At 71.3% G+C, this 55,019-nt stretch carries 55 protein-coding genes, 1 tRNA gene and 1 pseudogene; 27 read left to right on the top strand and 30 right to left on the bottom strand.

Annotated elements, in window-relative coordinates; translation table 11 throughout:
• Positions 1-52: 52 nt before the first annotated feature.
• Positions 53-820 (bottom strand): HNH endonuclease signature motif containing protein, encoded by a 768-nt coding sequence (locus AB0F82_RS14285; protein WP_362626939.1) that lies wholly within the window; start codon positions 818-820, stop codon positions 53-55.
• Between the two features lie 160 nt (positions 821-980).
• On the opposite strand from AB0F82_RS14285, the gene AB0F82_RS14290 reads away from it, so the two are divergent.
• From AB0F82_RS14290 to AB0F82_RS14310, 5 genes are all read left to right on the top strand, one after another.
• Positions 981-1,247 (top strand): hypothetical protein, encoded by a 267-nt coding sequence (locus AB0F82_RS14290; RefSeq protein ID WP_362627140.1) that lies wholly within the window; start codon positions 981-983, stop codon positions 1,245-1,247.
• Complete coding sequence (locus AB0F82_RS14295) at positions 1,228-1,746, top strand: DUF6879 family protein (protein WP_362627143.1); 519 nt, start codon at positions 1,228-1,230, stop codon at positions 1,744-1,746. The genes AB0F82_RS14290 and AB0F82_RS14295 overlap by 20 nt, the downstream gene beginning before the upstream one ends.
• Positions 1,747-1,755: 9 nt before the next feature.
• Positions 1,756-2,604 carry a helix-turn-helix domain-containing protein gene (locus AB0F82_RS14300; RefSeq protein ID WP_362626941.1) on the top strand — a complete coding sequence of 283 codons (849 nt, stop codon included), beginning with the start codon at positions 1,756-1,758 and terminating at the stop codon, positions 2,602-2,604.
• A gap of 672 nt (positions 2,605-3,276) precedes the next feature.
• Positions 3,277-3,423, top strand: a complete 147-nt coding sequence (locus tag AB0F82_RS14305; protein ID WP_362626944.1) for a hypothetical protein — start codon at positions 3,277-3,279, stop codon at positions 3,421-3,423.
• A 6-nt stretch (positions 3,424-3,429) separates the two neighbouring features.
• Positions 3,430-4,599 (top strand): methyltransferase domain-containing protein, encoded by a 1,170-nt coding sequence (locus AB0F82_RS14310; RefSeq protein ID WP_362626946.1) that lies wholly within the window; start codon positions 3,430-3,432, stop codon positions 4,597-4,599.
• Positions 4,600-4,699: 100 nt separating this feature from the next.
• Here AB0F82_RS14310 and AB0F82_RS14315 read toward each other — a convergent pair.
• Both AB0F82_RS14315 and ssd read right to left on the bottom strand, forming a co-directional pair.
• Positions 4,700-5,554: pseudogene (locus tag AB0F82_RS14315) on the bottom strand (TadA family conjugal transfer-associated ATPase); the annotation flags it as partial.
• Positions 5,551-6,759 (bottom strand): septum site-determining protein Ssd, encoded by a 1,209-nt coding sequence (gene ssd / locus AB0F82_RS14320; protein WP_362626949.1) that lies wholly within the window; start codon positions 6,757-6,759, stop codon positions 5,551-5,553. The gene ssd and the pseudogene AB0F82_RS14315, both read right to left, overlap by 4 nt.
• Before the next feature lie 493 nt (positions 6,760-7,252).
• Here ssd and AB0F82_RS14325 point away from each other — a divergent pair, with 493 nt between their 5' ends.
• Complete coding sequence (locus AB0F82_RS14325; RefSeq protein WP_356810250.1) at positions 7,253-8,122, top strand: HAD family hydrolase; 870 nt, start codon at positions 7,253-7,255, stop codon at positions 8,120-8,122.
• A 393-nt stretch (positions 8,123-8,515) separates the two neighbouring features.
• Here AB0F82_RS14325 and AB0F82_RS14330 read toward each other — a convergent pair whose 3' ends face one another.
• Entirely contained in the window at positions 8,516-9,337 is an 822-nt protein-coding gene (locus AB0F82_RS14330) for an oxidoreductase (protein ID WP_362626952.1), read from the bottom strand.
• 109 nt (positions 9,338-9,446) lie between these two features.
• Here AB0F82_RS14330 and AB0F82_RS14335 point away from each other — a divergent pair, with 109 nt between their 5' ends.
• On the top strand, positions 9,447-10,505 hold the full coding sequence (locus tag AB0F82_RS14335) for an ATP-binding protein (RefSeq protein ID WP_362626954.1): 1,059 nt from the start codon (positions 9,447-9,449) through the stop codon (positions 10,503-10,505).
• Here the strand turns inward: AB0F82_RS14335 and AB0F82_RS14340 are convergent.
• On the bottom strand, positions 10,459-11,760 hold the full coding sequence (locus tag AB0F82_RS14340; protein ID WP_362626957.1) for a hypothetical protein: 1,302 nt from the start codon (positions 11,758-11,760) through the stop codon (positions 10,459-10,461). The genes AB0F82_RS14335 and AB0F82_RS14340 overlap by 47 nt on opposite strands.
• 237 nt (positions 11,761-11,997) lie before the next feature.
• Here AB0F82_RS14340 and AB0F82_RS14345 point away from each other — a divergent pair, with 237 nt between their 5' ends.
• From AB0F82_RS14345 to AB0F82_RS14370, 6 genes are all read left to right on the top strand, one after another.
• Complete coding sequence (locus tag AB0F82_RS14345) at positions 11,998-14,523, top strand: bifunctional SulP family inorganic anion transporter/carbonic anhydrase (protein WP_362626961.1); 2,526 nt, start codon at positions 11,998-12,000, stop codon at positions 14,521-14,523.
• Between the two features lie 161 nt (positions 14,524-14,684).
• Complete coding sequence (acs, locus tag AB0F82_RS14350) at positions 14,685-16,682, top strand: acetate--CoA ligase (RefSeq protein ID WP_362626964.1); 1,998 nt, start codon at positions 14,685-14,687, stop codon at positions 16,680-16,682.
• 235 nt (positions 16,683-16,917) lie between these two features.
• Positions 16,918-18,351: a Na+/H+ antiporter NhaA gene (gene nhaA, locus AB0F82_RS14355; protein ID WP_362626967.1), complete on the top strand. Its 1,434-nt coding sequence runs from the start codon at positions 16,918-16,920 to the stop codon at positions 18,349-18,351.
• Between the two features lie 100 nt (positions 18,352-18,451).
• Complete coding sequence (locus AB0F82_RS14360) at positions 18,452-18,910, top strand: phage holin family protein (RefSeq protein ID WP_356810257.1); 459 nt, start codon at positions 18,452-18,454, stop codon at positions 18,908-18,910.
• Positions 18,907-19,866, top strand: a complete 960-nt coding sequence (locus AB0F82_RS14365; protein ID WP_030648133.1) for an alpha/beta fold hydrolase — start codon at positions 18,907-18,909, stop codon at positions 19,864-19,866. Before AB0F82_RS14360 ends, AB0F82_RS14365 begins: the two co-directional genes overlap by 4 nt.
• Positions 19,867-19,992: 126 nt before the next feature.
• The gene (locus AB0F82_RS14370) at positions 19,993-20,166 is read left to right on the top strand and encodes a hypothetical protein (RefSeq protein WP_199832158.1); all 174 of its coding nucleotides are present in this window, start codon (positions 19,993-19,995) and stop codon (positions 20,164-20,166) included.
• A 32-nt stretch (positions 20,167-20,198) separates the two neighbouring features.
• Here AB0F82_RS14370 and AB0F82_RS14375 read toward each other — a convergent pair whose 3' ends face one another.
• The 3 genes from AB0F82_RS14375 to nth form a co-directional block, all read right to left on the bottom strand.
• Positions 20,199-21,401: a MarP family serine protease gene (locus tag AB0F82_RS14375; protein ID WP_356810258.1), complete on the bottom strand. Its 1,203-nt coding sequence runs from the start codon at positions 21,399-21,401 to the stop codon at positions 20,199-20,201.
• Positions 21,402-21,414: 13 nt separating this feature from the next.
• On the bottom strand, positions 21,415-22,137 hold the full coding sequence (locus AB0F82_RS14380; protein WP_356810259.1) for an NUDIX hydrolase: 723 nt from the start codon (positions 22,135-22,137) through the stop codon (positions 21,415-21,417).
• Between the two features lie 98 nt (positions 22,138-22,235).
• Entirely contained in the window at positions 22,236-23,132 is an 897-nt protein-coding gene (gene nth / locus AB0F82_RS14385) for an endonuclease III (RefSeq protein WP_436842088.1), read from the bottom strand.
• A gap of 249 nt (positions 23,133-23,381) precedes the next feature.
• Between nth and AB0F82_RS14390 the strand changes: the two genes are divergently transcribed.
• Positions 23,382-24,056 carry a Crp/Fnr family transcriptional regulator gene (locus AB0F82_RS14390; protein WP_003981529.1) on the top strand — a complete coding sequence of 225 codons (675 nt, stop codon included), beginning with the start codon at positions 23,382-23,384 and terminating at the stop codon, positions 24,054-24,056.
• Between the two features lie 143 nt (positions 24,057-24,199).
• Positions 24,200-25,027, top strand: coding sequence for a nucleotidyltransferase domain-containing protein (locus tag AB0F82_RS14395; RefSeq protein ID WP_362626973.1), 828 nt, complete (start codon positions 24,200-24,202; stop codon positions 25,025-25,027).
• Here AB0F82_RS14395 and AB0F82_RS14400 read toward each other — a convergent pair.
• From AB0F82_RS14400 to AB0F82_RS14420, 5 genes are all read right to left on the bottom strand, one after another.
• Positions 25,008-25,310, bottom strand: a complete 303-nt coding sequence (locus tag AB0F82_RS14400; RefSeq protein ID WP_356810262.1) for a hypothetical protein — start codon at positions 25,308-25,310, stop codon at positions 25,008-25,010. The two genes, AB0F82_RS14395 and AB0F82_RS14400, sit on opposite strands and share 20 nt — an antisense overlap.
• Positions 25,307-26,152 (bottom strand): MBL fold metallo-hydrolase, encoded by an 846-nt coding sequence (locus AB0F82_RS14405; RefSeq protein ID WP_356810263.1) that lies wholly within the window; start codon positions 26,150-26,152, stop codon positions 25,307-25,309. Before AB0F82_RS14405 ends, AB0F82_RS14400 begins: the two co-directional genes overlap by 4 nt.
• Positions 26,149-27,051, bottom strand: a complete 903-nt coding sequence (locus AB0F82_RS14410) for an NUDIX hydrolase (RefSeq protein WP_362626977.1) — start codon at positions 27,049-27,051, stop codon at positions 26,149-26,151. The genes AB0F82_RS14405 and AB0F82_RS14410 overlap by 4 nt, the downstream gene beginning before the upstream one ends.
• A gap of 270 nt (positions 27,052-27,321) precedes the next feature.
• Positions 27,322-27,795: a RidA family protein gene (locus AB0F82_RS14415; protein ID WP_362626979.1), complete on the bottom strand. Its 474-nt coding sequence runs from the start codon at positions 27,793-27,795 to the stop codon at positions 27,322-27,324.
• Positions 27,792-27,953, bottom strand: a complete 162-nt coding sequence (locus AB0F82_RS14420; protein WP_007264966.1) for a DUF4177 domain-containing protein — start codon at positions 27,951-27,953, stop codon at positions 27,792-27,794. Before AB0F82_RS14420 ends, AB0F82_RS14415 begins: the two co-directional genes overlap by 4 nt.
• Before the next feature lie 72 nt (positions 27,954-28,025).
• Here AB0F82_RS14420 and AB0F82_RS14425 point away from each other — a divergent pair, with 72 nt between their 5' ends.
• Positions 28,026-29,006 carry an ArsA family ATPase gene (locus AB0F82_RS14425; RefSeq protein WP_356810266.1) on the top strand — a complete coding sequence of 327 codons (981 nt, stop codon included), beginning with the start codon at positions 28,026-28,028 and terminating at the stop codon, positions 29,004-29,006.
• On the top strand, positions 29,003-30,265 hold the full coding sequence (locus tag AB0F82_RS14430) for an ArsA family ATPase (RefSeq protein ID WP_362626984.1): 1,263 nt from the start codon (positions 29,003-29,005) through the stop codon (positions 30,263-30,265). The genes AB0F82_RS14425 and AB0F82_RS14430 overlap by 4 nt, the downstream gene beginning before the upstream one ends.
• Before the next feature lie 30 nt (positions 30,266-30,295).
• Here AB0F82_RS14430 and AB0F82_RS14435 read toward each other — a convergent pair whose 3' ends face one another.
• A complete protein-coding gene (locus tag AB0F82_RS14435) occupies positions 30,296-30,646 on the bottom strand; it encodes a WhiB family transcriptional regulator (protein WP_030648100.1) in 351 nt (116 codons plus the stop codon).
• A gap of 385 nt (positions 30,647-31,031) precedes the next feature.
• Between AB0F82_RS14435 and AB0F82_RS14440 the strand changes: the two genes are divergently transcribed.
• Positions 31,032-33,311 carry a transglycosylase domain-containing protein gene (locus tag AB0F82_RS14440; RefSeq protein WP_362626988.1) on the top strand — a complete coding sequence of 760 codons (2,280 nt, stop codon included), beginning with the start codon at positions 31,032-31,034 and terminating at the stop codon, positions 33,309-33,311.
• 78 nt (positions 33,312-33,389) lie between these two features.
• On the opposite strand, the gene AB0F82_RS14445 is transcribed toward AB0F82_RS14440, so the two are convergent.
• Entirely contained in the window at positions 33,390-33,851 is a 462-nt protein-coding gene (locus tag AB0F82_RS14445) for a GatB/YqeY domain-containing protein (RefSeq protein WP_030648096.1), read from the bottom strand.
• A gap of 67 nt (positions 33,852-33,918) precedes the next feature.
• Between AB0F82_RS14445 and AB0F82_RS14450 the strand changes: the two genes are divergently transcribed.
• The gene (locus AB0F82_RS14450) at positions 33,919-34,857 is read left to right on the top strand and encodes a metallophosphoesterase (protein WP_356811645.1); all 939 of its coding nucleotides are present in this window, start codon (positions 33,919-33,921) and stop codon (positions 34,855-34,857) included.
• Between the two features lie 100 nt (positions 34,858-34,957).
• Positions 34,958-35,031 (top strand) — tRNA-Pro (locus AB0F82_RS14455).
• A 67-nt stretch (positions 35,032-35,098) separates the two neighbouring features.
• Here the strand turns inward: AB0F82_RS14455 and AB0F82_RS14460 are convergent.
• From AB0F82_RS14460 to AB0F82_RS14480, 5 genes are all read right to left on the bottom strand, one after another.
• Positions 35,099-35,377, bottom strand: a complete 279-nt coding sequence (locus tag AB0F82_RS14460; RefSeq protein WP_356811644.1) for a hypothetical protein — start codon at positions 35,375-35,377, stop codon at positions 35,099-35,101.
• Positions 35,378-35,436: 59 nt separating this feature from the next.
• Complete coding sequence (locus tag AB0F82_RS14465) at positions 35,437-35,934, bottom strand: DUF5956 family protein (protein WP_362626993.1); 498 nt, start codon at positions 35,932-35,934, stop codon at positions 35,437-35,439.
• Positions 35,935-36,005: 71 nt separating this feature from the next.
• Positions 36,006-36,590 (bottom strand): HD domain-containing protein, encoded by a 585-nt coding sequence (locus tag AB0F82_RS14470; RefSeq protein WP_362626996.1) that lies wholly within the window; start codon positions 36,588-36,590, stop codon positions 36,006-36,008.
• A gap of 6 nt (positions 36,591-36,596) precedes the next feature.
• Positions 36,597-37,898 (bottom strand): cytosine deaminase, encoded by a 1,302-nt coding sequence (codA, locus tag AB0F82_RS14475; protein ID WP_362626998.1) that lies wholly within the window; start codon positions 37,896-37,898, stop codon positions 36,597-36,599.
• A gap of 25 nt (positions 37,899-37,923) precedes the next feature.
• Complete coding sequence (locus AB0F82_RS14480; RefSeq protein WP_157854753.1) at positions 37,924-38,091, bottom strand: hypothetical protein; 168 nt, start codon at positions 38,089-38,091, stop codon at positions 37,924-37,926.
• A gap of 87 nt (positions 38,092-38,178) precedes the next feature.
• Between AB0F82_RS14480 and AB0F82_RS14485 the strand changes: the two genes are divergently transcribed.
• Positions 38,179-39,990, top strand: coding sequence for a S9 family peptidase (locus AB0F82_RS14485; protein WP_362627001.1), 1,812 nt, complete (start codon positions 38,179-38,181; stop codon positions 39,988-39,990).
• A 37-nt stretch (positions 39,991-40,027) separates the two neighbouring features.
• On the top strand, positions 40,028-40,879 hold the full coding sequence (locus AB0F82_RS14490; protein ID WP_356811639.1) for an SURF1 family protein: 852 nt from the start codon (positions 40,028-40,030) through the stop codon (positions 40,877-40,879).
• Here AB0F82_RS14490 and AB0F82_RS14495 read toward each other — a convergent pair.
• The 7 genes from AB0F82_RS14495 to AB0F82_RS14525 all read right to left on the bottom strand — a co-directional run bounded on the left by AB0F82_RS14495 (position 40,846) and on the right by AB0F82_RS14525 (position 47,048).
• Complete coding sequence (locus tag AB0F82_RS14495) at positions 40,846-41,937, bottom strand: hypothetical protein (RefSeq protein WP_362627004.1); 1,092 nt, start codon at positions 41,935-41,937, stop codon at positions 40,846-40,848. The genes AB0F82_RS14490 and AB0F82_RS14495 overlap by 34 nt on opposite strands.
• On the bottom strand, positions 41,934-42,740 hold the full coding sequence (locus tag AB0F82_RS14500; protein ID WP_436842089.1) for a SigE family RNA polymerase sigma factor: 807 nt from the start codon (positions 42,738-42,740) through the stop codon (positions 41,934-41,936). The genes AB0F82_RS14495 and AB0F82_RS14500 overlap by 4 nt, the downstream gene beginning before the upstream one ends.
• Before the next feature lie 169 nt (positions 42,741-42,909).
• Positions 42,910-43,986, bottom strand: a complete 1,077-nt coding sequence (locus AB0F82_RS14505; RefSeq protein ID WP_362627007.1) for an aspartate-semialdehyde dehydrogenase — start codon at positions 43,984-43,986, stop codon at positions 42,910-42,912.
• On the bottom strand, positions 43,983-45,257 hold the full coding sequence (locus AB0F82_RS14510; protein WP_319722162.1) for an aspartate kinase: 1,275 nt from the start codon (positions 45,255-45,257) through the stop codon (positions 43,983-43,985). Before AB0F82_RS14510 ends, AB0F82_RS14505 begins: the two co-directional genes overlap by 4 nt.
• A 143-nt stretch (positions 45,258-45,400) precedes the next feature.
• Positions 45,401-46,048 carry a DUF5063 domain-containing protein gene (locus AB0F82_RS14515; RefSeq protein ID WP_356811636.1) on the bottom strand — a complete coding sequence of 216 codons (648 nt, stop codon included), beginning with the start codon at positions 46,046-46,048 and terminating at the stop codon, positions 45,401-45,403.
• The gene (recR, locus tag AB0F82_RS14520; RefSeq protein WP_352335362.1) at positions 46,041-46,640 is read right to left on the bottom strand and encodes a recombination mediator RecR; all 600 of its coding nucleotides are present in this window, start codon (positions 46,638-46,640) and stop codon (positions 46,041-46,043) included. The genes AB0F82_RS14515 and recR overlap by 8 nt, the downstream gene beginning before the upstream one ends.
• Positions 46,641-46,703: 63 nt before the next feature.
• Positions 46,704-47,048: a YbaB/EbfC family nucleoid-associated protein gene (locus AB0F82_RS14525; RefSeq protein WP_078628190.1), complete on the bottom strand. Its 345-nt coding sequence runs from the start codon at positions 47,046-47,048 to the stop codon at positions 46,704-46,706.
• A gap of 290 nt (positions 47,049-47,338) precedes the next feature.
• Here AB0F82_RS14525 and AB0F82_RS14530 point away from each other — a divergent pair, with 290 nt between their 5' ends.
• The gene (locus AB0F82_RS14530) at positions 47,339-48,085 is read left to right on the top strand and encodes an SLATT domain-containing protein (protein WP_030817469.1); all 747 of its coding nucleotides are present in this window, start codon (positions 47,339-47,341) and stop codon (positions 48,083-48,085) included.
• 106 nt (positions 48,086-48,191) lie between these two features.
• Here AB0F82_RS14530 and AB0F82_RS14535 read toward each other — a convergent pair whose 3' ends face one another.
• The 3 genes from AB0F82_RS14535 to AB0F82_RS14545 form a co-directional block, all read right to left on the bottom strand.
• Positions 48,192-48,842 carry a hypothetical protein gene (locus AB0F82_RS14535; protein ID WP_362627013.1) on the bottom strand — a complete coding sequence of 217 codons (651 nt, stop codon included), beginning with the start codon at positions 48,840-48,842 and terminating at the stop codon, positions 48,192-48,194.
• A gap of 104 nt (positions 48,843-48,946) precedes the next feature.
• Positions 48,947-49,612, bottom strand: a complete 666-nt coding sequence (locus tag AB0F82_RS14540; protein ID WP_362627016.1) for a GntR family transcriptional regulator — start codon at positions 49,610-49,612, stop codon at positions 48,947-48,949.
• A gap of 155 nt (positions 49,613-49,767) precedes the next feature.
• Entirely contained in the window at positions 49,768-51,126 is a 1,359-nt protein-coding gene (locus AB0F82_RS14545; RefSeq protein ID WP_362627020.1) for an aspartate aminotransferase family protein, read from the bottom strand.
• A gap of 312 nt (positions 51,127-51,438) precedes the next feature.
• On the opposite strand from AB0F82_RS14545, the gene AB0F82_RS14550 reads away from it, so the two are divergent.
• The 4 genes from AB0F82_RS14550 to AB0F82_RS14565 all read left to right on the top strand — a co-directional run bounded on the left by AB0F82_RS14550 (position 51,439) and on the right by AB0F82_RS14565 (position 54,836).
• Positions 51,439-52,071 carry a DJ-1/PfpI family protein gene (locus AB0F82_RS14550; RefSeq protein WP_362627023.1) on the top strand — a complete coding sequence of 211 codons (633 nt, stop codon included), beginning with the start codon at positions 51,439-51,441 and terminating at the stop codon, positions 52,069-52,071.
• Entirely contained in the window at positions 52,064-52,582 is a 519-nt protein-coding gene (locus AB0F82_RS14555) for a MarR family winged helix-turn-helix transcriptional regulator (protein WP_362627026.1), read from the top strand. Before AB0F82_RS14550 ends, AB0F82_RS14555 begins: the two co-directional genes overlap by 8 nt.
• 218 nt (positions 52,583-52,800) lie before the next feature.
• A complete protein-coding gene (locus AB0F82_RS14560; protein ID WP_362627029.1) occupies positions 52,801-54,366 on the top strand; it encodes a serine/threonine-protein kinase in 1,566 nt (521 codons plus the stop codon).
• A 98-nt stretch (positions 54,367-54,464) separates the two neighbouring features.
• Entirely contained in the window at positions 54,465-54,836 is a 372-nt protein-coding gene (locus tag AB0F82_RS14565) for a nuclear transport factor 2 family protein (RefSeq protein ID WP_362627032.1), read from the top strand.
• Positions 54,837-55,019 lie beyond the last annotated feature (183 nt).

Raw genomic sequence — 55,019 nt, forward strand, 5'->3', positions numbered from 1 at the left:
AAAAAGCTGGCGCCGCAACTTAAGCAATTTGCGCGGGTCTGGATATTTACTCTCACGACTCCCGAGGGAAATACGGGGTGCCATCTTTGTTGGCAATTTCGACCAATGCTGTGGACTGCACTTCGACTCTGAGGATTGGCCATGGAGTTGGGGCCTGAGCACTTCCGCCCGTCAGTAGCATGCGCCGAATAAAGGCACCCACCAGGAACTCACGCTCAGCGAGGCGACTAATGTAGCGCTGAAGCGTCTTCTCTGCCTCGCGATTTTCTCGAACACTTACAAGATCACCAGATATGTCGAGGAAGTCAGTCAGCAGATCCATGAACTCGATGATCAAATCTTCATCGTCGTCACACAAACCGTCAGGCAAAGCGTACTCGAATGCGATGCTCTCTTTGAGCATGTCCCAAAGGGGGTTTCCACGCGTGATCAGCTTTAGTACTTTGGGCTGAGGGAACTCCGGATCAGGCACCAACCTCAAGCGGTCCTTATCGGCGTCCTCCATAGAGCGCACCCACGCTTCATGCTCTGACTTGATTCGCCGGAGCCTCTCCACCGTGAAGTGATTCGGCTGATCATCCACGCGTTTGTGATCCTTGCTGCACAAAAGGATCAGATTCGAGTGGTGATTGATCAAATCTTCCGCTAGCCCGCCTGCTCGCGGACCACCCTCCGATCGGGCGACAATGTGCGCTTCTTCACCAAATACAGAGGGGTCGTCCGATTCAGTCCCGGGTGTAATCACCTGCTTTCTACAGATGGCGCAGAAGCCGCCTGCCTGAATCCACAAAATCTTCCGAGTCTTCTCAGAGACGCCCACGTTTTCGCCCTCGCACGTACGGGTTGGGGTCGCCGCGCGCACCTCATGCCACGTCGGCTACCGGTCAGCCCTGCCATCCATACCCGCCCTCTTGTGCTGATCATGCGCAGGCGTGAGGCTCGTGCACGTCCGTGCAACTGACTCGGTACAGGAGTGTCCAATGGCCCTAAGGTTCCTGGGGATTTGGCCCAACACACCCGATGACGGCTCGCCCACGATCTGGGTCGAGGAGGAGACCGGAGACTTGATCATCCAGTCGTGGAAGGCGGACGGGGAGACGGTCCGGCAGGCTCAGGAAGTCGGCTCAGTGCCCGGTCACTCCACAGACATTCCGGACCACGAGACTGTGATCCGGCTGCCTGCCAACATGCTCCAGTTCATCCCCCACCCGAAGAGTGAGGACGACGGTGGCAACAGCGGTACGTGAATGCCTCGCAAAGGCGCAGCGCTCAGCAATGCACCTTGAGATGCGGGACAGCTACATGCGGGACGACCCCGAGTTCATCCGCTGGCAGGAAGGGCACCGGTACGACCCGGCCGACCGCGAGTCGTGGTGGCGCTCGTGGCTGGACGTGGTGGCTGAGACGACCGGCCGGGGTGTAGTCATGCGGCGGCTGCGTATCGTCTCAGAGCCGCTGAGCGACTACGTCCGGTACGAGTACGACGGCACCTTTACGAACGTCGCGGCGGGGGAGGACGTTCGTTGGCTGCCTCGCTCTCGGGCGCGCGGTCTGCTGCTCCCCGCGCTGGACGGGTGGGTCATGGACGCGGAAACCGTGATCCTGCACCACTTCAGCGGAGAGGGTCAGTGGACCGGGCCGCGCATGGAGGTGCACCACGATCCGGCGTTGGCCACGCAGTACGCGACGGCGTATGAGGCGGCGTGGGAGCGGGCTATCCCGCACGCGGAGTACCGGCCGGACTGATCGCGCACTATGGCTCTCTCTGCATCTTCCAGTGCCCAGCAGGCCCGGCAGGCTCTCGCGGATCGACTCGGGGAGCTATGCCGGGATGCCGGGCTGACCGGGCTTGACCTAGCCGAGCGCTGCGGGTGGAGCCGGTCCAAGTCGTCCCGGATCATGAACGGTCGTACTCCCCCGTCCGCTGACGACATCCGGGCGTGGTGCAAAGCGTGCGGGGCCGAGGAGCAGACCGAAGACCTGATTGCCATGCTCCGGACCGCCGAGGGGATGTGGGTTGGTTGGCGGCGCATGGAGCGGGCCGGGCTCAAGCAGGCGCAGGAGGCTCGCCTACCGCTGTACCAGCGGACCCGCCGCTTTCGCTCGTACTCCTCATGGCTCGTGCCCGGCATGATCCAAACACAGCCGTACACGACAGCAGCCCTGCAAGCGATCCAGCGGCGGCGCGGCCTGGTGGACGACGTGGCCGAAGCGGTGGCCGCCCGCATGGAGCGTCAGCGGGTCCTGTACGAGGGTGATCGGCGGTTCGCGTTCCTCGTTGAGGAGTCGGTGTTGCGGGCCGGAATCGGCGGCGCTGAGGTCATGTCCGGACAGCTTGGCCACCTGATCTCGATTGCCTCACTTCCCAATGTCAGCTTGGGAGTTGTGCCCATGCGCCCCGATCGTGAGCGCTGGCCGGCTGAGGGGTTCTGGATCTACGACGCCACACAGGTCAACGTCGAATTGATCTCTGGCTACCTCACGATCACGCAGCCCAGCGAGGTGGCCATGTACGCCGAGACGTTCGCGGAGCTGGCAGCGCTGGCCGTCTACGGTGCCCCGGCTCGTGCGCTGATCACATCGGCCATGGATGCGCTCGGGTGATTGGCGTGCAACCTCGTGCAATCGCCTGTGAGTTGGCGTTCCGCCCTTCCTAGCGTGGTCGTCATCGGACCACGTGAGGGGACGGCGACGATGGCGAGCACGACGCAGCAGCCCGAGACCGACGCAAGTCAGCGGGAGTACACGACTTTCGCCCCTTCCGGGGAGACGTGCCCGGCATGCCGGAAGCCGATCAAGAGCCTTGAGCGCTGTCGCCGGGGCGAGGTCGAGCGGCAGTCTGCCGGTCCGGCCGTGGTCTACCGGCACATCGACTGTGACGACCCGCAGGGCCTTAAGCGGTGACGGCCCCAGCAAGGCGCCTGAGGGCCCGCCTGGACGCCTTACCGGCCCCGACGCTAATCAGCCTCATAGACGACCCTGCCGGGCCTTACAGGGACTCTCCAGAGGGCTGGTGGACGGAGAGGGGCGGGGCGCTGGATGTACGTTCCGGGGTCGTCTACTTCCCGCCCGGCAGCAACCCGCCGCAACTCGTCTGGCCCGAGGACGACGACAGGTGAAGGCGTTCCGAACAACCCTGGTAGTCCTCGCTGGCATCGCATGGGCGGCCACGGTCGCCGTGATCGTTGCGCGAGGGATCGCCTCATAGACTCCCGCCCCCGCCGGGCGGGTCAGCAAGTCGAAGCCCCCACACCATCACGAGTGAAGGAGCACCAGATGCCCAAGCATGGCGGCGGTACCGGAAGCGGCCAGGGTGGCAGCCAGCAGGACGACGGAAGCAGCGGGCGCGGACACGGAGGCGGTGGCACCGACACCGGCAGCGGGGGCAACTCCTCCGACGGCTCAGGCCCCGCGAAGAAGTAGCACCGGATGATCGCGCGCACAGAGGAGGTGGGCCCCTCGGGGCTCGCCTCTGCGCTCGTTGCTTCGGGCGCTCTGCAATCCGACTGGCTGCCAACGTTCAAGGCAGTCCCCCGGGACATGTTCGTCCCCGACCGCATCTGGCCCGGCATCGCGGACGGCACCCGGCAGAACCCCGTGGTGGACCGTACCCAGGACCCACACGCATGGCTCAGGGCGGTGTACTCGGACATCCCGCTGACCACTCAGTGGGACGACGGCAGCCACACCGGGGACGGGCTGGGCAAGACACCTTCCAGCTCCAGTTCGCAGCCTCACATGGTGTTCTCGATGCTGGCCGATCTCGACGTACAGGACGGGCACAGGGTCCTGGAGATCGGAACGGGAACGGGCTGGAATTCCGCACTGCTTGCCCACCGGCTTGGCCCTGAGAACGTCGTCAGCATCGAGTTTGACCCTGAGGTGGCGAAGGGAGCCGGGGAGAACCAGCGCAATGCCGGGCTGTCTCCGCTGGTGATCGTCGGGGACGGACGGCTCGGCTACACCGGTGGCGCTCCCTACGATCGAGTGATCGCGACGTGTTCCATCGGGCAAGTCCCCCGAGCATGGATTGATCAGACGCTGACCGGCGGGCTGATCGTGGCCCCGTGGGGGACTCTGTACGGCGGAGAGGCGATTGCCCGGCTGACCGTGGACGGTGAGACGGCGAGTGGCCCGTTCACGCGGTCCAGTGCCTTTATGCGGCTCCGGCAGCAGCGCCCGGAACTGCCCCGGCATGACACCTACCTCAAGGGCAAGGAATGGCCTGCGGACGGCACCAGGAGCACCACCACGCTTTCACCCTCTGAGGTTGGCGGATGGGTGGAACAGTTCGCGATCGGGCTACAGATGGCCGGAGCGTTCTGGACCGTGGAGCGCTACGACGACGGCGCCTACACGCTGTGGACCTACAGCACTGACACGCTGTCCTGGGCGTCCGCCGACTACGAACCCGGGGCCGACTCCTTCGACGTGGTGCAGTCCGGCCCGCGAAGGCTGTGGGACGAGACGGAAGCGGCCTACCTCTGGTGGGACGTGCAGGGACGGCCCGGGTTCGATCGGTTCGGCCTGACCGTGGACAGCGACGGGGAACGGGCCTGGCTCGACTCCCCGGACCATCCTGTCCCCGCAGTGGGCTGATCTGCCCCTCACGCCCCGTCCGTGGCTGCTCTGTGGCGCACGGGCGGGGCTTTGCCGTTGTCCCTGGCTGAGCACCTAGCCGCATGTATGGTTTGGCCAGGCACCCGCCCTCGTGGCCGGTGTTCAAGGCGGCGAGCAGGTCCGCGACCTCCGCGCCCCGCACCTCGCCGACCACCAGCCGGTCGGGCCTCATCCGCAGCGCCTGCCGGACCAGGTCCGCCAGGGTGACCAGACCGGCCCCCTCCTGGTTGGCCGGCCGGGTCTCCAGCCGCACCACGTGCGGATGGTCGGGGCGCAACTCGGCCGAGTCCTCGGCCAGCACGATCCGTTCGCCGGGGCCCACCAGCCCCAACAGGGCACTGAGGAGGGTGGTCTTGCCGGTCCCCGTCCCACCGGAGACGAGGAACGACAACCGGGCCTCGACCATGTCCCGGAGCAGCCGCTGCCCGCCGGGCGGCAGCGTGCCCGCCGCGACGAGCTCCTCCAGCGTGAATGCCCGCGGCCGCACCACCCGCAGTGAGAGACAGGCCGAGCCGACCGAGACCGGCGGCAGCACGGCATGCAGCCGTGTGCCGTCGGGCATCCGGGCGTCCACCCACGGACGGGCGTCGTCGAGACGCCGACCCGCCACCGCGGCCAGCCGCTGGGCGAGCCTGCGCACGGCCCCCGCATCGGCGAAGGTCACCCCGGTCAGCTCCAGCCCGCCACCGCGGTCCACCCACACCCGGTCGGGGGCCGCCACCAGCACGTCGGTCACCTCCGGATCGGCCAGCAGGGGCTCCAGCGGACCCGCGCCGACCAGTTCGGAGCGCAACTCAGCCGCTGCGCCCAGTACTTCCTCGTCGCCCAGCAGCCGGCCCTGTGCGCGCAGGGCCGCCGCCACCCGCGCCGGGGTCGGCTCCGCCCCGCTCTCGGCGAGCCGCCTGCGCACCGCGTCCAGCAGCACCGCGCTCATGCCGGCACCCCCTGGGCGGCACCGAGGGCCCGCTGCCAGAAACCGTCGCAGAAGCGGGCCAGGGCGCCCCGCGCCTGCGACCCCGGCGGCTCCCCTTCGGCAACCCGCCCCGGGAGTCCCACCTCGACCGGTACCTCACCGGCCAGCGGCGCCCCCAACAGCCCGGCCACGTCCTCCGGATCCAGACCGCCGGGGCAGCGGCCCCGTACGACGACGCGGACGTCCCGGGCCACCATCCGCACCCCGGCGGCCACCCGGCCCGCCGCGGCCACCGACCGCAGCTCGCCGGGCACGACCATCAGCACCAGGTCGAGCTGGGAGAGCACCTCGGCCACGGCTTCGTCGACCCGCCGGGGGAGGTCGACCACGACGACGCCGCCCCGGCGGCGCGCCGCGGCCACGACCGAGCGGACGGCGGCGGGGGGCACGACCACCCGGTCCCCCCGGTCCCAGCTGAGCACCCGCAACGCGTGCAGTTCGGGCAGGGACTCCTCCAGCGCTCCGGCGCCCACCCGCCCCCGGGAGGCCGCGAAGTCCGGCCAGCGCAGCCCTTCGGCACCTTCGCCGCCGAGCAGCACGTCCATGCCGCCGCCGAGGGGATCACCGTCGATGAGCATGGTCCGCTCGCCTGCGCGGGCGGACCTGACGGCGAGGGCGCAGGCGAGGGTGGAGGCGCCCGCCCCGCCACTGCCTCCGATCACGCCTACGGCCAGTGCGGGCCGTCCGGCCCCTTCGACGACATCGGCGATGCGGTCCACGAGCCGGCTCTCGGCATCGGGGAGGCGCAGCACCTCCTCGGCGCCGATCTCCACCGCCCGCTGCCACACGAGCGGATCGTCGAGGTCCCGGCCGACGAGGAAGACCCCGGCCCGGCGCGGCGCGCCCCGCACTCGCCGTGCTGCGTCGTCTCCGACCAGCACCAACGGGGCCGACTCCCAGCCAACTCCCGCATCATTGAAGCCAGTTGGGGAAACCGGTGCACCGGCCCGGCTCCCGGGGTGGCCGGCCTCCGCTTCCGCGCTGTCGCCATCGCGCCCCGGTGCCGCGTGAAGCACGTGCGGATCGGCCCCCGCCGCGGCGCACAGCCTCAGCAAGTCGTCGAGCAGCAGAGGATCTTCGGTGATGATCAGCGGCCGGCGCCCGGTGGGTGAGGCCCCGGGGGTCACCACGTCGGCTCCCCCGGTCCCCGCCGCCCTTCCGATCATCCCCGTCTTCGGCGTTTCGCACGACTTCGATCGAGCCACGATCTCCGCCCCCTTCTCACTGCAAATCCCAGCACCGCGGACTTCGCGGCTGGAATCACCGTGCAGCGATCGGGAAAAAGAAGTGGATCTTGCCCAATAACTGTGGACAACCCATCGATTGTGAATAACCCGGTCACTCCCGCAGGTGAGTTCCGGAGTGCGGCGGAACCACTACACAGCGTCACGAGTTCGACGTGGCGAGGGCCTGCGGCAGGCGGGCCGCACAGAAGAGGAAGGACCGAGGAGATGGTCGGTCGGAGCCGAAGCCGGGGACGCGAACCGCGTCCGGACATGCGACGACCCCCGCCGGGGGGGAGAGCGGGGGTCGTCCCCACGGTCCGACTCGGGGGGGGGAGGAGCCAGACCGGGTTAGCACGGTCGCGAACGATCCGTGACTTCCATGGTGTACCCGAGAGCCCTCTCAGGCAAACCCACGCGCCACACCTTACGCCGAATGGAGGGCGCATATGCTCGGGGCGTGGAAAATCAGCCCTTGCCGCACTCCTCGCCTCGCACCGCAGCCTTCTTCGATCTGGACAAGACGGTCATTGCGAAGTCGAGCACCTTGACGTTCAGCAAGTCCTTCTACCAAGGCGGCCTGATCAACCGGCGAGCCGTGTTGCGCACCGCCTACATCCAGTTCATCTTCCTGGCCGGAGGCGCCGACCACGACCAGATGGAGCGGATGCGCGAGTACCTGTCCGCCCTCTGCAAGGGGTGGAACGTGCAGCAGGTTCGGGAGATCGTCGCGGAGACCCTGCACGACCTCATCGACCCGATCATCTACGACGAGGCCGCATCCCTGATCGAGGCCCACCACACGGCCGGCCGTGACGTGGTGATCGTGTCGACCTCCGGAGCGGAGGTGGTCGAGCCGATCGGGGAGATGCTCGGCGCGGACCGGGTCGTCGCCACCCGCATGGTCGTGGGCGAGGACGGCTGCTTCACCGGCGAGATCGACTACTACGCCTACGGGCCCACCAAGGCAGAGGCCGTACGGGAACTCGCCGAGTCCGAGGGCTACGACCTCGCCCGTTGCTACGCCTACAGCGACTCGGCGACCGACATCCCGATGCTGGAAGCGGTCGGACACCCGCACGCCGTCAACCCGGACCGCGCGCTGCGCCGCGAGGCGACGGCGCGGGAGTGGCCGGTGCTGGTCTTCAACCGGCCCGTACGGCTGAAGCAGCGGCTCCCCGGGCTCTCGATGCCGGCACGCCCGGCGCTGATCGCGGCGGCCGCGGTGGGCGCGGCCGCCGCCACCGCCGGGCTGGTCTGGTACGCGAGCCGGCGCCGGGCAGCGCTGTTGGCCGCCTCCGCCTGAATGCCCCACCTGTGCCGGTTCAGGCCGTCCGGTTTACCCCCGCTCGTCCCGAAACGTAAAAAGTGGAGCCAGGGGTTTCGCATAGGAGCAAAGCGGAGTACAAATAAAGCAACGGCCCGCGAGACCAAAGAACATCCGAGAGGATCATCTTTAAAACGCAGTAAGGCCCACGGACCGAAGCATGAACGCCGAGCACCCACGCGACGTCGACCCGTCGATTACGGGCCAGCCGCACCAGGTGACGGGCAAAGTACCCGACCTGATGGGCAACTTTCGAGGACGCTTGGTACCTGGGCGTGAATGCCAGCGGCGACACCAAAGCAAGACGGTGTCGCCGCAACCCATGTCCGGGCATCCTGCGCGAGCCCGGCGGCGGCCTGAATGCGCGAGGGCTCAGGCCGCGCCGCGCTGCAGGGCCTCGCAGACCGCCGTCGACTCCCGCACCCCGAGCTCGATCGCACGGCCGCAGTGGCCGATCCAGGCGGCCATGCCCTCCGCCGTCCCGGAGAGGTAGCCGTCGAAGGCCGCCAGATAGGCCTCGGCCCCCTGCTCCGCGTGACCCACCTCCGCCGGGCAGATCGCCTTGGGGTCCAGCCCGCTGTTGATCAGGACGATGCGTTCGGCCGCCCGCGCGACCAGCCCGTTGTACGAGCCGAACGGCCGCAGGGCCAGCAGTTCGCCGTGCACCACCGACGCCATGACCAGCGCCGGCGCCGAACCGCCCGCGATGATGAGCCGGGACAGGCCGTCCAGCCGGCCGGCCACCTCCTCGGCACCCGGCAACGGTGCTTCCACCAGGGGCTCGACCACCGGCTCGCCCGCGAGGCGCGGGCGGCCCACCACGTCCCCCTCGGCAGTCGATCCGACCGCCACCAGGTGCAGGCGCGCCAGGACCCGCAGCGGCGACTGGCGCCAGATGCTCAGCAGCTGGCCCGCCTCCGCCGTGAGGCGCAGAGCGGCGCCCACGGTCAGCGCCTCCGGCTCGGCGCCGAAGTCGGTGCGCCGCCGCACCTCCTCCAGCGCCCAGTCCGCGCCGGACAGCGCCGCGCTGCCGCGGGCGCCGCGCAGGGCGGCCTCCGCAGTGATCTCACCGCTGCGGCGGCGCATCACCCGGTGCCCGTAGACCCGGTCCACGGCCTTGCGTACGGAATCCACGGAATCGGCGACACCCGGCAGTCCGGCGAGGGCGGCCAACGGGTCAGAAGCGCTACTCATAAGTAGGGAGCCTACGCACTGCGCGGGCATGGCACCGACCCCTCCTTGGAGTGGTCTTCTTCACTCACCTTGACAACTCAGCGCTACTCACCCGCTACGCTTGGTGAACATGAAGATCGCTTTCGTGGGAAAGGGCGGCAGCGGCAAGACGACGCTGTCCTCCCTCTTCATCCGCCACCTCGCCGCCAATGAAGCCCCCGTCGTCGCGGTGGACGCCGACATCAACCAGCACCTGGGCGCCGCGCTCGGGCTCGCCGAGGAAGAGGCCGCCGCTCTGCCGGCCCTGGGCGCGCACCTGCCCCTGATCAAGGAGTACCTGCGGGGTTCCAACCCGCGCATCGCGTCCGCCGACACGATGATCAAGACCACTCCGCCCGGCCGCGGCTCGCGGCTGTTGCGCGTCACCGAGGACAACCCGGTGTACGAGGCCTGCGCCCGCACGGTCCTGCTCGACGGGGATCCCGTACGCCTCATGGCCACCGGGCCGTTCACCGAGGCCGATCTGGGCGTGGCCTGCTACCACTCCAAGGTCGGAGCGGTCGAGCTCTGCCTCAACCACCTCGTCGACGGACCGGACGAGTACGTGGTCGTCGACATGACGGCGGGCTCGGACTCCTTCGCCTCGGGCATGTTCACCCGCTTCGACGTGACCTTCCTCGTCGCCGAACCGACCCGCAAGGGCGTCTCCGTCTACCGCCAGTACAAGGAGTACGCGCGGGACTTCGGAGTCACGCTCGCAGTCATCGGCAACAAGGTGCAGGGCCCCGAGGACATCGAGTTCCTCCAGGACGAGGTGGGCGAGGACCTGCTGGTCACCGTCGGGCACTCCGACTGGGTGCGGGCGATGGAGAAGGGCCGCCCGGCTCCGTTCGAACTGCTGGAGGCGACCAACCGGTTCGCCCTCCAGGCGCTCCAGGACGCCGCCGACGACTCGTACGCGCACCGCGACTGGGCCCGGTACACCGAGCAGATGGTGAGCTTCCACCTCAAGAACGCGGAGAGCTGGGGCAACGCCAAGACCGGGGCCGACCTGGCGGAACAGATCGACCCCGATTTCGTCCTGCGCGAGGGCCTCGACGCCCCCGAAGCGTTCGACGGCGGCGCGGGCGTCGAGGAGATCGTCAGCCCTCGTCCCCAGACTCATCGGCCGGCTCCGCAGCCGGCTTGACGCCGGTGGGGGCGGCCGGCGGCGCCGGCGGCCCCGCGGTCAGGAACTTCGTCCAGCCCTCCTTCGGAGCCTCGCCGACGTCGAGGGTGCGCATCCACTCCAGAACCTTCGGGTCCTGGGCGTCCAGCCAGTCCACCAGCTCCCGGAACGGCACGCAGCGGACCTCCTTCTGGGTGCACATGCCCTTGATCGACTCCTCGACGGCACGCATGTAGGTGCCGCCGTTCCAGGACTCGAAGTGGTTGCCGATGATCAGCGGGGCACGGTTGCCCTGATAGACGCGGTCGAAGGCCTGTCGCAGCCCGTCGCGCATCTGGTCGCCCCAGTAGGTGTGTTGCGAGGGGTCGCCCTGCGAGGTCGTACCTGACTGGTTGACCATGTAGTTGTAGTCCATGCTCAACGTGTCGAAGGCGCGTCCCGGCATGGGCACCAGCTGGAGCGGGATGTCCCAGAGACCGTCCGTCTTCTTGGGCCAGATCTGCTTGCTGATCCCGCTGGAGTCGTAGCGGAAGCCCATGCCCTTCGCCGCCAGCATGAAGTTCTTCTGGCCTTCGAGGCATGGCGTGCGGGCGCCGACGAGCTCCTTTTCGTAGTCGAAGGGGAGCGCCTCCTCCTGCTTCAGGCCCGCGTTGGTCTTCCAGTTCTTGACGAAGGACTTGGCCTGGTTGATCTCGCTCTTCCACTCGTCCACGGACCAGGTGCCGACGCCCCCGTCGGGCCCGCAGAAGTGGCCGTTGAAGTGGGTGCCGATCTCGTTGCCCTCCAGCCAGGCCGCGCGGACCTGGGCGGCAGTGTCCTTGATGCCCTGGAGGTCGCCGAAGCCGATGTCGGAGCGGCCGGGCGAGTGCTGCGGAGCGGTGTAGAGGAAACGCTTCTCCTCCGGGAGCAGGTACACGCCGCTGAGGAAGTACGTCATACGGGCGTTGTACTTCTTGCCGACCTCGCGGAAGTGCGAGAAGAGCTTCTGACTGTCCTCGCCGGCCCCGTCCCACGAGAACACCACGAACTGCGGGGGCTTCTCACCCGGCTTCAGCTTCTGCGGCTTCACCACGTTCGGCTGCGGCCCGGTGTACGCGGTCGAACCGTCGCCGATGGGGCGGTTGACACTGCCGGGGGCCTCCGCGGCGCCCTTCCGAGCGTTCGGACCGCCGGCGGTCGGGGACTTCGCGGGTTCCGAGGCGGTGCACCCGGCGACGCCCAGGACCAGCGCCGTGGCGACCAGGCCGCCGGCGATCTTCTTCGTGGCGGCGATCATCCGCCCCACCTCTCCCTCGCAGTTCCATCGCAGGACTTCCGCGCCGCAACGTCCCATGCGGTCCACCGCGAGGAAGGTATGACAAGCCGGACAAAATGCTTAATCACCCTTGCGTGCTAATTCGTAAGCCATTTGCCCGAATTGTTCACCACTCGCCTTTACTCTCCATTACCGTTCATTTACCGAGTGTTGAGACTCCCGCCGCTTCGACCCTCATCCCAGAGGAGACGGGACCCGATGACAGCCACCTCCACCACACGCGCACCCGAAGGGGTCCGCAAAGACCTCCCGGCGGACCTCTCCGCCTCCATCGCCGTCTTTCTGATCGCCATGCCGCTCTCCCTCGGCATCGCCCTGGCCACCGGAGCCCCGCTCCAGGCGGGTCTGGTCGCAGCCGCGGTGGGCGGGATCGTCGCCGGGCGCCTGGGTGGCGCCCCGCTCCAGGTGAGCGGGCCCGCAGCCGGACTGACCGTGGTCACCGCGGAGTTGATCCAGCGGTACGGATGGCGCACCACGTGCGCCATCACCATGCTCGCCGGGGTCTGCCAGCTCGGCCTCGCCGCCCTGCGCACCGCCCGGTCCGCGCTCATGGTCAGCCCGGCCATCGTGCACGGCATGCTCGCGGGCATCGGTGTGACCATCGCGCTGGCACAGCTGCACATCGTGCTCGGCGGCACACCGCAGAGCTCGGCCGTGGCGAACGTCCTCGGCCTGCCCGCCCAATTGGCCGACCTGCATCCGGTGGCGCTCGGGGTCAGCGCACTGACCCTGGTCGTCCTGCTCGGCTGGCCGCGGCTGCCCGGGCGGGCCGGCCGCGCCCTGCGCAAGCTGCCGGCGCCCCTCGCCGCCGTCGCCACCGCCACCGCCTTCGCCGCACTGGCCGGGCTCAGCCTGCCCCGGGTGGACCTGCCTTCCTGGCGCAGCCACGCCCTTCCAGAGATGCCTGACGGGCCGGTCCTCGGGCTCGTCGCCGCCGTCCTGACCATCACCCTGGTCGGCAGCGTGGAGTCCCTGCTCTCCGCGGTCGCGACCGACAAGCTGATCGCCTCCGAGCGGAGTACGGACAACCGACCGCCGCGCGCCGACCTCGACCGCGAACTGCGCGGGCAGGGTGCGGCGAACATCGTCTCCGGGGCCCTGGGCGGGCTGCCCATCACCGGTGTGGCCGTGCGCAGCGTGGCGAACGTCAAGTCCGGCGCGGCCAGCCGGAAGTCGTCGATGATGCACGGCTTCTGGGTACTGCTCGCGGCCTTCCTGCTGGTCCCGCTCCTCGACCTCATCCCGCTGGCCACGCTCGCCGCCCTGGTGATGGCGGTGGGCGTGCAGATGGTCAGCATCACGCACCTGCGCAGCGTCACCCGGCACCGGGAGGCCCTCGTCTACGGGTCGACCATCGTGGCCGTGGTGCTCGGCGGGGTGCTGGAGGGCGTGGCCGTGGGAATCGCGGTGGCCGTCGCCCTGGCGCTCCACCGGCTCGCCCGGACCCGGATCACCGTGGAACAGCTGGACAGCGGCGTCCACCGGGTGTGTGCGCGCGGGCAGTTGACCTTCCTGGCGGTGCCGCGGCTGAGCCGGGTGCTGAACCAGATCCCGCAGGACGCGCACGCCGTGGTCGAGCTCGACGGCTCCTTCATGGACCACGCGGCCTACGAGACGATCCAGGACTGGCAGCAGTCCCACCTGGCGCACGGGGGGACCCTGGAGGTCACCGGCCGCTCGGGCCAGGCCGCCCGGATCAACGGGGCGAACCCGACCGCGGCCGGCAGGGCCGGCTCCCCCGACGGGCCGGACGGAGCAGATGAAGCGGATGGTGCAGGCAGGGCAGGCGCGGGCCACGGGGCCGATCGCGGCCACGACGCCCGCCATGCCGAGGGCGGTCACCCGGCCGACCGGTCCCGGCGGGGGCAGCACCGCGGGACGCACCAGTGCTGCCGCCCCTGGACCCCCTGGCAGAACCACTGCGACCACCGCGCCACGAGCACCCGTACGGCCACGGCCACGGCGGCGACCATGGCGGCAGAGGCGGCCACGGCCGGGGGCAACGGCGGGGCGGAGGACGACGGGCGGGACGTCTCGCCGACGCCCCGGCGGCGCGGCGCGGGGCAACTGGCCAGTGGGATCAGCGCCTTCCAGCGGGACACCGCACCGCACATGCGGGACGAGCTGGCCCGGCTGGCACGCGAGGGGCAGCGGCCCTCGCAGCTCTTCATCACCTGCGCGGACTCCCGGCTGGTGACCAGCATGATCACGGCGAGCGGCCCGGGAGACCTGTTCACCGTCCGCAACGTCGGCAATCTCGTGCCGCTGCCGGGCGCGGAGTCCACGGACGACTCCGTGGCGGCGGCCATCGAGTACGCGGTGGACGTGCTGAAGGTCGACAGCATCACGGTCTGCGGGCACTCGGGCTGCGGGGCCATGCAGGCCCTGCTCAGCTCCGCACCCGGGGCCGCGATGACCCCGCTGCGCCGCTGGCTGCGGCACGGACTGCCCAGCCTGGAACGAATGGGCAGCCGCCACCACGCCTGGGCCCGGATCTCGGGCCGGCTCCCCGCCGACGCCGTGGAGCAGCTGTGCCTGACCAACGTGGTCCAGCAGCTGGAGCACCTGCGGGCCCACGAATCGGTCGCCAGGCGGCTCGCCGAGGGCACCCTGGAGCTGCACGGGATGTACTTCCACGTGGGTGAGGCCCAGGCATACCTGTTGTCCGAGGGCGAGGACTTCTTCGACTGCAGGGTCTTTGACACCGTCGGCCTGCACGCCTGAACCGATACCCTCCGGTATCCGTGCCATCGAGTGGCCCCTTCCCGCGCGCTGCACCGGGAAGGGGCCGTTCGCACGCCGTTCTCGTGCGGGCCGTCTGCGTGATATAGGTCTAAACCAATTTACGGCTACCCCTTGTCACCCGGGCCGCAGACTGATGAGCTATGCCCGGGGACACAACGGACACCCTGGGAAAGGGAGATGTCGTGAGCAATGAGAGCCTGGCCAATCTGCTCAAGGAGGAGCGGCGGTTCGCACCGCCCGCCGATCTGGCCGCCGCCGCCAATGTGAAAGAGGCTGCGTACGCACAGGCCGACGCGGACCGGCTGGGCTTCTGGGCCGAGCAGGCCCGGCGGCTGACCTGGGCCACCGAGCCGGCCGAGACGCTCGACTGGACGAACCCGCCCTTCGCGAAGTGGTTCGCCGACGGCCGGCTGAACGTCGCGTACAACTGCGTGGACCGCCACGTCGAGGCCGGCAACGGCGACCGCGTGGCCATCCACTTCGAGGGCGAGCCCGGTGACAGCCGCGCGATCACCTACACCGAGCTCAAGGACGAGGTCTCCAGGGCCGCCAACGCCCTCACCGAGCTGGGCGTCGAGGCCGGCGACCGCGTCGCCGTCTACCTCCCGATGATCCCCGAGGCGGTCGTCGCCATGCTCGCGTGCGCCCGCATCGGCGCCGCGCACTCCGTGGTCTTCGGCGGGTTCTCCGCCGACGCCGTCGCCTCCCGCATCCAGGACGCCGACGCCAAGCTGGTCATCACCGCCGACGGCGGCTACCGCCGCGGCAAGCCCAGCGCCCTGAAGCCCGCCATCGACGAGGCCGTTGCCAAGTGCCCGCAGGTCGAGCACGTGCTCGTCGTACGCCGCACCGGCCAGGACACCGCATTCACCGAGGGCCGCGACGTCTGGTGGCACGAGGTGGTCGGCCGCCAGTCCGCCGAGCACACCCCGCAGGCCTTCGACGCCGAGCACCCGCTGTTCATCCTCTACACCTCGGGGACGACGGGTAAGCCGAAGGGCATCCTGCACACCTCCGGCGGCTACCTCACCCAGGCGGCGTACACCCACCACGCGGTCTTCGACCTGAAGCCGGAGAGCGACGTCTACTGGTGCACGGCCGACATCGGCTGGGTGACCGGGCACTCCTACATCGTCTACGGGCCGCTCGCGAACGGCGCCACGCAGGTGATGTACGAGGGTACGCCGGACACCCCGCACCAGGGCCGCTTCTGGGAGGTCGTGCAGAAGTACGGCGTCACGATCCTGTACACGGCGCCCACGGCCATCCGCACGTTCATGAAGTGGGGCGACGACATCCCCGCGAAGTTCGACCTGTCGAGCCTGCGCGTCCTGGGCTCGGTCGGAGAGCCGATCAACCCCGAGGCCTGGGTCTGGTACCGCAAGCACATCGGCGGCGACCGCTGCCCGATCGTGGACACCTGGTGGCAGACCGAGACCGGCGCGATGATGATCTCCCCGCTGCCGGGCGTCACCCACACCAAGCCGGGCTCCGCCCAGCGCGCCCTGCCCGGGATCGCCGCCACCGTCGTGGACGACGAGGCGCACGAGGTCCCGAACGGCGGGGGCGGCTACCTGGTCCTCACCGAGCCGTGGCCCTCGATGCTGCGCACCATCTGGGGTGACGACCAGCGCTTCATCGACACCTACTGGTCTCGCTTCGAGGGCAAGTACTTCGCGGGCGACGGCGCGAAGAAGGACGACGACGGCGACATCTGGCTGCTGGGCCGGGTGGACGACGTGATGCTGGTGTCCGGCCACAACATCTCGACCACCGAGGTGGAGTCGGCCCTCGTCTCGCACCCGTCGGTCGCCGAGGCGGCCGTGGTCGGCGCCGCCGACGAGACCACCGGCCAGGCCATCGTGGCGTTCGTCATCCTGCGCGGCAGCGCCTCCGAGACCGAGGGCCTGGTCGCGGACCTGCGCAACCACGTGGGCAGCACGCTCGGCCCGATCGCCAAGCCCAAGCGGATCCTGCCGGTGCAGGAGCTGCCGAAGACCCGCTCGGGCAAGATCATGCGCCGTCTGCTCCGCGACGTCGCGGAGAACCGCGCGGTCGGCGACGTCACCACGCTGGCCGACTCCTCGGTCATGGACCTGATCCAGAGGAAGCTCCCGGCGGCCGGCAGCGAGGACTGACACGTCGGCACCGGCCGTCTCGGCCAGCCGGCCACCTCGGCGACACACGGGAAGGGGCACCCGGCGCGACACGCGCCGGGTGCCCCTTTCGCGCATAAAGTGATGATCGCCGGATCTGCCCTCGCGTACGCCCTGTAAAATATTGAAAGCATAAAGAAAGACCTCAGGGTGCGCCGGGAAGTCTGGTCGGCAACGAGTTCGCCATGCCGTCCAACAGCCCCCGGAGGTGCCCCTCGTGGCCGCGCCCAGCCCCACCGACCACAAGAGCCGCAAGCTCCTCGGCCGCCTCTCCCTGCCCGAGAGCCGCTACATCGCAGATGCCCTGCGCGCCGAGACGGTGGGCGGCGTCCTGCTGCTCGTGGCCGCGATCGCCGCGCTGCTGTGGGCCAACATCCCCGCGGTCTCGGACAGCTACGCGAGAGTCGGGTCCTTCCACTTCGGCCCCGCCGCCCTCGGCCTGGACCTCTCGCTGCAGCACTGGGCGGCCGACGGGCTCCTCGCCATCTTCTTCTTCGTCGCCGGCATCGAGCTCAAGCGCGAGCTCGTCGCGGGCGACCTGCGCGATCCCAAGGCCGCCGCGCTCCCGGTGATCGCCGCCCTCTGCGGCATGGCCGTGCCCGCGCTCGTCTACGCGCTGGTCAACGTCACCGGCAACGGATCGATGGACGGCTGGGCCGTCCCCACGGCCACCGACATCGCCTTCGCGCTCGCCGTCCTCGCCGTCATCGGCACCTCCCTGCCCTCGGCCCTGCGCGCCTTCCTGCTGACCCTCGCCGTCGTCGACGACCTCTTCGCCATCATGATCATCGCGGTGTTCTTCACCAGCGAGATCGACTTCCTGGCACTCGGCGGCGCAATCGTGGGACTGGCCCTCTTCTGGTTCCTGCTGCGCCGCGGTGTCCGCGGCTGGTACGTCTACGTCCCGCTCGCCCTGGTCATCTGGGGACTGATGTACAACAGCGGGGTCCACGCCACCATCGCCGGCGTCGCCATGGGCCTGATGCTCCGCTGCACCCGCGCGGAAGGCGAGCGGACCTCACCCGGCGAACACATCGAGCACCTCGTCCGGCCCGTCTCCGCCGGTCTCGCCGTACCCCTCTTCGCGCTCTTCTCCGCCGGGGTCTCCCTCTCCGACGAGGCCATCGCGCAGGTCTTCACCCGCCCCGAGACCCTCGGCGTGGTCCTCGGCCTCGTCGTCGGCAAGACCGCGGGCATCTTCGGCGGCACCTGGCTGGCCGCCCGCTTCACCAGGGCCGAGCTGAACGAGGACCTGGCCTGGCCCGACGTGCTCGCCGTGTCCACGCTCGCCGGTATCGGCTTCACCGTCTCCCTCCTCATCGGCGAGCTCGCCTTCGCGGGCGACGAGACGCTCACCGACGAGGTCAAGGCCGCCGTCCTGATCGGCTCCCTCATCGCCGCCGTGATCGCGTGCGTCCTGCTCAAGCTCCGCAACCGCCGCTACCGGGCGCTCACCGAGGCCGAGGAGCGCGACGAGGACCACGACGGCATTCCGGACATCTACGAGGAGGACAAGCCCGAGTACCACCTGCGGATGGCGAAGATCTACGAGGACCGGGCGGCGGAACACCGCCGCAAGGCGGAGGAGGCGGCCGCCGCCGCGCTCCAAACCGCAGCCGGGTCCACCACCGAGGCCGACCGTCCGGCATGATCTGAGTGACGACGCAGGACCGACGCGGAACAGCCGCACGCCGGCCGGGCGATGGCCGCGGGGGCAGCCGCCCGGCAGCAGACGACAGAGGGAGAGAGCGATGAGCGCAGTGGACCAAGAGGCGCAGGGAGCCGAGCGCACACTCGGCCAGCTGGTCGCCTCGGCCACCGCCGAGATGTCCGCCCTGGTTCACGACGAGATCGCCCTGGCCAAGGCGGAACTCCGCGAGGACGCCAAGCGCGTGGGCAGCGGATCCGCCTCCCTCGGCGCCGCGGGAGTGTTCGCGGTCTTCTCCCTCCCGGTGCTGACCTTCGCCGCGGCGTACGGGATCCACAACCTGGGACTCGGCCTCGCCTGGTCCTTCCTGATCGTCGGCGGCGCGTTCCTGCTGATCGCGGGCATCCTCACGCTGATCTCCGTACGGAAGTTCAAGAAGGTCAAGCCGCCGGAGAAGTCCATCGCCTCGGTCAAGCAGACCGCCGCACTGGTCGGGACCGTCAAGCCGCACCCGCGGCCGGTGAGTGACAAGGCTGTGGGTGTGGCACGCTCGTCCTCATGACAGCGCCCACGCCGGACCCCAGCATTCCGCCCACCGCTGCCACGGCGGTGCGGCTCGACCTCCCCGGCGGGGAAGCGGTGACGCACCGGGACGTGGCCGCCAACGGCGCGCGCTTCCACGTCGCCGAGCTCGGTGACGGACCGCTGGTGCTGCTGCTCCACGGCTTCCCGCAGTTCTGGTGGACCTGGCGCCACCAGCTGACCGCGCTCGCCGACGCCGGGTACCGGGCCGTCGCGATGGACCTGCGCGGGGTCGGCGGCAGCGACCGCACCCCGCGCGGCTACGACCCCGCCAACCTGGCGCTCGACATCACCGGCGTCGTACGGTCCCTCGGCGAGCCGGACGCCGCGCTCGTCGGGCACGACCTGGGCGGGTACCTCGCCTGGACGGCGGCCGTGATGCGGCCCAAGCTGGTCCGCCGGCTCGTCGTCTCCTCCATGCCGCACCCCCGGCGGTGGCGCTCGGCGATGCTGTCGGACTTCGGTCAGACCCGGGCGAGTTCGCACATCTGGGGCTTCCAGCGGCCGTTCGTGCCCGAGCGGCAGCTCGTCGCCGACGGCGGTGCCCTCGTGGGTGACCTGATCCGCGACTGGTCGGGGCCGCGGCCTCCCGAGGAGGAGGACCTCGCCGTGTACCGGCGGGCCATGTGCATCCCGTCCACCGCGCACTGCTCGATCGAGCCGTACCGCTGGATGATGCGGTCGATGGCCCGGCCCGACGGGCTCCAGTTCAACCGGCGCATGAAGCGGCCGGTACGGGTGCCCACGCTGCACCTGCACGGTTCGCTCGACCCGGTGATGCGCACCCGCAGCGCCGCCGGATCCGGCGAGTACGTCGAAGCCCCGTACCGGTGGCGGCTGTTCGACGGACTCGGGCACTTCCCGCACGAGGAGGACCCCGTCGCCTTCTCGACCGAGCTGGTGAACTGGCTGAAGGACCCCGAGCCGGACCGCTGACCTCCCACGCACGAACGGCAGTTCACTCGTCCGTTCGTCCTACGGGCATTCAAATGCCCGGCGCATAGGCCAATTGGCCGCCCCGCGAGGGATTACGGACCTTGGGGCCCGGGCACAGCTCGGAGTATGAGCTGGACGCACGACTACGGTGACACCGCGCACGAACGCCGCTCGGCAGCTACGCCGGGCACGCACGAGAGGGCCGGCCGGCACGGCCACGACCCGCACCTGGGCATCCCCCGCATCCTGCGCCGCCGCGCCCGCTGGGTCTCCGCACGCCTGCGGCATCCACGGACGTAGGGGCCCGGCGGGGGCGCTGCGGGGGTGCCGCGTCAGAGGGCGCAGCCCTGGCTCTCGACCCGGCGCTCGGCGGTCCGGCCGTATTCGATGTCGTCGCGGATCTCGTCCACGGTCAGCGCGTAACCGGTGTTCGGGTCGTCGAGGGACTTGGCGAACACCACCCCGTACACCTTGCCGTCGGGCGTCAGCAGCGGGCCGCCGGAGTTGCCCTGGCGAACCGTCGCGAAGAGCGAGTAGACGTCCCGTCGGACAGTACCGCGGTGGTAGATGTCCGGTCCGTTGGCATTGATCCGGCCGCGGACGCGGGCCGGGCGGACGTCGTACGCGCCGTTCTCCGGGAAGCCGGCGACGATCGCGTCGCTGCCGCTCGCCGCGTCCTTGTCGGTGAACTCCAGCGGCGGCGCCTTCAGCTTGGGCACGTCCAGGACGGCGATGTCCCGCTCCCAGTCGTAGAGCACGACCTTGCCGTCGTACAGCTTGCCCTCGCCGCCGATTTGCACGGTCGGCTCGCCGACGCCGCCGACGACGTGCGCGTTGGTCATGACCTTGCCGGGCGCGAAGACGAAGCCCGTGCCCTCCAGCACCTTGCTGCAGCTGGGCGCCGTGCCGACGACCTTCACGATGGAGCGCTTGGCCACGTCCGCGACGGGGCTGGTGGCGAGCGCCGGGTCGGGCGCCCTCACCTCGGTGATGGGCTCGTTGGAGAACGGGCTGAACACCTGCGGGAAACCGTTGCGCGCGAGGGTGGAGCTGAAGTCCGAGAACCAGTTGTTCGCCTGGTCCGGCAGCACGCGCGAAACGCCCAGGAGCACCTTGGAGTTGCGGACCTCCTTGCCCAGTGTGGGCAGTGAGGTCCCGGCGAGCGCCGAGCCGATCAGCCAGGCCACGAGCAGCATCGCGACCACGTTGACAAGGGCCCCGCCGGTGGCGTCGAGGACGCGCGCCGGCTTGGCGGTGATCTGGCGGCGGAGTTTGCCGCCGAGATGGGTGGTCAGCGCCTGGCCGACCGAGGCGCAGATGATGATCGCCACGACGGCGATGACGACGACCGTGGTGGACACCTGGGTGCCGTTGTCCGTCACCCGGTCCCAGATCAGCGGGAGCAGGGCAACGGCGACGAGGCCACCGCCCAGGAAGCCGATCACCGACAGGATGCCGACGACGAACCCCTGGCGGTAGCCGACGATCGCGAACCACACGGCGGCGAGCAGCAACAGGATGTCCAGCACGTTCACGTGGGCCACCGTCTCATGCGTGCCAGTCGAGCGGGACCTGGCGTGATCGGTCCCACGGACGTTCCCACCCCGCGAAGTGCAGGATCCGGTCGATCACCCCGGCCGTGAAACCCCAGACGAGGGCCGATTCGACGGTGAACCCGGGTCCCAGGTGCCCCCGCGGGTGGACCGTCGTGACCCGGTGCTCGGGGTCCGTGAGATCGGCCACCGGAACCGTGAACACCCGCGCGGTCTCGGCCGGGTCCACGGCGCCGACGGGGCTCGGGGTGTGCCACCAGCCGAGGACCGGGGTGACGACGAACTCGCTTACCGGGATGTAGAGCCGGGGCAGCACCCCGAAGAGCTGGACACCGGAAGGATCAAGTCCCGTTTCTTCCTCGGCCTCGCGCAGCGCGGCCCGCAGCGGGCCGGTGGTCTGCGGATCCCCGTCCTGAGGGTCCAGCGCGCCGCCCGGGAAGGACGGCTGGCCCGCGTGCGAGCGCAGGGTGCCGGCGCGCTCCATCAGCAGCAGCTCCGGGCCCCGGGCCCCCTCGCCGAACAGGATGAGGACGGCTGACTGCCTCCCCCGGCCGTCCTCGGGCGGCAGGAACCGGCTCAGCTGCCGCGGCTCAACGGTCCGGACGGCCTTGACGACGGGATCGAGCCAGTCGGGCAGCCCGGCGGTGGTGACGGCAGGGCCGCCCCCCGCGCGCACTCCCGCAGTGACCCCGGCCTCATCCCGTGTACCGCGCGTCATAGGCACCTCTGTCCGCGTTCTACTGTCAACAGCGTCTCCCACACCGCAAACGCGGTCCGGGTACCGAATCGTTCCTGGGATCCCGCCCAGGGTTGCCCCTAGGGCTCCTGCGCCTCCTGCGCCTCCTGCGGCTCCTGCGCGCCGCCCGCGCCCAACGGCGGGGCCGGCAGGCCGGGGTAGTCCGGGGGCGGGCTCAGCCGCTGGCCCGGCTGGCCGCCCTTCTCGTACTTGAGCAGCTTCTTCGCCTTCTCCGGGTCCGTCTCGCCCTCCCCGTACGCCGGGCAGAGCGGGGCGATCGGGCAGGCCCCGCAGGCGGGCCTGCGGGCGTGGCAGATGCGGCGGCCGTGGAAGACGACCCGGTGCGAGAGCATCGTCCACTCGCTCTTCGGGAAGATCGCACAGATCTCCGCCTCGACCTTCTCCGGGTCCTCCTGCTCGGTCCACTTCCAGCGGCGCACCAGCCGGCCGAAGTGGGTGTCCACCGTGATCCCGGGAACGCCGAACGCGTTGCCGAGGACCACGTTGGCGGTCTTGCGGCCGACGCCCGGCAGCTTCACCAGGTCCTCCAGCCGGCCCGGCACCTCCCCGCCGTGGTCGTCCCGCAGCGCCCGCGACAGGCCCAGCAGCGACCTGGCCTTCATCCGGAAGAACCCGGTCGGGCGGATCAGCTCCTCCAGATCCTCGGGGACGGCCGCGGCCATGTCCTCGGGGGTCGGATAGGCCGCGAAGAGGGCCGGGGTCGTCTGGTTCACCCGCAGGTCGGTGGTCTGCGCGGACAGCACCGTCGCGACGAGGAGCTCGAAGGGATTGCGGAAGTCGAGCTCCGGATGGGCGTACGGGTAGGTCTCGGCCAGCTCCCGGTTGATGCGGCGCGCCCTGCGCACCATGGCCAGGCGCGATTCCGGCCTGGCCGGCTTCGGTTTCTTGGCCGAAACTTTGCCCTGGGGGGCAGTCAGGGCCTTCGGGGGCACCTTCGAGGGTGCTTGTTCGCCCACGGCTGAATTTTGGGTGTCCGTCACTCCTGCGGACCCCTTGGCCTGTGCTCTCACCGGCTTATTGGACACCCGGCCAGCCTAAGGCCGGGCGCTGACACCCGCCCGGACCTCAGGTAACACCACTCCGATTGGCCTCTCGCCGCACAGCACGCCCGTCCGTCCGGCATCCTTGTGATTGATCGCACTGTTTGAGCCGTCCGGCAAAATGGGGAGCGGTCCCCTGAGCTGGTCGACATAGGAGAGAGACTCGTGGACGACGTTCTGCGGCGCGCCCCGCTCTTCGCGGCGCTCGATGACGAGCAGGCCGCGGAGCTCCGCGCCTCCATGGGCGAGGTGACCCTCGCACGCGGTGACGCCCTGTTCCACGAGGGCGACCCCGGCGACCGGCTGTATGTCGTGACCGAGGGCAAGGTGAAGCTGCACCGCACCTCCCCCGACGGCCGCGAGAACATGCTGGCCGTCCTCGGCCCCGGCGAGCTGATCGGTGAGCTGTCGCTCTTCGACCCGGGCCCGCGCACCGCCACCGCCACCGCGCTGACCGAGGTCAAGCTGCTCGGCCTCGGCCACGGCGACCTCCAGCCCTGGCTCAACGCCCGGCCCGAGGTCGCGACCGCGCTGCTGCGCGCCGTCGCCCGGCGCCTGCGCAAGACCAATGACCAGATGTCCGACCTGGTCTTCTCCGACGTTCCCGGCCGCGTGGCCCGGGCGCTCCTCGACCTCTCGCGCCGCTTCGGCGTGCAGTCGGAGGAGGGCATCCACGTGGTGCACGACCTCACGCAGGAAGAGCTCGCACAGCTCGTCGGCGCCTCGCGCGAGACCGTGAACAAGGCGCTCGCCGACTTCGCGGGCCGCGGCTGGCTCCGCCTGGAGGCGCGTGCCGTGATCCTGCTGGACGTGGAGCGTCTCGCGAAGCGCTCCCGCTGACACCATCAGCACCCGTCAGAAGGGTCCTGTCCGCACCGGGCAGGGCCCTTCTGCGTGCCCGCCGAGGCTCCGTAGGCGGGGCCGCGTCCCCCGGGCCCCCGCGCCTCGTACGGCGACGGGGCCGACCTGTGCACAGTGGAAGCATGGGGCACAGGGGTCTGGACGCGTACGGGTACTTCGAGCGGGAGGGCTCCCTCGGGCAGGTCCAGAGCGAGTTCCGCGAGGTCGTGGCCGCCGCGCGCGAGCGCACGGCCGAGGCGTACGGGCGACGGCTGCACAGCGCGTACCTGTACGGGTCCGTGCCGCGCGGGACGGCCCTGCCCGGGCACTCCGACCTCGACCTGCTGCTCGTCCTGCACCACGCGCCCTCGGACGAGGACCGCGACACCGCCGAGGTCCTCGCGCGCGGCGTCGACGAGGACTTCGAGCAGATCGACGGGGTCGGCGTCCTGCTCCACGACAAGGACACCGTGCTGAGCGAGGAGGAACGATTCGACCTGGGCTGGTTCCTCGCCTGCCTGTGCACCCCGCTGCTCGGCGCGGACCTGGCGGAGCACCTGCCGCGCTACCGCCCCGACAGCCTGCTCGCCCGTGAGACCAACGGCGACCTCGCCGCGCTCCTGCCCACGTGGCGCACGAGGCTGCGGGAGGCCTCGGCCCCGGAGGAGTACCGGCGGCTGAGCCGCCTCTTCGCCCGGCGCCTGGTGCGCACCGGATTCACCCTGGTCATGCCGCGGTGGGGCGGCTGGACCAGCGATCTGACCGAGTCGGCGGAGGTCTTCGGCACCTACTACCCCGAGCGCGCCGCCCAGATGCGGGCCGCTGCCGCGGTGGCCCTGGATCCGGTCGAGGACCCGGCCGTGCCGCGCGGTTACGTCGAGGACCTCGGGCCGTGGCTGGCGGACGAGTACACGGCGCGCCACGGCAGGAAGACGCGCCGCAGGACGCCTCCTAGTCCTTCTTCCCGGTGACGGCGAGGGCCTCGACGGCCAGCTTGGCCTCCGCCAGGCCCGCGCCGGTGATGCGGCGGTAGCTCTTGATCGCCGAGATCAGCCGGTCCTCTCGGATCAGCGCCCTCACCTCGTCCATGCCCGCCGGCTCCGGCTCCTCGATGCCCAGGTGGTCCAGCAGCAGCGCCAGGCGGCGCTCCGCCCGGTCCGCCTGCAACTGGAGGCTCTTCACGCGCAGCGACACCGTCGAGGTGATCCACCCGGCCGTGCCCAACAGCATCACGAGCAGGAACACAGTGTTCATTCGGGCCCTCCGGGGATCAGTCCGTGATCTTGAAGGTACTCGAGCTGAGCCCGTACGGACCACTGCGCCGCCGGCCACAGGGAGCGGTCCACGTCCGCGTACACCTGGGCGACGACCGCCTCGACGGTGGTGAATCCGTTCTCGACGGCCGTCTCGACCTGCGCCAGCCGGTGCGCCCGGTGGGCGAGGTAGTACTCGACGGCGCCCTGTGCGTCCTCCAGGACCGGCCCGTGCCCCGGCAGGACCGTGTGCACCCCGTCGTCCACGGTGAGCGAGCGCAGGCGGCGCAGCGAGTCCAGGTAGTCGCCGAGGCGGCCGTCGGGGTGCGCGACCACGGTGGTGCCGCGGCCGAGGATGGTGTCGCCGGTCAGCACCGCCCGGTCGGCCGGCAGGTGGAAGCAGAGCGAGTCGCTGGTGTGTCCGGGGGTCGGGACGACGCGCAGCTCCAGCCCGCCGGTCCGAATCACGTCCCCGGCCGCGAGGCCCTCGTCGCCGAGCCGGAGGGCCGGGTCCAGCGCGCGGACCTTGGCACCGGTGAGCTCGGCGAAGCGGCCGGCGCCCTCCGCGTGGTCGGGGTGGCCATGGGTGAGCAGGGTGAGCGCGACCCGCTTTCCCGCCTCCTCGGCGGTGGCGACGACCGCCCGCAGGTGGGCCTCGTCCAGCGGGCCGGGGTCGATGACGACGGCGAGGTCCGAGCCGGGCTCGGACACCAGCCAGGTGTTGGTGCCGTCCAGGGTCATCGCGGAGGCGTTGGGGGCCAGGACGTTCACCGCGCGGGCGGTCGCCGGCCCGGAGGTGACGAATCCGCGGGGCTGTCCCGGCAGTGCGACGGCGTCGCTCATGCGGGGCCTCCGGGACGGCCGAGGCGGACGCGCTTGGTGAACTCGTCGTGGCCCGGCCAGCTGAGCACCACCTCGCCGCCCTCCAGCGCGGCCCGGGCCAGCACCGGGGCGAGGTCCTGGGCGGCGGCCGCGGTGAGCGCGTCCGCGGCGCTCCCGTACGGCTCCAGGGAGCGCAGGGTGGAGATGGTGGGCGGCATCATCAGCAGCTCGCCCTTGTCGTACCCGTCGGCCGCGTCGGCCGGGCGGATCCAGACGGTCCGGTCGGCCTCGGTGGAGGCGTTGCGGGTGCGCTGGCCCTCGGGGAGGGCGGCGACGAAGAACCAGGTGTCGTAGCGGCGCGGCTCGAACTCGGGGGTGATCCAGCGCGCCCACGCCCCGAGCAGGTCGGAGCGCAGCCACAGGCCGCGGCGGTCGAGGAAGTCCGCGAAGGACAGCTCCCGCGCCACGAGGGCCTGCCGGTCCGCCTCCCAGTCGTCGCCGGTGGTGTCGCCGACGACCGTGTCCGGGGCCGGGCCGGCGAGCAGGACGCCCGCCTCCTCGAAGGTCTCCCGTACGGCGCCGCACACGATGGCCTGGGCGGTGCGGGGATCGGTCCCGAGCCGGGCCGCCCAGTCCGCCTGGGAGGGCCCCGCCCAGCCGACGTGGTGCTCCTCGTCGCGGGGGTCGACCCCACCGCCCGGATAGGCGTACGCGCCGCCGGCGAAGGCCATGGAGGTGCGTCTGCGCAGCATGTGGACGACGGGGCCGCCGTCCGGGGTGTCGCGCAGGAGCATCACGGTGGCGGCGAGTCGCGGTGGCACCGGGGTGAGCGAGCCGTCCGCGAGCGCGCGGATGCGGTCGGGCCATTCGGGCGGGTACCACTGGCCCCCGGCGGGGGGCTGCTGCTGACCATTCGGCATGGCCGGATGCTACGGCCATCCGGCCCGATGTTCGAGGGCCCCCTGCCGGCACCCGCCGCGCGCCGGGCGGCCGGGCGGCGGACCGGGCGACGGGCCGGACGGGCCGGACGCCGCACCGGGCCCGCGCCGCGGACGCAGGAGGACCGCCGGACGTGCCCGGACTGCCCTACGGGTGCTCCGGCACCCCAGGGGCGCCCCGGTCGGCCCCCGGTCGGGTGCGGCAGCCGCGGGAAGCGGCGCCGCGCCCCGATCGGGCCCCCCGCGCGGGGGTCAGGCTCCGGGAACCAGCTCGACCTGGATCTCGATCTCGACGGGCGCGTCGAGCGGCAGGACCGCCACGCCGACCGCGCTGCGGGCGTGCACGCCCTTCTCACCGAGGACGGCGCCCAGCAGCTCGCTCGCGCCGTTCAGCACGCCGGGCTGGCCCGTGAAGTCGGGGGCCGAGGCGACGAAGCCGACGACCTTCACGACGCGCGCGATCTTGTCGAGGTCACCGACGACCGACTTGACGGCGGCCAGGGCGTTCAGCGCGCAGGTGGCGGCCAGTTCCTTGGCCTGCTCCGGCGAGACCTCGGCACCGACCTTGCCGGTGACCGGCATGCTGCCCTTGACCATCGGGAGCTGGCCCGCGGTGTAGACGTAGGCGCCCGACCGCACGGCCGGCTGGTACGTGGCCAGCGGCGGGACGACCTCGGGCAGGGTCAGGCCGAGTTCGGCCAGCTTCGCGTCGACGACGCCGCTCATGCCTTCTCCCGCTTGAGGTAGGCCACGAGCTGCTCGGGGTTGTTCGGGCCGGGCACGACCTGGACGAGCTCCCAGCCGTCCTCGCCCCAGGTGTCCAGGATCTGCTTGGTGGCGTGGACCAGCAGCGGGACCGTCGCGTATTCGAACTTCTTGGTCATGGGAGCGAGGGTAGTGCCTGAGATGCGGGGCTCATGCGCGCCCCGGGAGACGAGTGGTTAGGCTCGGGCGATGTGAGCAGGCTCCAGGTGGTCAGCGGCAAGGGCGGCACCGGCAAGACCACGGTCGCCGCGGCACTCGCGCTTGCCCTCGCGCGCGAGGGCAGACGGACTCTTCTGGTGGAGGTCGAGGGCAGGCAGGGGCTCGCGCAGCTCTTCGGCGCCGAGGCGCTCCCCTACGAGGAGCGGAAGATCGCGGTGGCACCCGGCGGGGGCGAGGTCTTCGCGCTCGCCATCGACGCCGAACGGGCGCTGCTGGACTACCTCCAGATGTTCTACAAGCTCGGCTCGGCCGGACGCGCGCTCAAGAAGCTCGGCGCCATCGACTTCGCGACGACCATCGCCCCGGGGCTGCGCGACGTGCTGCTGACCGGCAAGGCGTGCGAGGCGGTGCGCCGCAAGGACAAGGCCGGCCGGTACGTCTACGACCACGTGATCATGGACGCGCCGCCGACCGGTCGGATCACCCGGTTCCTGAACGTCAACGACGAGGTGGCGGGCCTGGCCCGGTTCGGCCCGATCCACAACCAGGCGCAGGCCGTCATGAAGGTGCTCAAGTCCCCCGAGACGGCGGTGCACCTGGTCACCCTCCTGGAGGAGATGCCCGTCCAGGAGACCGCGGACGGCATCGAGGAACTGCGCGAGGCGGGGCTGCCCGTCGGCCGCGTCGTCGTCAACATGGTCCGCCCCCACCACCTCGACGAGGACACCCTGCGCACCGCGGCCGAGGACCACCGCGCCGGCGTCGCGAAGGCGCTGTCCCGGGCGGGCCTGGGCGGCGCGCGCCGCGGCGGACTGGCCGAGCGGCTGGTCGAGCCGCTGCTCGCGCAGGCCGCCGAGCACGCGGGCCGGGTGGAGCTGGAGCGCGCGCAGCGCGCCGTACTGGCGGGCCTGGACCTGCCGACGTACGAACTGCCCCTGTTGGGGGCGGGGATGGACCTGGCAGGGCTGTACGCGCTGGCCAAGGAACTCCGGAAGCAGTCGGTGGCCGAATGAGCGAGGGACGCGAGGGAGTGGACACGGTGGGCCTGGACACTCCGCCACGGCTGGCGGTCGACCGACTGCTGGACGACCGCGAGACCCGCATCATCGTGTGCTGCGGTGCGGGCGGCGTCGGCAAGACCACCACGGCCGCGGCGCTGGGCGTACGGGCGGCCGCGCGCGGGCGGAAGGCGGTCGTGCTGACCATCGACCCGGCGCGGCGGCTCGCGCAGTCGATGGGCATCGACTCGCTGGACAACACCCCGCGCAAGGTCGCGACCGCCGGCGGGGAAGGCGGCGAACTGCACGCCATGATGCTGGACATGAAGCGCACCTTCGACGAGATCGTCGAAGCGCACGCGGACTCCGAGCGCGCCCGGGCCATCCTCGCGAACCCCTTCTACCAGTCGCTGTCGGCCGGCTTCGCGGGCACGCAGGAGTACATGGCGATGGAGAAGCTCGGGCAGCTGCGGGCCCGGGACGACTGGGACCTGATCATCGTGGACACCCCGCCGAGCCGGTCGGCGCTGGACTTCCTGGACGCGCCGAAGCGCCTCGGGTCCTTCCTGGACGGGAAGTTCATCCGGGTGCTGATGGCTCCGGCGAAGGTCGGCGGCCGGGCCGGGATGAAGTTCCTGAATGTCGGCATGTCGATGATGACCGGCACCCTCAGCAAGCTGATGGGCGCTTCGCTGCTGAAGGACGTACAGACCTTCGTGGCGGCGATGGACACGATGTTCGGCGGCTTCCGCACGCGCGCCGACGCGACCTTCCAGCTGCTCCAGGCACCCGGTACGGCCTTCCTGGTGGTCGCCGCGCCCGAACCGGACGCCCTGCGCGAGGCGGCGTACTTCGTGGAGCGGCTGGCCGCTGAGCGCATGCCGCTGGCCGGTCTGGTGCTCAACCGGGTGCACGGCAGCGGCGCCGACCAGCTGTCCGCCGAACGGGCGTTGGCCGCCGCAGAGAATCTTGAAGAAGGCGGCATTGTCGATCAGGAGTCCGGGAAAGCTGGACTTCGTGACACGGCCGCCGAACCCCCCGGCGCCGATGACGACACCACGGCCGTCGACCGGATCACGGCAGGACTGCTGCGCCTGCACGCCGAACGGATGCAGGTGATCGCGCGTGAGCAGCGCACGCGTGATCGATTCACCTCGCTTCACCCCGAGGTGGCGGTGGCCGAAGTGGCCGCCCTGCCCGGCGATGTGCACGACCTCGCCGGGCTGCGGGCCATCGGAGAACGACTCGCGGCCGGGGTGCCGGCCGGAGCGTAGGCGTTCGTACGAGGGTGGCGGCCGCGTGGTCTACCCGGCTGCCGCGTACGTCTCGTACGGAACGTCGATCTCCGCGTCTGCATCCATGGTCAGGATGCCGGTGCTGCGCTCGTACTCCGTGCGGGCGGTTTCGAGCAGCCGTCGCCACGAGGTGACGGTGGGACGCCGGCGCAGCAGCGCACGTCGTTCCCGCTCGGTCATTCCGCCCCACACGCCGAACTCGACGCGATTGTCGAGCGCGTCGGCCAGGCACTCGGTCCGCACCGGACATCCGGTGCACACCGCCTTGGCCCTGTTCTGTGCCGCTCCTTGAACGAACAGTTCATCCGGATCGGTAGTGCGGCAGGCTGCCTGCGCACTCCAGTCGGTAACCCAGCCCATCCCGGCGCCGTCCTCTCCCGAATCGAGGCTCCCCCACGGCGGTAGCGGCATATTCACCGCTGCCAGTTGAGGACGTTACGGAAGGCGGGCACAGTGCAACACCCCCGACGGGCCCAATCTTGAATGGTCCGAACGGACTATGGGTAAGCGGCAGATCACCCGACGGAGTGATCCGGCGACATGCCCGACCATTCCGACGATTCGGGTGCAATCGGCGGATCCAGTTCACCGGGGCAGCGGGATTCGGACATCAGTCCACCCCATTCGGGAAGGGTGAAAATCAAGCCGAGGGGTTGATGTCGCACCGGACTGCTGTGACAGTTGGGGACAGCTTAGGCCAAGGCATTCGCGTGTGTCCGGCGAATCAGAACGTAGGCTGCCCTCCATGGGAAAGAAGCGCTCGGGCGGCGGGCTCACCGGGAGTCAGCAGGCCGCCAAGTTCCTCGGGGTGTCGGTTCTCTCCGGAGTCGTGCTGGCGGGCATGGCGATTCCGGCTGCAGGCGCCCTGGGACTGGCCGCCAAGGGCACGGTCGAGGGATTCGACGAGATCCCGGCCAATCTCAAGACTCCACCGCTGAGCCAGCGGACCACGATTCTGGACGCCGAGGGTGGCTTGATCGCCACCGTCTATTCGCGCGACCGGCAGGTGGTCCCGCTCACGTCGATCTCCCCGTACATGCAGAAGGCGATCGTCGCGATCGAGGATTCGCGTTTCTACGAGCACGGCGCGGTCGACCTCAAGGGCATCCTGCGCGCGGTCAACCGCAACGCGCAGGAGGGCGGCGCGGCGCAGGGCGCGTCCACGCTCACCCAGCAGTACGTCAAGAACGTGTTCGTCGAAGAGGCCGGCGACGACGAGACCAAGGTGCGCGAGGCCCAGGAGAAGAGCCTCGGCCGCAAGATCCGCGAGCTGAAGTACTCGATCCAGGTCGAGGAAGAGCTCGGAAAGAAGAAGATCCTCGAGAACTACCTCAACATCACCTACTTCGGCCAGCAGGCCTACGGCATCGAGTCCGCGGCCCAGCGCTACTTCAGCAAGCCGGCCAAGGACCTCACCCTGGACGAGTCCGCGCTGCTGGCGGGCGTCGTGCAGTCGCCGAGCCGCTACGACCCGGTGAACGACAACCAGGAGGCGACCAAGCGCCGCAACGTCGTCCTCCAGCGGATGGCCGACACCAAGGACGTCTCCCAGGCGGAGGCCGACGCCGCGAAGGCCAAGCCGGTCACCCTGAAGGTCACCAAGCCCAAGAACGGCTGCATCACGGCGGTCAAGGGCTCGGGCTTCTTCTGCGACTACGTGCGCAACTCCTTCCTGACCGACCCGGTCTTCGGCAAGACGCGCGAGGAGCGGGCGAAGCTCTGGAACAAGGGCGGCCTGACCGTACGCACGACCCTGGACCCGCAGTCGCAGGACGCCGCCAACGAGTCGATCAAGGACCACGTCTACCAGGAGGACTCCATCGCGACGGCTGTGACCATGGTCCAGCCGGGCACCGGACGGGTGCTGGCGATGGGTCAGTCCAAGCCGTACGGCTTCGGCAAGAACGAGACGCAGATCAACTACTCCGTGGACAAGCGGATGGGCGGCTCGAACTTCGGCTTCCAGGTCGGCTCGACCTTCAAGCCGTTCATCGCCGCCGCCGCCCTGGAACGGGGCATGCCGCCGACGAAGGTCTACGGGGCCCCGAACAAGATGGACTACCCGAGCCCGATCTCCCGCTGCGACGGCTCGCAGTACGTCAACACCCAGAAGGAATCCGCGGAGAACGAGACCGAGGACGAGGTCGGCCCGTACGCGCTGCGTACGGCGATGGAGAAGTCGATCAACACCTACTTCGTCGAGATGATCTCCGAGATCGGCCTGTGCCCGGTGTCGGAGATGGCGCAGAAGCTCGGCGTGGTCCCGGCGAGCGGCGCGAAGCTGGCCGACGGCCCCGCCATCGCGCTCGGCTCGGAGGAGATGTCCCCGCTGACCATGGCCAACGCCTACGCGGCCTTCGCCAACCGGGGCGTCTACTGCACTCCGGTAGCCATCGAGTCGATCACCGACGCCCACGGCAAGGCGCTCGCGGTGCCCAAGAGCAAGTGCGAGCGGGCGATGTCGCAGAACACCGCCGACACCATCAACACCCTGCTGAGCGGTGTGGTCGACTCCGGTACCGGTGAGCGCGCCGGCCTGACCGACCGCGACAGCGCGGGCAAGACCGGTACGACGGACTCCCGCTACAACGCCTGGTTCGTGGGATACACCCCGAACGTCTCCGGCGCGGTGTGGGTCGGCTCGGGCGGCGCGAAGAAGATCACGATGGAGAACATCGTGATCGGCGGCAAGCCCTTCGAGAAGGTCTTCGGCGGCGGCCTGCCCGGCCCGATCTGGAAGGACGCGATCACGGGGGCCCTGGCCGGCCGCGAGGCCCTGCGCTTCGCCACGGTCCACATCGCCGAACCGAGCGTCCCCTCCGGCGGCTCCCGCGGCAACAAGCCGTCCACCAACCCGAGCCGCCCGGGCAAGCCCGGCGGTGACGGCAAGCCCGGCGGGCGGCCCGGCGGTCAGACCGCGGGCCAGACCGGCGGCCCGGGCGGCGGCGCCGGCGAACCGGACAACCCCTTCCCCGGAATCACGATCGACCCGGGCACCGTGATCGGCGGCCGCGACGCCCAGTAGCGGGTCCCGCGCGGCGACAGCATGAGGGAGGGCCCCCGCCGGATCCGGCGGGGGCCCTCCCTCATGGCTGTCCGCGTCCTACGAGAGCGCCTTCTTCACGGCGGCGGCGACACGCCCGCCCTCCGCGAGCCCGGCGACCTTCGGGGTCACGATCTTCATGACGGCGCCCATGGCACGCGGCCCCTCGGCACCCGCCGACCGGGCCTCCTCGACGGCCTCCGCCACGATCCCGGCGAGCTCCTCGTCGGAGAGCTGCTTGGGCAGGTAGGTGTCCAGGAACTCGCCCTCGGCGGTCTCGCGCGCGGCCTGCTCGGGACGACCGCCCTGGGCGAAGGCGTCCGCGGCCTCGCGGCGCTTCTTCGCCTCCTTGGCGATCACCTTGAGGACTTCCTCGTCGGAGAGCACACGGGCCTCCTTGCCCGCGACCTCCTCCTTGGTGATGGCGGCGAGGGTCAGGCGGAGCGTGGACGAGTGCAGCTCGTCGCGCGCCCGGATGGCGGTCGTGAGGTCTTCCTGGAGCTTGGCCTTGAGCGTGGTCATGCAGGTGAGTGTGCCAGGTGCGGGGACGATGGCGCCCACCTGTTTTCGGGTCTGCGACGATGGGTCCATGCGTGCGCGTTACGGAGTACCCCTGAAAGCGGCTGCCGGAATCGCTGCGGTGGGGGCCGCGGGTGTGGCCTATGCCGCCGGTTTCGAGGCGCGGTCCTTCCGACTGCGCCGGATCACGGTGCCGGTGCTTCCCCGGGGGATGCGCCCGCTGCGCGTACTCCAGGTCTCCGACATCCACATGGTCGGCGGACAGCGCAAGAAGCGCGCCTGGCTGCAGTCGCTGGCCGGCCTGCGCCCCGACTTCGTCGTGAACACCGGCGACAACCTCTCCGACACCGAGGGCGTCCCCGAGGTCCTCGACGCGCTGGGCCCGTTGATGTCCTTCCCCGGCGTGTACGTCTTCGGGTCGAACGACTACTACGGGCCGCGGCTGCGCAACCCCGGGCGCTACCTCGTCGAGAAGGTCCAGGGCCGGCACGGCCTGAACGGCAACAAGCCGGTCGTCGGGGCCGTGCACAACCCGTGGGAGGAGATGCGGGACGCCTTCGACGCGGCCGGCTGGCTGAACCTCACCAACACCCGGGCCCGGATGAAGCTCGAAGGCCTGGAGCTGGCCTTCACCGGGCTCGACGACCCGCACATCAAGCGGGACCGCTACGAGAGCGTCGCCGGCGGCCCGGAGCCGGACGCGGACTTCTCGCTGGCCGTGGTGCACGCCCCGTACCTGCGCGTCCTGGAGTCCTTCACCGCCGACCGGTACCCGCTGATCCTCGCGGGCCACACCCACGGCGGGCAGCTGTGCATCCCCTTCTACGGGGCGCTGGTCACCAACTGCGACCTCGACACCGATCGGGTGAAGGGGCTGTCCACGCACGAGGCGGCGGGCCATCGCTCCTACCTGCACGTCTCGGCGGGCTGCGGCACCAACCGCTTCACCCCGGTCCGCTTCGCGTGCCCACCGGAGGCGACGCTCCTGACGCTGACCCCGAAGGAGTAGCGCCCCCGCGCCCACTGCACGAAAACCGGATTTCGTCTCCGGCGGGAGGTCCGCTAAAGTAATCGATGTCGCCAGGACAGCAACACTTCAGGGCGACGATCGGGGTGTAGCGCAGCTTGGCAGCGCGCTTCGTTCGGGACGAAGAGGTCGTGGGTTCAAATCCCGCCACCCCGACAGAGTAAGACCAGGTCAAGGGCCTGATCCGAGAAATCGGATCAGGCCCTTCCTGCGTTTCGGGGCGTCAGTAGGGGCGGGGCGACATGATGTGCGGCTCGACGGCCGGGGCCTCGAAGACGCAGCGGGGGATGCCCGGGCCCGGGGTGGCGCGGACGGAGACCTTCGTCGGGGGGTCCGTCGGCAGCTCGACGCGGACGGTCACGGGGTGGTCGTGGTGCGTCGTCGCGTGGCCCGTCTCCTTGCCGTCGACCAGGACCTCGACGACCGCGGTGCGGCCGGTCTGGACCGTGGCGCTGACCGAGTGCCCCGCGTGATCGATGTGGAAGTGATGCCGCCGCCTCATGAGACCGCCTCCCGCCGCTGCCCCCGCCGTCCAGGGTAGTCAGGGGGGCGCCGGTGCGCCTATGTGGTGGCGTCGAGGGCGGCCAGTTCCGTCCGGGCCAGGGCCGGCACGTCCGGGGAGGGGTCCGCCGCGGCCAGGGCGGCGTCGAGGTGGCCGAGGACCGCTGCGACGGTGGTGAAGGGGCCGACGGGGCGGAGCAGCCAGATGCGGCCCCTGGGCCGTGGCGGGAGGCCGAGGGCGGCGAGCGCCTCGTCGGCCTCCCGGTCGAGGTCGCGCAGGTCCGGCTCGGGCAGCGGGGCGCACTCCACACGGGTGATGTGGCCGTGCCCGTCGAGTTCGGTGTCCACCGCCCAGTGGGTGGAGCGGTCGGGGATCCAGGTGCGGGCCGCCGGCGGCCAGACGTACGGGAGGAAGACCCAGCGCAGGTCCTCGGGGGCCGGTTCCCAGCCCAGCACCTCCAGCTCCCGCATCTCGGGCAGCCGGTCCGGGTCCAGTTCGCTGCGGCCGGTACGGCGCTGTGCGAGCGGGTGCGGTGTTCCGTCCTCGTCCCACGACATGCGGGCACGCTATCCGAAGCGGTGACGGATCCACGTGACCCTGCGCCGACGTCGCAGCCGCCGCAGCCCCGTCACGCGTCCAGGGGGTTGGCCGCGATACGGGCGGCCGCGCCGCCCGCGACGTAGGCGGCGGCCGCACAGTCGGGCTTGCGCCGGGCCTGGTCCTCGACGAGGGCGGTGAAGACCGGGCCGAAGCCGGCCCGCGGGTGGGCGTCGAGAAGGCGGGCCCTGAACGACGGGTCGAACCCGGCCACGCGCAGACCGGAGACGTCCGCGCTCGTGCCCACTTGCAGGAGGTGGCTCTCCACGTCCTCGTCCGCGCCCACGTCGTCCCGCATGTGCAGGACGATGATCTCCTCGGCGCGGGCCCTGCGGTCCGCCGGCCAGCCGAGGCCCGCCGTCAGGACGCGCGCCACATGGCCGCCCGCCTCCTCGAAGGGCAGGGTGTGGCTGTCGAACGGCGCGGTCAGGCCCAGGTCGTGCAGGAGGGCCGCGACGTAGAAGAGCTCCTCGTCGTAATCCAGGCCGTGGTCGGCGGCGTAGCGCGCCCCGAAGGCGTAGGAGCGCACGGAGTGGTTCAGGAGCGCCGTGTCCGCGTACTCCGACGCGATCTCCAGGGCGGCTCGGGCTGATTGGGTGTCAAGCGTCCACGTCATGGCACGTCAGCGTAGGCGGCGGCTGAAGTCGACGTCCGACGGGGGCTCCCCCGGCCAGGACAGCCGGGTCGGGGCGGGCGGGGTCTCGGCGAGGACGGAGCCGCGCGAGACCACGTACCGGGGGCGCACCTGGCGGCGGAGCGCCTCCTCGGGCGAGGGGGCGGGCAGCAGCACGAAGGAGGCGGGGGCGCCCTCGGTGATGCCGTACTCGTCCGCGCCGAGGCCGAGGACGCGCGCCGCACGGTCCGTCACCATCGAGAAGGCCACCGGGATGTCGTCGGCGCCGGTGAGCTGGGCGGCGTACAGGCCGACGAGGGCCGTCTGGAGCGGATTGGCGGTGCCGAGGGCGTTCCACGGGTCCATCACGTCGTCGTGCCCGAACGCCACGTTGACCCCGGCCGCCAGCATCTCCCGGACCTGGGTGAGGCCGCGCCGCTTGGGGTAGGCGTCGAAGCGGCCCTGGAGGTTGAGGTTGGCGAAGGGGTTGGCGACCAGGTTGATTCCCGAACGGGACAGCAGCCGCTGGAGTTTGAAGCTGTAGGCGCCGTTGTAGGAGCCCATGGCCGTGGTGTGGGAGGCGGTGGCGCGCTCGCGCAGGCCCGAGCGCAGGGCGAGGGTGGCCAGTACCTCCACGAAACGGGACTGCTCGTCGTCGATCTCGTCGCAGTGGGCGTCCACGCGCAGCCCGTGGTCCTCGGCCACGGCGAACGCGGTGTGCAGCGAGGCGACGCCGTCCTCGCGTGTGTCCTCGAAGTGCGGGATCGCGCCGACGACGTCCGCCCCGCGCGCGACGGCCTCGCGGAGCAGGGCCTCGCCGTCGGGGAAGGAGACGATGCCCTCCTGGGGGAAGGCGACGATCTGCAGGGTCATCACGTCCCGTACCCGGTCGCGGACCTCCAGCAGCGCGTCGAGCGCGGTGAGGGACGGGTCGGTGACGTCGCAGTGCGTACGGACGTGCAGCACGCCGTTGGCCGCCTGCCAGCGCAGCACCTCGGTGGCCCGCGCGACGACGTCCTCACGGGTGAGGGTGCGCTTGCGCTCGCTCCAGCAGGCGATGCCCTCCCACAGGGTGCCCGAGGCGTTGGGCCGCGGCTCGCCGGCGGTCAGCGCCGTGTCGAGGTGGATGTGCGGTTCGACGAAGGGTGCGGTGAGCAGGCCGCCGTGCGCCTCGACGAGGAGGCCGGTGGCCGGCGGTTCCTTCTGGTCGTCGTGGGGGAGCACCCGCGCGATGAGGCCGTCCTCGCCGACCTCGACGTCGGACAGGCCTGGTGTGTGGAGCAGCCGGGCGCCCCGGACGATCATCCGCATGGCGCCAGCGTACGGACGAGGGCGCTCAGCCGCGCTTGGCCTGGGCCTTCTGCTGCATGCCGCGCGTCTTCGCAGCCGTGGAGTGCGCGTCCCTGAACGCTGCCTTCGCACGGGCCTCCGCTGCCGTGTTCTTCGCCAGCGCCCGTTCGGAGTCCTGGTGCATGTGGTGGCCGGTGCGGGCCTTCTTGGCCATGATCGTTCCTCCTTGGAGTACGGGTTCCACTGTGCGCCCGTTCGGAGCAGTCGGCATCCCGGACGGCTCAGCGGCAACAATGGGCGCATGACCAGCGACAGCGAGATCACCCCCGAGATGCCCGACTGGGAGAAGCGGTTCCGGGCGCCGCGCGTCGGGCTCCCCGACTGGGCCGAGGACGCCCCGGACCGTTCGATCTTCGTCTCCAACGCGACCGGCACGTTCGAGATCTATGCCTGGGACCGCGCCACCGGCCTCCAGCGGCAGGCCACCGACCGCCCCAACGGCACCACCGACGGCGCCCTCTCCCCCGACGGCGAGTGGATCTGGTGGTTCTCCGACACCGACGGCGACGAGTTCGGCACCTGGGTGCGCCAGCCCTTCGCGGGCGGCCCGGACGAGCCGGCCACCCCCGGCCTGGAGCCCTCGTACCCGGCGGGGCTGGCCATCGGCCGTGACGGCACCACGGTCGTCGGGCGCTCCACGGACGAGGACGGCTCGACCATCCACGTGGTCCGCCCGGACGGGTCCGCGCCCACGGTGATCTACCGGCACCGGGAGTCCGCCGGCGTCGGCGACCTGTCGCGCGACGGGACCCTCGTGGCCGTCGAGCACACCGAGCACGGCGACGCGATGCACTCGGCCCTGCGCGTCCTCACCCTCGACGGGGCCACCGTCGCCGAGCTGGACGACTCCCGGGGCGGGACGCGGGAGCTCGGCCTGGAGGTGCTCGGATTCGCCCCCGTCGCCGGCGACACGCGGCTGCTCGTCGGCCACCAGCGGCGCGGCCGCTGGGAGCCGCTGGTGTGGGACGTGGCGACCGGCACCGAGCAGGATCTCGCGATCGACCTGCCGGGCGACGTCAGCGCCGAGTGGTACCCGGACGGCTCCGCACTGCTGATCGCGCACAGCTTCGAGGCGCGCAGCGAGCTGTGGCGCTACGACCTGGCCGCGGCGGAGCTCGTACGGGTGGACACGCCGCCGGGGTCGGTGACGGACGCCGCCGCGCGGCCCGACGGGACGGTGGAGTACCTGTGGTCCTCGGCCGCCGAGCCCTCGGCGGTACGGTCCTCCGCGGGCGGCGTCGTCCTGGACCCGCCGGGTTTCCGGCCGCCGGGCTCCGTGCCGGTGGAGGACGCCTGGGTGGAGGGTCCGGGCGGGCGGATCCACGCGCTCGTGCAGCGTCCGGCGGGCCACGGCGACGGTCCCTTCCCGACCGTCTTCGAGATCCACGGCGGGCCGACCTGGCACGACAGCGACGCCTTCGCCGCCGCCCCGGCGGCCTGGCTGGACCACGGCTTCGCGGTGGTCCGGGTCAACTACCGGGGCTCGACGGGCTACGGCCGCGCGTGGACGGACGCCCTCAAGCACCGGGTCGGGCTGATCGAGCTGGAAGACATCGAGGCGGTCCGCGCGTGGGCGGTCGCGTCCGGCCTCGCCGACCCGGCGCGCCTGGTCCTGTCGGGCGGCTCCTGGGGCGGGTACCTGACACTGCTGGGCCTCGGCACGCAGCCCGGGGCGTGGGCCGTGGGCCTGGCCGCCGTACCGGTCGCGGACTACGTGACGGCCTACCACGACGAGATGGAGGCGCTGAAGGCCCTGGACCGCACGCTCTTCGGCGGCACCCCGGAAGAGGTCCCGGACCGGTTCGAGGCGTCCTCGCCGCTGACGTACGTGGACCGGGTGACGGCGCCCGTGTACATCGCGGCCGGCGTCAACGATCCGCGCTGCCCGATCCGGCAGATCGACAACTACGTGGACCGGCTCGCGGCGCGCGGGGCGGTGCACGAGGTGTACCGGTACGACGCGGGGCACGGTTCGCTGGTCGTGGAGGAGCGGATCAAGCAGGTCCGGATGGAGCTGGAGTTCGCGCTGAAGCACCTGCCCGCCCGACCCTGAGGACCGGTGGCCGGTGCAGCCCCCGTACCGTGGTGGGGTGCACCGGTTTCTCCTGACCCCGCGTTGGTGGGGGATCAACGTCTTCGTCGCGCTCGCGGTCCCCTTCTGCCTGTTCATGGGGTCCTGGCAGCTCGGCCGGTTCGAGGCCCGCGTCGACAGCCACCGGGAAGCGACCGCCGAGCGGCCCGTCGACCGGGCGGCCGCCCCTCTGGACTCGCTGCTCCCGGTCGACACGCAGACCTCCGGACGGCTCGCTTCCGCGTCCGGTGAGTACGGCGAGCAGATGCTGGTGCCCGAGCGGCGGCTCGACGGCGCGTCCGGTTTCTACGTCCTGACCCTGCTGAAGACCGACTCCGGCAAGGCCGTCCCCGTGGTCCGGGGCTGGCTGCCGGGCGTGGCGGACCCCGCGAAGGCGCCGGCCGCGCCGACGGGCCGGGTCGAGGTGACCGGCGCCCTCCAGGCCTCGGAGAACGCGGGCACGAAGGGGGTCCACGCCCAGGGCGGTCTGCCCGCCGGGCAGCTCGGTGTGATCGCGGCGGCCACCCTGGTCAACCTCGTCCCGCACGACCTGTACGACGCCTGGCTGACCGTGCAGACCCCGGTGGACGGGATGACTCCGGTGCCCGCGCAGGCTCCGACCAACACCGGGCTCGACCTGAAGGCCTTCCAGAACCTCGGCTACACCGGCGAGTGGTTCGTCTTCGTCGCCTTCGTGCTCTTCATGTGGTTCCGGCTCTACCGCCGCGAGGTGGAGACGCTCCGCGACGCGGAGGCGGGCCTGCTCGACCCGTCCGCGCCGGCCGCGGCCGGCGCCACGACCGCGACCGCGGCCACGACCGCGACCGCCTCGGAGGATCAGTCGTCCACCGGAATCGCACCCGTCCGGTAGACCGTGCCGCCGCAGGCGTCGGGGATCGACGTCCGCGTCGTCGGTGCGCCGCTCGTCGGCGGGGTGTGGGACACCTCGACGACGCTCGGAGCCTGGGGCGTGCCCGTCTGGGGCTCCGACGCCGCCCCGCTGCCCGGATCGCCCGAGGTCCCGGCCGAGCCGGTCTGCGGCGGCTTGCCGGACCCGTCCGAGCCGCTCGCCGTACAGGGCTCGCCCGGCGGCACCCACGCGAAGCGGACCTCGTAGGACTTGTTCGGCGGGAGCACCACCACCGACGCCTCCGCCGACGGGGCGGGCAGCAGCCCGCTGCCCGGGTCGCCCGCCGTGTGGCCGACCACGGCGACCCCGGAGCCCGGGCCGAGCGTCGCGACGGGCGTGGAGGCCGCGGTAACGGTGTCCCGGCCGGTGACCGCGCAGCCCTGGGGCGAGACGTTGGTGATCCGGAAGCCGCCGGCCACCCGGCCGTCTCCCTCCGGATTGCGCACGAAGCCGACGACGCCCAGCTGCTCGGCACCGCAACCGGGCACGCCCGGCGCGGCCCCCGGCGGCAGCGGGCCCGTGCCCGTCCCCGAGCCGGCCACGGAACCGGCCGGCCCGCCCGAGGTGCCGGTGCCGGCCGGGCCGGACGTCAAGCCGCCCGCCGGGGCGCCGCCCTGCGAGGAGTCCGGCTGCCCGGTGGCGCCGCCCGCGTCCGGGGTTCCGCCGGGGGAGCCGCCGGCCTTGGGGTAGGACCCGTATCCGTTCTGGTGCGGGTCGGACGCGCCGCCCTTCTTGTCGCCGGAGTGCGCCTCGTGACCGGCCATGGCCTGGCGGTCCGTGGACGTGCCCCCGTCACCGCTCAGGTGCAGGGCGGCCGGGATCGCGGTCCCCGCGAGCAGCGCGGCCGCTGCCGCGCCCACGACGGCCCGGCGCCTGCGGGCCCGGCGTGCGGGGACGGCGTACCGCAGCCGCTCCAGCGCGTCCTCGGAGGGCTGGAGGCCCTCGACGGCGCCGCGCAGGAGGATCCGCAGCTCCTCTTCGCCGCCGGCGCCGTCCGGCGCCGTGTGGTCGTCCATCATGACTGCGCAGCCTCCATCGCCACCCGCAGCGCGGCAATGCCCCGCGATCCGTATGCCTTGACCGAGCCGAGCGATATCCCGAGGGTCTCTGCGACCTGGGACTCCGTCATGTCCGCGAAATAGCGCAGCACCAGCACCTCGCGCTGGCGGCGCTGCAGCCCCCGCATCGCCTTGATCAGGTCGTCCCGTTCCAGCTGGTCGTAGGCGCCCTCCTCGGCGCTCGCCATGTCCGGCATGGGCTTCGACAGCAGCTTGAGGCCGAGGATGCGCCGGCGCAGGGCGGAACGCGAGAGGTTCACGACGGTCTGGCGCAGGTACGCCAGGGTCTTCTCGCGGTCGCGGACCCGGTTGCGGGCCGAGTGCACCCGGATGAACGCCTCCTGCACCACGTCCTCGCAGGAGGCGGTGTCGTCGAGGAGCAGCGCGGCGAGGCCGAGGAGGGAGCGGTAGTGCGCCTGGTACGTCGCCGTGAGGTGGTCGACGGTGGTGCCGGCCACCACCTCGCTCACGACCGCTTCGGCCACGACCGCTTCGGCCACGACCGCTTCGGCCACGACCGCTTCGGCCACGGCCTCGGCCGTCCCGTCCTTGCCGCTCCCGTCCGCCTCAGCGCTGTCGCGCTGTGCGGGCACGAGTCCGCCCGGGAGGGATGCGGCGGGCCGGGCGGGGGCCTCGGGGGTCCCCGTCGGCGGGACGGGAACGATCACGGGGAGACCGCCGCCGGGGGTGCGGAAATCCCGGCGCGGCGGGAGGATCCCCGTGCGTGCCGGTAGGACGGCCAGTTCGAGCAGTGCCTCTGCCACGCCTGTAGGACACGCGTCCCCCCGTCAGGGTTGTACGCGCGTGGAAGCCTCACCGGAGAAATCCGTATTGCGCTCATGCGTACCCGCTCTTCCCGATTGCCCCGTCCAGCGAAACGGCAGTCGGGCCATCACCTTGATCAAGGGATCGGCACCGATCCTACAAAGCGAATTACGCAAATTCACCTGCGATCAGTTCCGCGATCTGCGTGGCGTTCAGCGCCGCCCCCTGGCGGAGATTGTCGGCGCACACGAAGAACTCCAGGGCGTAGGGGTCGTCGAGCGAGGCCCTCACCCGCCCCACCCAGGCAGGATCCGTCCCGGCGGCGTCCACGGGAGTGGGAAACTCGCCCGCCGCGGGGTCGTCCACGAGCACCACGCCGGGCGCGGCTTCGAGGATCTCGCGGGCACGGGCGGCCTTCACCTCGTTCTGGAAACCCGCCCGCACCGTCAGCGAGTCCCCGGTCAGCACCGGCACCCGGACGCAGGTCACCGACACCGGGAGCGCCTCCAGCTGGAGGATCCGGCGGGTCTGCGCCCGTACGGCCAGCTCGTGCGAGGACCAGCCGTCCTCGTTCAGCTCGCCGCACCACGGCACGACGTTGAGGGCCAGGGGGGCCGCGAAGGGGCCCGTGTCCTCGCCCACGGCACGGCGCACGTCGCCGGGCTGCTCGCCCAGGGGGGTCCCGGCGACCAGCGACAGCTGGCGGCGCAGCGCCTCGGAGCCGGCCCGGCCTGCGGCGCTCGCCGCCTGGTACGTGGAGACGGCCAGCTCGGTCAGGCCGTACTCGGCGTGCAGCGCGCCCAGGGAGGCGATCATCGCGGCGGTGACGGTGTCCGGGGCGGCGACGATCCCGCGCGGCCGGATCCGTGCCGCGTGGGCGTTGATCTCGGGCACCACGAGGGGCACCGCGGGATCGTCCCGGAAGGCGGCGGACTGGTCGACGACGACCGCGCCGCGCGCGGTGACGACGGGGGCCCAGCGGGCCGAGACTTCGGCCGGGGTCAGGAAGACCGCGACGTCGCCCGCCCCGAGGCCGTCGAAGGCGTCCTCGGTGAGGGCGAGCACCTCGCACCGCTGTCCGCGGACGGTCAGCAGGCGGCCGGCCGAGCGCACGGAGGCGATCAGGCGTATGTCGCCCCAGACGTCCGCCCGCTGGGACAGCATCCGGAGCAGGACCGAACCGACTGCTCCGGTCGCCCCGACGACGGCGAGTGCCGGAGCCGGGGTCGACCGGGGTGCCGTCATCGTCCGGTGCCTCCGTAGACGACGGCCTCGTCGCTGTCGGAGTCGAGGCCGAAGGCCGTGTGCACGGCGCGGACGGCCTCGTTGACGTCGTCCTGGCGGGTCACGACCGAGATGCGGATCTCCGAGGTGGAGATCAGCTCGATGTTGACGCCCGCGTCGGACAGCGCCTGGAAGAACGAGGCGGTGACGCCCGGGTTCGTCTTCATGCCGGCGCCGACCAGGGAGATCTTGCCGATCTGGTCGTCGTAGCGCAGGGAGTCGAAACCGATCGCGCCCTTCGCCTTCTCCAGGGCGTCGATGGCCTTGTGGCCCTCGGTCTTGGGGAGCGTGAAGGAGATGTCGGTGAGGCCCGTCGAGGCCGCGGAGACGTTCTGCACGATCATGTCGATGTTGATCTCGGCGTCCGCGATGGCGCGGAAGATCGCCGCGGCCTCACCCGGCTTGTCCGGGACGCCGACGACCGTGATCTTGGCTTCGGAGACGTCGTGGGCGACTCCGGAGATGATGGCGTGCTCCACCTGCTCGTCCCCTTGCGGATTCTCGTTGCTGACCCAGGTGCCCGGCAGTCCTGAGAAGGACGAGCGGACATGGATCGGGATGTTGTATCGGCGTGCGTACTCGACACAGCGGTGCAGCAGCACCTTGGAACCGGAGGCGGCGAGCTCCAGCATGTCCTCGGAGGAGATCCAGTCGATCTTCTTCGCCTTCTTCACGACGCGGGGGTCCGCGGTGAAGACGCCGTCGACGTCGGTGTAGATCTCGCAGACCTCGGCGTCCAGCGCCGCGGCGAGCGCCACGGCGGTGGTGTCCGAACCGCCGCGGCCCAGGGTGGTGATGTCCTTGGAGTCCGCGGACACGCCCTGGAAACCGGCGACGATGGCGATGTTGCCCTCGTCCAGCGCGGTGCGGATACGGCCCGGCGTGACATCGATGATGCGCGCTTTGTTGTGGACCGAGTCGGTGATGACGCCTGCCTGGCTACCGGTGAACGACTGGGCCTCGTGGCCCAGGTTTTTGATCGCCATGGCCAGCAGGGCCATGGAGATCCGCTCTCCGGCGGTCAGCAGCATGTCGAATTCGCGCCCGGCAGGCATCGGTGAAACCTGCTCGGCGAGATCGATCAGCTCGTCCGTCGTGTCGCCCATCGCGGACACCACGACGACCACTTGGTGGCCGTTCTTCTTGGCGTCCACGATCCGCTTGGCGACGCGCTTGATGCCCTCGGCATCGGCTACGGAGGAGCCTCCGTACTTCTGCACGACAAGGCCCACGTGCGCTCCTCGCTCAGTCCGTCTCATTGCTGGTGCAGTCTAACGAGCGCCCGGGATCCGACCGCCTCGTACCGCATCATGAGACGAAAAGATCAAAATCCCGGTTCCCGTGCCGCAGGCATCGGCGCCGGCGGGCCAGCGGGTCATGCACGGCCCAGGCCGCCGAGCTCCTCCGCCATCACCTGTCCGGCCTGCTCCGCCAGGTCGTCCTCGGTGATGTCCTCGTCCGTGTCCAGGCCGTCCAGGGCGGCCAGCGGCTGGTCCAGCCGCACGTGCGCGATCAGCGACTGGAGGGCGCGCAGGGTCGCCGAGGCCGTTGGGCCCCAGTTGGTGAAGTAGGAGAACTGCCACCACCACAGCGCCTCGGTGATCCGGCCGGCCTGGTGGTGGATGAGGCCGTGCCGCAGGTCGGCGACGACGTCCGCCAGGTCGTCGGAGATCCGGTGCGCGACCGGGGCCTTGCGCGGCTCGTAGGGGTCGAAGACCTCCGAGTACACGTCGACCGGCTCCAGCATGTACGCGAACCGTTCGCGCAGCTCGTCGACGTCCGGCTCCGGGCCCAGGTCGGGCTCGTAGCGCTCGTCGGGCAGCACGTCCTGGTACGCGCCCAGCCGGCCGCCCGCGAGCAGCAGCTGCGACACCTCCAGGAGGAGGAAGGGCACCGCGCTGTCCGGGTCCTCACCCTTGGCCACCTCGGTGACCGCGACGATGAACGACTCGATCTGGTCGGCGATCGAGGCGGCGAAGTCGTCCGGGTCCTGGCCGAGTGCGTGCAGCGTTGCGTCAGACATCGAGAAGTCGCCTTCCTTCAAAGGCCCGCCCCAGCGTGACCTCGTCCGCGTACTCCAGGTCTCCCCCGACGGGGAGCCCGCTGGCCAGGCGGGTGACCTTCAGGCCCATGGGCTTGATCATGCGGGCGAGGTAGGTGGCGGTCGCCTCGCCCTCCAGGTTCGGGTCGGTGGCCAGGATCAGCTCGGTCACCTCGCCGTCCGCCAGGCGCGCCAGCAGCTCGCGGATGCGCAGGTCGTCCGGACCGACGCCCTCGATCGGGCTGATCGCGCCGCCGAGGACGTGGTACTTCCCGCGGAACTCGCGGGTCCGCTCGATCGCGACCACGTCCTTCGGCTCCTCGACGACACAGATGACCGTCGGGTCCCGGCGCGGGTCGCGGCAGATGCCGCACCGCTCCTCCTGGGCCACGTTCCCGCACACGGCGCAGAAGCGGACCTTGTCCTTGACCTCCAGCAGCGCGTGCGCGAGGCGGCGGACGTCGGTGGGCTCGGCCTGCAGGATGTGGAAGGCGATCCGCTGCGCGCTCTTGGGCCCGACGCCGGGCAGCCTGCCCAGTTCGTCGATCAGGTCCTGGACCACGCCTTCGTACAACGGACTGCCTTCTTTCGTCGGATGGGATCGGAGGGAGAGGAACGGGAACGCAGGAGGGTACTGCTAGAACGGCAGCCCGGGAATGCCGCTGCCACCGCCCAGCCCCTGCGCGAGGGGGCCCAGCTTCTGCTGCTGGAGCGCCTGGGCGTTCTCGTTGGCGGCCTGGACCGCCGCGACCACGAGGTCGGCGAGCGTTTCCGTGTCCTGCGGGTCCACGGCCTTCGGGTCGATCACCAGCGCGCGCAGCTCACCGGAGCCCGTGACGGTCGCCTTGACCAGGCCGCCGCCGGCTTGGCCCTCGACCTCGGTCCGCGCCAGTTCCTCCTGGGCCGCGGCGAGGTCCTGTTGCATCTTCTGGGCCTGCTGGAGCAGCTGCTGCATGTTGGGCTGGCCACCACCGGGAATCACAGGGCACTCACTTCCGTACGTCGGTACCGTCGGGACCTTCGCGGCTCCGAGACCTTCGGAACGCTTGGTCAATCCGAGCCTACGTGCTCCCCGCGCGGCGCGCCCTACGCCGTGAGGACCAACTCTTTCGAGTGAGAGTCGGGGCGTACGCGTACCTGATGGAGACCTCCTTGCGAGCGGAAATCGCGGGATTCGTTGTCCATCGCCCGTCATTCGAAGGTAGGAAGAGCATGCGCATCATTGCGCACACGCGCACCACCACACGTCAGCGCAGGCAGAGGGAGTGCCGGGTGAGCCAGCCGGAGATGCAGCCCGAGGGGCCACCCCGGGATCCCCGGGAGGAAGGCGGCGGACCGATGGCGGCGGGCGATCTGACCGGTCGGCCCTTCCCTCTCGGGGACTGGGGGGAGCCCGCCGAGCGGCTCGACGAGCTCTACCGGCGGGTCGAGGCCGACGCGCTGCGCACCGCCGAGTGGTACCTGTCGGACCGGGCGTGGAAGCGCCGCGGGGCGCGCGTCCTGCGCGTCGGGGCGGCCCTGGGGGCCGTCACCGGCGCCGCGATGCCGGTGCTGGAGCTGACGGGCTCGGCGCCGGGCGGGTCGACGTACGGGTACCTGGCGCTGCTGCTGGGCGCGGCCGCGCTGGCCTGCGACCGGTTCTTCGGGCTGACGTCCGGGTGGATGCGGGACGTGGCCACCGCCCAGGCGGTGCAGCGCAGGCTCCAGACCCTCCAGTTCGACTGGGCGTCGGAGAACGTCCGCGAGGTCCTCGGCCCCACCGAGGGCACCGCCAGCGAGGCCGCCGAGCGGTGCCTGACCGTGCTGCGCCGCTTCTCCGAGGACATCACGGAGCTGGTGCGGTCGGAGACGGCGGACTGGATGGTGGAGTTCCGGTCCGGGCCCGCGCCGCTGGTGATGCAGTCGCTGGGAGCCTCCGGGGCCCGCGCGGACGCGTACGTCCCGCCGGCCCGCTTCCCGCTGCCGCCGGGCACCCGCCCGAACATGCCGCGCCAGCGGCCGCCCGAGCAGCCGCGCTGATCCCGCCGAGGGGCCGGACCGGGCCCGCCAAGAGGGCGGGGCCGGACCCGCCGAGGGGACGGGGCCGGACCACCGAGGGGGCGGGCCGGACCGCCCCGACCACCGGTCAGCTGAAGATGATCATCGAGCCCTGTCCGAGGCTGCGCGTCGCCGCCGCGTGCAGTCCCAGCCAGACGTGCCGCTCACGGGCGAAGGGGCTGCCGTCGTACGGGATCGGTCCCGCCGGCTCCTCCAGTGACGTCGGCCGCCCCGGCGGCGCGGGCGCCGCGGGCGGGTTCCCCGGGTCTATCCCGATGGCGGGGGCGACGAACAGCAGCTCCCGCAGCAGCCCCTGCGCGGACCCCAGCGGTCCGCCTCCGGCCAGCAGCTCCTCGTTCGCCAGCGGCGCCGCGAAGTCGACCGGCACGTACGCGCCCGCGTGGTCGTAGTGCCACACCAGGTGCGACTGCTGCGCGGTGGGCTCGAACATCTCCAGCAGCTGTTCGTAGTCCCCGCCCAGCTCGTCCACCGGGGTCACCGGCAGGCCGCAGAGCTGGAGCAGGTAGGCCCGTCTCAGGAAATGCAGGGCGTCGTAGTCGAAACCGGCGACCGGGGCGACGTCCCCGCTCAGACCCGGCATGTACGCGAACACGGGCACGGACGGGAGTCCGGCCTCACCCAGTGCCCTGTCGTACGAGGCGATCTCTTCCGCGAAGGGGTTGTCGGGGCTGTGGCACAGCACGTCGACAAGGGGGACCAGCCACAGGTCACAGGCCACTCGGCCTCCGATCAGTCGTTGTCGCCGATGCGGCCAGCGTAGTGTGCCGGACACCCTCCGCGAAGGGGTGCGCAGAACTACGGGAGGCCGGACGCCCGCCGGGTTCAGAGCCGGGCGGCCCAGGCCAGCGCGTGCTCGTTGTAGCCCTGCACGATGCGGCGTACCGCGTCGGCGTCCGCCAGCGTCACGGCGTCCACCAGAGCGCTGTGCCCGTCCCAGAGCGCTTCCCGCAGCTGCTCCTCGCGCTGGAGGTGGGGGACGGCGAAGACCCAGCACTGCACGCGGATGCGGTGCAGGAACTCGGTGATGTAGGGGTTGGCCACCAGCCCGCTCAGTTCCCGCCAGAAGCGCAGGTCGTAGCCGATCAGCACTTCCAGGGAGCCGCTCTCGGCCGCCCTGCGCGCCTCCTCGCCCCGGCGGCGCACCGACACCAGCATCTCGCCGGAGCCGGGGGCGGTGCCCCGCTCCGCGAGCCGGCGGAAGATGCCGTCCACGACCAGTGCACGGGCCTCGATCATTCCGCGGAAGTCGTCGACCGTGAGGATCCGCACACGGAAGCCCCGGTGCTGGACCAGTTCGAGGAGCCCCTGGGCGGAGAGGTCCACGAGCGCCTCGCGCACCGGGGTGGCGGAGACCTCGTACTGCTCGGCTATCTGCTTGACGGTGAACTCGGTCCCCGGAGGCAGGCGTCCCGCGAGCACCTCGTCACGCAGCGCGTCCGCGATCTGCTGGCGAAGTGTGGTGCGGGTGACAGCGCCGCTGCCTGGCATAGGGGTCCGTCTCCTGTCGTAGAGCTCCGGACACCATAGGCCAGACAGCGAGGCCGAAACCGGGCGGTTGGTGGTGGTTATGTGTGGATCCGACCCGCTGTGAAGACGAGAATCACACCGGCGCGAACCGGCCACCACCACCCACCGCCCTCCGGTTACGCGGTGGTGTGGCGGTCGGCGACCGTCAGCGCCTCGTCCAGCAGGGCCAGGCCCTCCTTCGCCTCCGCCTCCGTGACGGTGCACGGGGGGACCACGTGGGTGCGGTTCATGTTGACGAAGGGCCACAGGCCGGACGCCTTGCAGGCCGCCGCGAAATCGGCCATCGGGGCGTTGTCCGCACCGGCCGCGTTGTACGGGACGAGCGGCTCGCGCGTCTCCTTGTCCCGTACGAGCTCCAGCGCCCAGAAGGCGCCGAGGCCGCGGACCTCGCCGACCGAGGGATGGCGCTCGGCGAGCTCGGCGAGCGCCGGGCCGATCACGTTCTCGCCGAGGTGTGCGGCGTGCGCGACGACGCCCTCCTCCTCCATCGCGGTGATCGTCGCGACCGCGGCGGCGCAGGCCAGGGGGTGGCCGGAGTACGTCAGTCCGCCGGGGTAGGGGCGGGTGGCGAAGGTCTCGGCGATGGCGGCCGAGATGGCGACGCCGCCGAGCGGCACATAGCCGCTGTTGACGCCCTTGGCGAAGGTGATCAGGTCGGGGGTGACGTCCCAGTGGTCGGCCGCGAACCACTTGCCGGTCCGGCCGAAGCCGGCCATGACCTCGTCGAGGACGAAGACGATGCCGTGGCGGTCGCAGAGCTCGCGGACGCCCGCGAGGTAGCCGGCGGGCGGGACCATGATGCCGGCGGTCCCGGGGACGGTCTCCAGGATGATCGCCGCGATCGACTGCGGGCCCTCGAAGGCGATGGTGTCGGCGAGGTGGGCGAGGGCGCGCTCGCACTCCTCGGCCTCGGTGGTCGCGTGGAAGGCGGAGCGGTAGAGGTACGGGCCCCAGAAGTGCACGACGCCGGCGGCGGCCGTGTCGGACGGCCAGCGGCGCGGGTCGCCGGTCAGGTTGATCGCGGCGGCGGTGGCGCCGTGGTACGAGCGGTAGGTGGAGAGCACCTTGGCGCGGCCCGTGTGCAGACGGGCCATGCGGACGGCGTTCTCCACGGCCTCGGCGCCGCCGTTGGTGAAGAAGATCTTGTCCAGGTCTCCGGGGGTCCGCTCGGCGATGAGGCGCGCGGCCTCGGAGCGGACGTCGACGGCGAAGCCGGGCGCGAGGGTGCAGAGCCGGGCGGCCTGCTCCTGGATCGCGGCGACGACCTTGGGGTGCTGGTGACCGATGTTGGTGTTCACCAGCTGGGAGGAGAAGTCCAGGTAGCGCTTGCCCTCGTAGTCCCAGAAGTAGGAGCCCTCGGCCCCCGCGACGGCGAGCGGGTCGATCAGGGCCTGGGCGGACCAGGAATGGAAGACGTGCTTCCGGTCTGCGTCCTTCACGGCGGCAAGGGTGTGCGGGGTGGCATGAGGGGTCATGGCGACACGCTAGAAGTGCGCAGGTGGGGAGGGATATCGGCGGACTGTATGGGGGTGGCGGGCCGGTCTCGGCAGTCTGTCTGCGCCCCGGGAGGACCCGCTCCAAGTATTGACAGCATCCTGTCGATATGACAGTCTCTTGTCATAGGCGCTTTTCGTGGAAGGGCCGGTACGGACGGTCTCGCGCCACGCACCGCGAGCACCCGCGGCCACTCGGCCGCCGCCGACCGTTTCGGCCCCGCCCGGGCCCGCTCCGGGCCCACCGCGAGCGCCGCAGGCACCTGGCACCACCGACGCTGGAGGCGACACACCATGAGCGAGACCGCAGCACACAAGCCCGTCCACCTCGCGGTCTACGACACGTACGCGGACTGGGAGACCGGCCACACCACCGCACACCTCACCCAGCGCGGCCACGTGGTGCGGACGGTCGGCTTCACCGCCGGAGCGCCCGTCACCACCATGGGCGGCATCCGCATCCAGCCTGACCTGGGGCTCGCCGATCTGCGACCGGAGGACTCCTCGCTGCTGATCCTCACCGGCGCCTCCTTGTGGGACACGGGGGACGAACTGGCGCCCTTCGCGGCGAAGGCCCGGGAGTTCCTGGCTGCCGGGGTACCGGTCGCGGCGATCTGCGGGGCCACCGCCGGCCTCGCCCGCGAGGGGCTGCTGGACGACCGCGCCCACACCAGCGGGGTCTCCTTCTACCTGGCGGAACAGCCGGGCTACGGCGGCGCCGAGAACTACGTCGAGGCCGACGCGGTGACCGACGGGGACCTCATCACGGCGGGCCCGACCGAGCCGGTCGCCTTCGCCCGCGAGGTCTTCGCCCGCTTGGACGTCTACAAGCCTGACGTCCTGGACGCCTGGTACGGGCTCTTCCACGACTCGGACGCGAGCGCCTACCCGGTCCTCATGGCGGCATCGGCGGCGGGCGATGCTTGAGCCCCTGTCGCCGCCCGGGTCGACCCGCACCCGGCAGGACCTGCTGAGCCGCACCGCGCTCGGGGTGTTCCGGCTGAACGGCCAGTTCCTCTCCCTCTCCGAGGAGCTGGCACGGCCCGCCGGGCTGACCGCCGCCTGGTGGCAGGTGCTGGGAGCGGTGCTGCGGGAGCCGCTGCCCGTCGCGGGAATCGCCCGGAGCATGGGGATCACCCGGCAGAGCGTGCAGCGCATCGCGGACCTGCTCGTCGCCAAGGGCCTCGCGCAGTACGCGCCGAACCCCGCGCACCGGCGGGCGAAGCTGCTGCGTCCGACGGAGGAGGGCCGCGCGGCGGTGGACCGGATCGGCCCGGGCCACTCGGCGATGGCCGCCCGCCTCGCGGCGGAGCTGGGTGACACCGCCTTCGCGGAGACGGTCCGGGTCCTGGAGCGCCTCGCCGCGGCGCTGGACACCCTGCCCGCACCGCGCGATCCGTCGGATCCGGCCGATCCCGCCGATCCCGCCGATCCGTAGGGTCGGGCCGATACGGCCGATCCGGCCTGGGCACGGCTTTTCGGTCCTGCCCGGCCCGAGCCTTCCGGGGCCGAGCTTCCGGGGCCGGAGCTTCCGGGGTCTGAGCCTTTCCGGGGTTCGGGCCGCCGGCGGGGGCCGCAGGGAGGCAACCGGCGGGCGCTCGCGGCCGTCCTTCCCAGCGGAGGCTGTTCGGCCAGCAGGGGGAGGACCACCCGGCCATGGAACAACTGCATCCGCACGACCCGCACCGCATCGGCCCCTACCGCCTGCTCTCACGGCTCGGCGCCGGAGGGATGGGCCAGGTCTACCTCGCCCGCTCCGACCGCGGCCGCACCGTCGCCGTCAAGCTCGTCCACCACGGGCTCGCCGCCCGCGAGGAGTTCCGCATCCGGTTCCGCCAAGAGGTCTCGGCTGCCCGCCGGGTCGGCGGCGAGTGGACCGCCCCGGTCCTCGACGCCGACACCGAGGCGCCGACCCCCTGGTTCGCCACCGGCTACGTCGCGGGGCCGAGCCTGCGCCGGGTCGTGGCCCACGACTTCGGGCCGCTGCCGGACCGATCGCTGCGGATCCTGGCCGCCGGCCTCGCGCACGCCCTCCTGGACATCCACCGCGCCGGCATCGTCCACCGCGACCTGAAGCCCTCGAACGTGCTGATCACCCTCGACGGGCCCCGCGTCATCGACTTCGGCATCGCCCGCGCCCCCACCGGGTACGACGCCGGCCTGACGCGGGCCGGTGAAATCATCGGCTCCCCCGGCTTCATGGCCCCCGAGCAGATCCGCGGCGAGCCGGTGACCGCCGCGTGCGACGTGTTCTGCCTCGGCGCGGTCCTCGCGTACGCGGCTACCGGCCGGCTGCCCTTCGGGGACGCGGAGCAGCCCGGCGGCCTTCCGGCACTCCTGCTGCGCAGCACCGAAGCGGAACCCGACCTGTCCGGCGTACCGGCCGAGCTGCTCGGCCTCGTACGGGACTGCCTGCACCGGGATCCCGGCGCGCGGCCCGGGCCCGCCGAGGTGCTGGCCCGGGTCGGCGCCGGCGACACCGTGGCCGACGGGAGGGCCCTGGAGCCCTGGCTGCCGGCCCCGCTGGTGGCCCGGCTCGGGCGGCACGCCGTACAGCTGCTGGACCGTGAGGACGCCGGGCCGGACCGTGCGGAGCCGGCGCCGCCTCCGCTGCCGCCCTCCTACTCCGCGTACCCGCCGCTGGAACCGGAACCTCCGCCCCGGCCCTGGACGGCGTCCACCGCCCTGCTCCTCGCGGTCGCCGCGGTCGTCGCGGCCCTGTCGGCCGGCACCGTGTACGCGGTCATGAGCGGGGCCGAGGACCCGCGACCGCCCGTCACGAGCCCCCGTACGCCGGCGACGACCGGCCCGGGCCCGGCCTCCGCTTCGGGTTCCACTTCGACTTCTGCTTCTGCTTCCGCCTCGGCCATGGGGTCGGCGCCGTCCCCGGCCCCGGCGGCCGGCAGCCTGCCCGAGGCCTACGTCGGCACCTGGCAGGCCGTCCGCGGCAGCCAGACCTGGCGGCTCACCCTCGCGCCCGGCGGCGTCGGGGAACAGGTGATGTCCCTGGCCGTCCAGAACCCCGGATTCGCCTGCGCCTGGACCGCACCCCTGCGCAGCGCGCCCGATCCCGTGGACCTGGATGCCTCCACCGTCACCTCGGGCGCGCCTCCGACCTGCACGTCGGGCGGGCGGAGCCGGCTCCGGCTGCTGTCCGACGGCGCCCTGCGCAGAGAGCTCGCGGGCATGGGCAGTCCCCCGCTCGACTACCGCAGGCAGTGACCGGCGCCGTTTGTGTCGAGGTCAATAAGCCTGCAGGCAAAGCTTGTTGGCTGTGACCCGGCTGCCGGACACTGCGGCACATGGAGCCGTTGAGGGTAGTGGCACGACTGTGGGAGCGGATCGAGGCACGCGACTGGGACGGCGTGGCCGGGCTCATCGCCGAGGACGCCGTCATCGAATGGCCCGTGAGCGGTGAGCGCATCGTCGGGCGCGCCAACTTCATCGCCGTGAACAGCGACGACGGCTACTCGGACGAGAAGCCCGTGCGAGTGCTGCGCATCCTGGCCGACGGGAACCACGTGGTCACCGAGGTGGAGATGCCCCAGGACCACGTCGTCTACCGGGCCGTCTCCCTGTGGACCGTGCACGAGGGGGAGATCGTGGAAGCGCGGGAGTACTGGACCAGCCCCGGCCAGGACCCCGCCCCCAGCTGGCGGGCGGGATACGTCGAACCCCTGGTGGCGGACTGAGCCGCGTGCTCTCCACCCTCCTCGGCGCGACCGGGTCGCAGGCGGTGTCCCGCCGATCAGGCCGGGCTCGCGGCGCTGCCGACGGGGCACACGCCCGGGGCGGGTGACGGCGGGGCGACGGGCGACGGGCGACGGGGGGCGTCCTGATCCGCTTCGGCGTGCGGGTCGCGACGACATGACGGC

Origin of the sequence: Streptomyces virginiae (genome assembly GCF_040638905.1) — a bacterium.
GTDB classification, from domain to species: Bacteria; Actinomycetota; Actinomycetes; order Streptomycetales; family Streptomycetaceae; genus Streptomyces; species Streptomyces virginiae_B.

Bases quoted from the DNA above. Each gene is read 5' to 3' on its own strand.
- AB0F82_RS14480 (WP_157854753.1), bottom strand. From the start codon at position 38,091: ATGGCCAAGAAGGCCCGCACCGGCCACCACATGCACCAGGACTCCGAA.
- AB0F82_RS14310 (WP_362626946.1), top strand. From the start codon at position 3,430: ATGATCGCGCGCACAGAGGAGGTGGGCCCCTCGGGGCTCGCCTCTGCG.
- AB0F82_RS14555 (WP_362627026.1), top strand. From the start codon at position 52,064: ATGCTTGAGCCCCTGTCGCCGCCCGGGTCGACCCGCACCCGGCAGGAC.
- AB0F82_RS14495 (WP_362627004.1), bottom strand. From the start codon at position 41,937: ATGATGGACGACCACACGGCGCCGGACGGCGCCGGCGGCGAAGAGGAG.
- AB0F82_RS14435 (WP_030648100.1), bottom strand. From the start codon at position 30,646: ATGGGCTGGGTTACCGACTGGAGTGCGCAGGCAGCCTGCCGCACTACC.
- AB0F82_RS14505 (WP_362627007.1), bottom strand. From the start codon at position 43,986: ATGACGGCACCCCGGTCGACCCCGGCTCCGGCACTCGCCGTCGTCGGG.
- AB0F82_RS14405 (WP_356810263.1), bottom strand. From the start codon at position 26,152: ATGAGCGACGCCGTCGCACTGCCGGGACAGCCCCGCGGATTCGTCACC.
- AB0F82_RS14345 (WP_362626961.1), top strand. From the start codon at position 11,998: ATGACAGCCACCTCCACCACACGCGCACCCGAAGGGGTCCGCAAAGAC.
- AB0F82_RS14370 (WP_199832158.1), top strand. From the start codon at position 19,993: ATGAGCTGGACGCACGACTACGGTGACACCGCGCACGAACGCCGCTCG.
- AB0F82_RS14325 (WP_356810250.1), top strand. From the start codon at position 7,253: ATGGAGGGCGCATATGCTCGGGGCGTGGAAAATCAGCCCTTGCCGCAC.
- AB0F82_RS14465 (WP_362626993.1), bottom strand. From the start codon at position 35,934: ATGTCGTGGGACGAGGACGGAACACCGCACCCGCTCGCACAGCGCCGT.
- AB0F82_RS14365 (WP_030648133.1), top strand. From the start codon at position 18,907: ATGACAGCGCCCACGCCGGACCCCAGCATTCCGCCCACCGCTGCCACG.
- AB0F82_RS14430 (WP_362626984.1), top strand. From the start codon at position 29,003: ATGAGCGAGGGACGCGAGGGAGTGGACACGGTGGGCCTGGACACTCCG.
- AB0F82_RS14420 (WP_007264966.1), bottom strand. From the start codon at position 27,953: ATGACCAAGAAGTTCGAATACGCGACGGTCCCGCTGCTGGTCCACGCC.
- AB0F82_RS14360 (WP_356810257.1), top strand. From the start codon at position 18,452: ATGAGCGCAGTGGACCAAGAGGCGCAGGGAGCCGAGCGCACACTCGGC.
- AB0F82_RS14485 (WP_362627001.1), top strand. From the start codon at position 38,179: ATGACCAGCGACAGCGAGATCACCCCCGAGATGCCCGACTGGGAGAAG.
- AB0F82_RS14470 (WP_362626996.1), bottom strand. From the start codon at position 36,590: ATGACGTGGACGCTTGACACCCAATCAGCCCGAGCCGCCCTGGAGATC.
- AB0F82_RS14300 (WP_362626941.1), top strand. From the start codon at position 1,756: ATGGCTCTCTCTGCATCTTCCAGTGCCCAGCAGGCCCGGCAGGCTCTC.
- AB0F82_RS14440 (WP_362626988.1), top strand. From the start codon at position 31,032: ATGGGAAAGAAGCGCTCGGGCGGCGGGCTCACCGGGAGTCAGCAGGCC.
- ssd (WP_362626949.1), bottom strand. From the start codon at position 6,759: ATGATCGGAAGGGCGGCGGGGACCGGGGGAGCCGACGTGGTGACCCCC.
- AB0F82_RS14450 (WP_356811645.1), top strand. From the start codon at position 33,919: ATGCGTGCGCGTTACGGAGTACCCCTGAAAGCGGCTGCCGGAATCGCT.
- AB0F82_RS14305 (WP_362626944.1), top strand. From the start codon at position 3,277: ATGCCCAAGCATGGCGGCGGTACCGGAAGCGGCCAGGGTGGCAGCCAG.
- AB0F82_RS14460 (WP_356811644.1), bottom strand. From the start codon at position 35,377: ATGAGGCGGCGGCATCACTTCCACATCGATCACGCGGGGCACTCGGTC.
- AB0F82_RS14560 (WP_362627029.1), top strand. From the start codon at position 52,801: ATGGAACAACTGCATCCGCACGACCCGCACCGCATCGGCCCCTACCGC.
- AB0F82_RS14335 (WP_362626954.1), top strand. From the start codon at position 9,447: ATGAAGATCGCTTTCGTGGGAAAGGGCGGCAGCGGCAAGACGACGCTG.
- AB0F82_RS14395 (WP_362626973.1), top strand. From the start codon at position 24,200: ATGGGGCACAGGGGTCTGGACGCGTACGGGTACTTCGAGCGGGAGGGC.
- AB0F82_RS14540 (WP_362627016.1), bottom strand. From the start codon at position 49,612: ATGCCAGGCAGCGGCGCTGTCACCCGCACCACACTTCGCCAGCAGATC.
- AB0F82_RS14340 (WP_362626957.1), bottom strand. From the start codon at position 11,760: ATGATCGCCGCCACGAAGAAGATCGCCGGCGGCCTGGTCGCCACGGCG.
- AB0F82_RS14515 (WP_356811636.1), bottom strand. From the start codon at position 46,048: ATGTCTGACGCAACGCTGCACGCACTCGGCCAGGACCCGGACGACTTC.
- AB0F82_RS14400 (WP_356810262.1), bottom strand. From the start codon at position 25,310: ATGAACACTGTGTTCCTGCTCGTGATGCTGTTGGGCACGGCCGGGTGG.
- AB0F82_RS14290 (WP_362627140.1), top strand. From the start codon at position 981: ATGGCCCTAAGGTTCCTGGGGATTTGGCCCAACACACCCGATGACGGC.
- AB0F82_RS14545 (WP_362627020.1), bottom strand. From the start codon at position 51,126: ATGACCCCTCATGCCACCCCGCACACCCTTGCCGCCGTGAAGGACGCA.
- codA (WP_362626998.1), bottom strand. From the start codon at position 37,898: ATGCGGATGATCGTCCGGGGCGCCCGGCTGCTCCACACACCAGGCCTG.
- AB0F82_RS14445 (WP_030648096.1), bottom strand. From the start codon at position 33,851: ATGACCACGCTCAAGGCCAAGCTCCAGGAAGACCTCACGACCGCCATC.
- AB0F82_RS14330 (WP_362626952.1), bottom strand. From the start codon at position 9,337: ATGAGTAGCGCTTCTGACCCGTTGGCCGCCCTCGCCGGACTGCCGGGT.
- AB0F82_RS14380 (WP_356810259.1), bottom strand. From the start codon at position 22,137: ATGACGCGCGGTACACGGGATGAGGCCGGGGTCACTGCGGGAGTGCGC.
- AB0F82_RS14550 (WP_362627023.1), top strand. From the start codon at position 51,439: ATGAGCGAGACCGCAGCACACAAGCCCGTCCACCTCGCGGTCTACGAC.
- AB0F82_RS14410 (WP_362626977.1), bottom strand. From the start codon at position 27,051: ATGCCGAATGGTCAGCAGCAGCCCCCCGCCGGGGGCCAGTGGTACCCG.
- acs (WP_362626964.1), top strand. From the start codon at position 14,685: ATGCCCGGGGACACAACGGACACCCTGGGAAAGGGAGATGTCGTGAGC.
- AB0F82_RS14415 (WP_362626979.1), bottom strand. From the start codon at position 27,795: ATGAGCGGCGTCGTCGACGCGAAGCTGGCCGAACTCGGCCTGACCCTG.